Origin of the sequence: Bradyrhizobium pachyrhizi, from assembly GCF_001189245.1 — a bacterium.
GTDB lineage: Bacteria > Pseudomonadota > Alphaproteobacteria > Rhizobiales > Xanthobacteraceae > Bradyrhizobium > Bradyrhizobium pachyrhizi.
In genome coordinates this window covers 123,369-170,192 of sequence record NZ_LFIQ01000051.1, presented here as the reverse complement: position 1 = coordinate 170,192, position 46,824 = coordinate 123,369, and the positions used below count along the sequence as shown (strand labels likewise).

Sequence of the window (46,824 nt, the reverse complement as noted above, 5' to 3'; positions counted from 1 at the left end):
ACTCAGTGTCGTCCCGGCGAAGGCCGGGACGACGAATGGAGAAAGCCTGCGCCGGCTTTCGCTCTCAATCCCGATACGACGGATCTGCCCGGTCGAGCTTGCGCAGCAGCGCGGGCCAGGCGAGTTCGCCGTTGCGGGCGGCGCGGCCGGGCTTCGGCAGCATCCGCTCATAGGTGTCTTCGAGGATATTTTGCGGCGGATAGATCAGCTTGGTGTTGCAGGACAGCGCCATCACCTGGGTCTGGCAGGCGCGCTCAAGGCGGAACAGCACGTTGAAGGCGGCTGGCACGGTGCGGCCGACGACCAAGAGGCCATGGTTGCGCAGGATCATCGCCTCGTTGTCGCCGAGGTCGCGGACCAGGCGTTCGCGCTCGTCGACATTGTCGGCGATGCCCTCGAAGTCGTGATAGGCGATGTGCAGGAAGCGCATCGAGGTCTGTGCCAGCGGCAGCAGGCCGCATTCCATCGCCGAGACCGCCATGCCGGCCGGGGTGTGGGTGTGCGCGACGCAATCCATGTCGTGCTTGGCCATGTGGATGGCGCTGTGAATGACGAAGCCGGCCACATTGACGTCGTAGTCGGTCGCGTTGAGCAGCGTGTTGCCCTCGACGTCGACCTTGATCAGGCTGGAGGCGTCGATCTCCTCATACAGCATGCCGTAGGCATTGATCAGGAACTGGTCGGTGGTGCCGGGCACGCGGCAGGAGATGTGGTTCGCGATCATCTCGGTCATGCCGTACATCGCCGTCAGCCGATAACAGGCGGCAAGATCGACGCGGGCCTGCCACTCCTCGGCGCTCACCTGCTCGCGAACCGATTTGACGACCTTGATCGCGGGCGAGCTGACGGGGGGATTCATGGCGCTCTCTCCTTGAGAAATCTGCGGGGCCGCGGCCCGATCGTTGCGGCGGACCATAGCAGAATCCGCGCGGCGGCAAGCTGCGCTGCGCCTGCGTATTTGCAGGTCTGGCGGGCAAAAACCGAATGCGGATTGGCGCGCCGCGCGTTCAATGCCACAATGCGGAAAACAGCCGAGGCGCACCAAATGAGCGATCGCAAGATACGTATCGCCGTCCTGCATTTCTCCCACGAAACCGTCTCGTTCCTGCCGAACGAGACCACGCTCGACGACTTCATCTATCCGGGCTCGCCGGCCAGGGGCGAGGCGCTGCTGCAGTTCGATCCCAAGAACTATATGGGCGGCTTCGTGCAGGTGGCGCGCGAGTTCTCCGAGGTCGAGCTGGTCGGCATCGAATCCCCGCTCTGGCCGAAGACCTACACCGGATCCGGCTGGATCACCGAGGAAGCCTATCGCACCTTCACCGGCAAGATGATCGCCGGATTGAAGGAGGAGGGACCGTTCGACGGCGTCTATCTGTGCCTGCATGGCGCGATGGCCGTGCGCGGCGTGCCGCGTCCCGAAGCCGATCTGGCGCGGCAGGTCCGCGACGTGGTCGGCCGCTCCGCCTTCATTGCGGCGACGTTCGATCCTCACGGCAACGAGGATGAGGCGTTCCTCGAGCAGGCGGACATGGCGTTCGCTGTCAAATATTTCCCGCATTATGACGCGCATCTGCAGGGTGAACGCGCAGCGCGCATGCTGGTGCGAGCGATCCGCGGCGACTACAAGCCGGCGCACAGGACGATCAAGGTTCCTGTGATCTCGCCCACTGTGCTGCAATGGACCGGGGCGCGTCCGTGGATGGACCTCGTGCAGCGCGCGCTGATCTGGGAGGCGCGCGAGGTCGACGTCTACGTCAACATCTTCTTCGGCTTCCCGTTCGCCGACGTTCCCGATGTCGGCATGACCGTGCAGGTTCTGACCAACGACAATCCAAAGCTCGCCGAGCAGGTCGCGCGCGATCTCGCCGGCACGATCTGGCGGCTGCGCGAAGCCTTGCTGCAATCGACCAGGCTGTACGGCATCACCGAGGGTGTTGCGCTGGCCAAGCAGGCCGTCGCCGCTGGCAACACACCGGTGGTGCTGGCCGATCACAGCGACCGGTCGGGGTCGGCGACCTGGCTGCTGCGTGAGATCATCGCGCAGGACCTCGCCAACACCGTGATCGCGACCATTACCGACGCCAGGGCGACCGCAAGCCTGAAGGCCGCCGGCGCCAAGGCCGGCGATGCCTTCGACATGGAGATCGGCGGCCGCGCTGACGAGTCGGCGGGCGATCCGGTTTGGATTCAGGGCACGGTTTCGGCGGCGGGCGAGGGCTATGGCCAGTTCTGGGTCTGCGTGCGCTTCGGCCGCAACAATGTGCTGATCCTGTCCACCTATCTGGTGCAGGTTATGGAGCCGTTCTCGCTGAAGGCGCTGGTGCCCGACATCGGCGCCTTCGACGTGATGGCGATCAAGTCTCGGGTCCATTTCCGGCGCGGCTTCGACGACAATGGATTTGCCAAGACGATCCTCGTGGTCGAACCCGACGAGCCGTTCCTCGGCACGACGCGGCTGGACAAGCTGCCGTACAAGAACGTCGATCTCGCGCAGTTCTATCCGTACGGCAAACCGGCGTTTTTGGAGCCATCGTCATGACAGGGGAACGCTATCGCCTGATCGGCTCGACCGCCTCGCCCTATGCGATCAAGTTGCGCGCGCTGATGCGCTACCGGCGGATTCCGCACGATTGGGTGATCATGACCAAGGCGCTGCGCGAGGCGACCGCGCATCTGAAGCCGATGCTGATCCCGGTGCTGCAATATCCCGACGGCAGCTACCGCGGCGAGACCACGACGCTGGCCTATGATCTGGAAGTGCGCCACCAGGGACGCTCGGTGATCCCGGAGGACAAGGCGGTCGCATTCGTCTGCGACCTGCTTGAGGACCTCGCCGACGAATGGGCGGTGAAGCCGCTGTTTCTTTATCGCTGGTGGGATCCGGAAGATCAGGCCTATGTCTCGCGCTGGGCCGGCGAGGAGTGGTCGACATCGGAGGCCGAGGCCGGCAGCCGCGAGGAGATCGAAGAGTTCCGGCAGCGGCAGATTTCGCGCATGGTCATTCTCGGCGCGACGGATGAGAACAGGCCGCTGCTGGAGGAGAGCTACCGGCGCACGCTTGCGGCGTTCGAGCCGCATGTCGGCATGAAGAGCTATCTGTTCGGCAGCCGGCCGTCGCTGGCGGATTTCGCCTGGTTCGGCCAACTCAGCGAGATGGCGACCGACCCGACCCCGATGCGGATCATGCGCGAGCGTGCGCCGTTCAGCGATCACTGGGTGCGGCGGCTCGACGATGCGTCAGGTGTCGAGGGCGACTGGTATCGGCGTGAGCAGGCGCTTGGCGGGTTCGCCGAGGCGCTGCTGCGGATCGCCGGCGAACTTTATCTACCGTTCCTGGCCGCCAATGCGGATGCGTTTGCGAAGGGCCTCGAGCGGCTCGAGATCAATGTCTGGGGACTGCCCTATGCACTGGCGCCGTTCAAATATCAGGTCAAGTGCCTGCAGCAGTTGCGCGAGAAGTTTGCCGCGCTCGATGCCGGCGATCGCGCGGCGTTGCAGCCGGTGCTGGAACGCACCGGGTGCTGGGCCATTCTGGTTGGAGGCTGATCGATCAGCGACGATAGGCAGATTCGAAACGATCGGCGTCTACGTCTGGTGCCGGCTGCCAAGCGCGATCGCGATCGTCTCCGGCTGCTTGATCCGCTCGATCAGCATGTCGATGCGGTCGCCGCCCCAGAACAGCTCGCCGTTGAACACCATGCTGGGCACGCCGAACACGCCGAGCGCTTCGGCCTCGTCGATGATGCGATCATGTTCGGCGCGGGCAGGGCCGCGAACATAGGCCTCGAAGGTGTCGGCAGAACCACCGACCGCGGCGATCACGCCGGCAATCTCAGTCAGGTCGTCGATTTCCAGCTCGTGATTCCAGAACTTCCGGAACACCGTATCGTGATAAGGCCCGAACAGCCCGTGACGCTGCGCGAACAGCATCCCGGCGCTGGCGTAGAAGGCGTCGTATATCCGGCGCGGGCCCTTCATGGTCAGTCCCTGCGCGTTGGCGAACCGGCGCGCATCCATGTAGGCGTAGCGCACCTTGCGCCAGAAGTGCGGTGTACGCTCCTCGACCGTGCCCATGAATTCCGGAATGCGCAGCGTGTAGGGCAGCCATTCCAGCTCGACGCCGTATGTCTCCTCGAGTTCGAACAGCCCCTTGTTGGCGACATAGGCATAGGGAGACTTGTAGTCGGTGTAGATTCGGACCCGCGGCTTTTCCATCATCATTCCTCATCTCGTCGCGACAATTGTTCCCGATCCCGTGCGGGGGCGCAATGCGGCGTGATGAAGGGGAGGTCGCGGGCAAACGAACGGGCCCCGGTGCAGTCAAGCATCGCGGGGCCCTGCTACTTCGTTTTAGCGAAGGATGTCTGGTATCGACCAGTCGTGTTTCGGGACCTAAAAGCGCGTGGCCTTTGCGCTCCTGTCCTGCGGATATGTTCAGATTGTCGGTGGCGCACGCGGCTAGCAGCTGCTGTTTGCCTCAACGTGCACCGAGACCTTGCCGCTGAGCAAGGTCGCTGGCTTGCGCCGGTGGCGTCATGCTCCTCTCCAAGGGTGGGCCGACGGACATCTGTCCGCTTCAGCTGCCTGACGGCCGATCCCATAATCGTCCGTCAATTCCTGCGACGCGAGGAGCAAGCGCTCCAGCACCCCAACAGGTGCAGTCAGCGAAATGCTGCGGCAGTTATGGCCATCTGTCAAGTTAACGAGCGAGGGAATTCAGGTCAGGAGTCCTGTCGCGACTTGGTCTTTCGATATTGGGTGAAATCCGGATCGTGCGTCATCTTCCAGTAGTCGACGAACCGCCACGGCATCGCCGAGAACACCCGGCCGCTTCTGTTGCGGTAGTAGGTCGTCATGCCCGGATGCGTCCAGATCAGTTGCTCATGCTCGGCGTCGACGTCGCGGATATACGCGTCATGCGCGTCGGGATGCACGTCGATCGCGGCGATGTCGTTCTCGATCATCTCGACAAGGCAGGCGGAGATGTAGCGGCTCTGGCACTCCGACTGGAAGATGACGCTGCCGCCATGCGCAGGGCCCGAATTGGGGCCGAGCATCAGAAAGAGATTGGGGAAATCAGGCACGGTGAGGCCGAGATAGGCGGTCGGATTGTCGTCGCGCCACGCCTGCTTGAGGTTCTTGCCGTCACGCCCGGTGATATTGAGACGCGCCGCCATCTCGGAGACTTTGAAACCGGTCGAGATCACGATGACGTCGTGCTGCCGCGATGTGCCGTCGGCGGTGACGATTCCGTCTGCAGCGAAATGGTCGATCTTGTCGGTGACCAGCTCGACATTCGGCCTGGTCAGCGTCTTGAACCAGTTGTTGTCGAGCAGGATACGCTTGCCGTAGGGTGGATAGGTCGGCATGCATTTCTCGATCAGATCGGGGCGATCCTTCAGCTCGGACAGGATGAAGTCGGCGAGCTCCTGGCGATGCCGGTCGTTGCCCTTGTTGACGGCGCGGTCCGGATGCGGCCAGGCCGGATCCTTGCGCAGGAACGGCAGCAATCCGTCGCCGTAACGCCAGAACATGTTGAAGCGATACCACTGCACATAGAACGGCAGATGGGCGAGCAGCCACTGCGCGCCTTCGGTGATCGGATCGGAATAGCCCTTCACCGGCCGCGCCCACTGCGCGGTGCGCTGATAGACGGTGACCGAGGCGACACGGCCCGCGATCGACGGCACCAGCTGCATCGCGGTTGCGCCGGTGCCGATCACGGCGACATGCCTGCCGTCGAGCTTGACGTCGTCGGACCACAGAGCCGAATGAACCTTCAAACCCCTGAAGTTCTCGTCTCCCTCAAAGCGGGCCGGCAGAGGGTCATTGAGCTGGCCGATCGCGCTGACCAGCGCGGTGGATTCGAAGGTCTCTTCGCCGCGCGCGGTCTTCAGCGTCGAGATCCAGCGCCGCCTGCCTTCGTCCCAGCGCGAGGCGACGAGCTCGGTATTGAGGCGGACGTGCTGGCGGATGTCGTATTCGCGCACGACCTTGAGCAGATAGTCGAGCAGCTCCTGGCGCTGCGCGAAATAGCGGGTCCACGGATTGCGCGCGCCGAACGAAAAGGAATAGGAGTGGTTCGGCGTATCGACGCCGCAGCCGGGATAGCGGTTGACGTACCAGGTGCCGCCGATCTCGTCCTGCTTCTCGACAATGGTATAGGGGATGCCGAGCCGACCGAGCGTAACGCTGAGCGCGATCGCGCAGACCCCGGCGCCGACGATGAGCACATGCTGCTGCGCCAGCTTCTCGCCAGAAGGGCGCTCGCGCCAGCGCGCGTCGCGCGGGACGAAGCCCATTTCCTCGCGCATCAGCGGGGCATATTCCGGCGCGACGTTCTCGCCGAGCGTCACGCGCATCATCCGCAGCATCAGCTCATTGCCGGGATCGGTGATGACGGGCTTCGGGGTGCCGTTCGCGCACAGGTTCAGGACCGCCGCGCGAATCTCGTCCTGGATCTCCTTCGGCACGCCGGCGTCGGGGTCCGGGATCAGGCGGACGTCGCGCTTCGGCTTGTAGGGCGGCTCGAGCCACTTCTCGTCGCCGGTCATGTGCACCAGCACCATCAGCAGCACGCGGATGTCGCCCTCGGCGATGGCGGAGGACAGATCGAGGTGTTTGCGCGGAAGCTCGATATTCATGCGTTGTCCTTAGCTGCGTGGGGCTTCCGGCAGGCCGCCATAGGCGGCCCAGGTGGTGCCTGCGATGTAGCCGGCATCGACCGGCAGGTTGATGCCGGTGACGCCGCTGCTCTGCGGGGAGAGCAGCCAGGCGATCGCCTGCGCCACTTCGATCGGCTCGACCAGCCGGTTCATCGCGGTCGGCCGCGCCAGCAGATCCTTGTTCAGGGCGCCCGATGCGATGCCGGCCTCGAGCGCTGCCGTGCGGGTGAAGCCGGGCGACACCGCGTTGACGCGGACGCCGGAACGGCCCCATTCGGCGGCGAGCGTCTGCGTGATCTGGATGACGCCGGCCTTGGCCGCGGTATAGGCGTGGATCGGGCCCGACGTCATGCCGGCCACCGAGGCGACGTTGACGATCGCGCCATGCCGACGCTTCGCCATGGCGATGCCGACGCTGCGCGCGACCAGGAAGGTGCCGCGCAGGTCGATATTGACCTCGCGGTCCCATTGCTCCATCCGCACCCGTTCGATCGAGTGCATCTTGCCGAACACGCCGGCGGCGTTGACGAGGCCGCTGATCGGACCATGCGCGGTCTCGATATCGGCAATGCCTGCGACAACGGCGCTCTCGCTCGCGACGTCGAACGGCGCCGGCCACAGGACGGCGGCTGTTCCAACCAACGGCTCGGGCGCGATGTCGACGATGACGACGCGATGCCCCTGATCGGCGAGCAGCGTTGCGGTCGCCGCGCCGATGCCGCGGCTGCCGCCGGTGACCAGGATGGTGCCCTCAGCGCTCATGATTTTCTTCCCTTGTCGCTGGTGGTGAACAGGCCGCGGGTGACCAGCTTGTGGTAAGCCGTGATCACATAATCGGGAACTGCGGTGACGCCGCGCTCGGAATAGGAATAGCGGCGGCTGAGATAGCCGCGTGCGCCCATCAGCACCTGGACGATGGCCTCGAACTCCTCGTCGCTGAAGGCGTTGGTCGCACCCGCGGCCCGTGCGCGTTGCAGGATCCGCACATAGGCACTGGAGATGTTGTCGAAATGCTTCTGGTAGCCGATCGGCGCGAAGAATTCGGCCTCGTTGAGGATGCGCAGGAATTCCGGCACCTCGCGGATGAAATCGAAGAAGGCGCTGAAGCGCTCGACCTCCTGCCGGGCTTCGCTCGCGGTGCCGGTGCGCGCGTGGATGAAGCGGACCATGTCGAGGCCGATCTTCGGCAGCAGCTGGTCGAGCAGTTCCTGGCGGTTCTCGAAATGATTGTAGAAGGTGCCCTGCGCGACGCCGGCGGCCTCGGTGATGCGCGCGACCGAGGCTTCGGCATAGCCGTATTTGCCGACGACCTTGGTTGCGGCGTCGAAGATCTTCTGCTTGGTCCAGGCGTTGCGCTCGACCCGGTTGAGCTTTGTCACCTTGGCGGTTGTCGCTTGCGTCATGCGGTGGCCTCGAGTTCGGCGCGGAGCACGCGTTTGAGCACTTTGCCGGATGGATTGCGCGGCAGGCTGTCGCGGATGACGAGCTGCCGCGGCACCTTGAAGCCGGCGAGCCGTGTCCGGCAGTGGTCGGTGAGACTGGGCAGGTCGAGCTTGGCGTCGTCGGCCAGCACCACGATCGCGACCGGCTTCTCACCCCAGCGCGCGTCCGGCAGGCCGATCACCGCGACCTCGCGCACTTCAGGCATTTCGTAGATGACGCGCTCGACCTCGGAGGAGGCGATGTTCTCGCCGCCCGAAATGATCATGTCCTTCTTGCGATCGGTCAGATACAGGAAGCCGTCGTCGTCGAGATAGCCGACATCGCCGGTGCGGAACCAGTCGCCGAAGAACGCGGATGCGGTCTTCTCCGGATCCTTCCAGTAGCCCTGCGTGACCTTCGGGCCGCGCAGGCAGATCTCGCCGTTCTGGCCGGCCGGCAGGCGCTTGCCGGCATCGTCGCGGATCTCGATCTCGACATGGGCGATGGCGCGGCCGGTCGAGCCGATCTTCTCGATCTCGCGGCCCGCGTCCATGAAGGTATCGCCGCCGCAGCTTTCGGTGAGGCCGTAGGCATCGATGTAGCGCGCGTTCTTGAAATAGTCCGAGAAGGCGCGGATGCGGACTTCCGGCGTCTTCTCGCCGCCGCCGATCGCCCATTGCAGGCTGGAGACGTCGTAGCGCTCGCGGTTCGGGCAGGTGAGGAGGGCCGTGGTCATGACCGGCGCGAACCACGCCGCGTTGAGCTTCTCGCGCTCGATCGCGGCGAGTGCAGGTTCAGGCTCGAAGGCGCGATGAATGCACAGCATGCCGCCCTGCCAGAGCACGGCGATGCCGGGCAGGTCGAGCGCGCCGACGTGATAGAGCGGGCCGACGACGAGCAGTCGCGTGTCGGCGTTGAGCCCGAGCACCAAGGTCTGGTCGGCGGATTTCCAGTAGACGTTCTCGTAAGTGAGCATCACCCCCTTGGGACGATCCGTCGTGCCCGAGGTGTACATCAGCCGCATCAGGTCGCGCGGCCGGCGCACGTGGATCGGCGCCGGCGCGATGTCGGGCGCAAGGTTGGCGACGCTGGACTGAGCGACCTCATCGAGCAGCACGACCGGTGCGCCGCCGGTTGCGATCGCGGCAAACTCCTCGTCGGCGACCAAGAGGCGCGCGCCCGAATTGCCGACGATGTAGCCGACCTCATCGGCCGACAGGCGATAGTTGATCGGCAGGAACACCGCGCCGATATGGCTGGTCGCGAACACCAGCTCGAGAAAGGCCGTGCTGTTCTTCATCAGCACGGCGACGACGTCGCCGGGCGCGATCCCGCGCGCCGCGAGCCAGCCGCCGACCTGCCGGATCCGCAGATCAAAGTCGGCGTAGGAGACGTCCTCGCCGCGATATTTCAGCGCACAGCAGTCCGGAGTCCGCCGGGCATGAAATGCGATGAAGCTGGAAAGGTTGATCATTTGCCGCCCGCGGGGCCGATTCCGGCGCCGTTTTCTCCCTGGATGAATTATGAGTCGTAATTCATCTTTGGCTTGACGTCACCCCCCTTGCTCTGAAAACATCGTGGTCATGGAGACGGAACGATCTCCGGCAGGGATTTTGGGAACGCGAACCCGACAGGGAGGGGAATGATGAAGAGGACCCGGAAACCGGGCATCACCCGGCGCTCGACGCTTGCGCTGATGGGCGCCGGTGCGGTGAGCTTTGCCGCGCCGTGGGTGGCGCGCGCACAGGCCAAGACGATCAAGATCGGCATGCCGACCATTCTGTCGGGCCGCGTCGCGCAACTCGGAACGTCCTCGCGCAACGCAGTGCTGCTGGAGGTCGAGAAGGTCAATGCCGCCGGCGGCCTTGCCGGGCGGCAGATCGAGATGGTGATCCGCGACTCCAAGGGACAGCCGCAGGAGGCCGCGCGCATCGCGCGCGAGCTCGTCAACACCGATGGCTGCGAGATGCTGCTCGACGGCGAAGCGTCGTCGGGATCGTTCGCTGTTCACGAAGTGGCGCGCGATCTCGGCGTGCTCTGCATCCATACCTGCTCGGAAGCGTCATCGCTGACCGCCGATCCCAAGCAGCACATCCCGAACGCCTTCCGCTGCGTGCGGCAGGGCATTCACGACTCGATCGTCGGCGCCAGCTACGCGGCAGGGATCGCCAAGGCCAAGGGCCTGAAGAAATGGGCGACCTGTTCGCCCGACTATGCCTATGGCCGCGACACCACCGGCGAGTTCGTGCTGTATCTGAAGAAGTTCGCGCCCGACGTCGAGATCATCAGCGAGTCCTGGCCAAAGCTGTTCCAGCCCGACTACACCGAGGTGGTGACGAAGATCCTGCAGGCCAAGCCGCAGGCGCTCTATTCCTGCCTGTGGGGCGGCGATCTCACCTCCTACATCGACCAGGCCAACATCTACGCGATGTTCACCCAGATGGAGGTGTTTGCGGTCAACATGGCCGACTACACCGCGCTCACGGTGGTGAAGAACCTGCCCAAGGGCATCCACTCCGGCGACCGCTACATCAAGACCTTCCCGCCGACGCCGGAAAACGCGGCCTGGGGCGATGCCTACAAGGCCAAGTACAACGAGTATCCGACCAACTGGTCGTGGCAGAACGCCACGGCAGTCATGTTCCTCAACGAGGCCGTCAAGAAGGCGAACTCGACCGACGGCAAGAAGGTCGCGGAGGCGCTCACCGGCCTCACCATCAAATGCCCGTTCGGCGCCGATGGCACCGTGACCATGCGCGCCGACGATCACACGCTGGTCGGCTACGCAATCGGCTGGGGCACCACCATCCCACAGGAGCCCTATGTGCCCGATGTGAAGGCCGGAGACTGGAAGACCATCTTCGAGCTCGAAGCCGAGTGGAAGAAGAGCAAGGGCTACACCTGATCCGCATGTCGGGCGGCGGCGGCAATTTGCTGCCTCCGCCTCGCATCTGATGTTTGTCGCGCGCCGACGTTGCGGCCCGCCGTAATGGATGATTCTCCGTGGACCTCGACGCGCTTGCCAGTTGTCTCGCCAGCCCTGCCTGCCTGGTGACGCAAACCACCAGCGGCCTGATCATCGGCATGCTGCTGTTCCTAGTCGCCGTTGGGCTGACGCTGATCTTCGGCGTGCTCAAGGTGGTCAATTTCAGCCACGGCGCCTTCTATATGTTCGGCGCCTATTTCGCGATGACGGCCTATCAGCTCACCGGCAGCTTCGCGCTGGCGATGCTGAGCGGCGCCGTCGGCACCGCGATCCTCGGCCTGGTCTTCGAGCGCGTGTTCATGAGCCGGGTCTACGGCCGCGACGTCTTGATGCAGCTCCTGGTCTGCTACGCCTTCGTGCTGATCTTCGACGATGTCGTCCGCATGATCTGGGGGCCTGAGTTCAAGTCGATGGGCATGCCGGCTGCATTCCAGGTGCCGCCGCTGTTCATCGCCGGCGGCGTGGTGCCGCCATACTATCTGCTCTTGATCGGGGTGGCGCTCGCCGCGGCGGTTGTTCTTGGCCTGGGGCTGGCGCGCTCCAGGATCGGCAAGGTAATCCGTGCGGCCGCGCATAATCCCGGCATGGTCTCGGCGCTCGGTATCAATACCGGGCTGATCTATGGCGGCGTATTCGCGCTCGGCGGCATGCTGGCGGGACTGGCGGGAGCGCTTGCCGCGCCGGTGCGCTCGCTGACGCCGGGCATGGGCTTCTCGGTGCTGATCGAGTCCTTCATCGTCACCGTGATCGGCGGCATGGGCTCGATTATCGGCGCGTTGATCGGCGCGCTTTTGATCGGCCTGATCCGCTCCTTCGGATCGCTCGGCTTCCCGCTGTTCACCGAGGGGCTGATGTATCTCTTCATGGTGATCGTGCTGGTCTCGCGTCCGACCGGGCTGTTCGGCAAGGAGGTCGCATGACCGAGTTGCAGGCCGGGCAGGGCACGCAGCCCCTCGATGTTGCCCGGATCGACGCCAGGCCGCAGCGTTACCGCGATGTCCTGATCGCGCTGGTGGCCTTTGTCGTGCTCGCGCTGCTGCCGTTCATCTTCGGCAGCAAGCAGCTGCTCGACTTCGTGATCCGCTGCGCGGCCTATGGATTGTTCGCGACGTCGCTCAACCTTCTGGTCGGCTATACCGGTTTGATCTCGTTCGGCCACGGTATGTTCTTCGGCCTCGGTGCCTATGGTTTCGGGCTGATGATGCAGAAGACCGGCGTGCCGATCCCGGTGGCTTTCGTCGCCACGCTGGCGATGACCCTGGTCGTCGCCGTCGTCATCGGAGCGATCTGCGTGCGGCTGAAGGAGATCTACTTCGCCTTCGTCACGCTGGCATTCCAGATGCTGATTCACTCGACCATCCTGTCGTGGCAGTCGCTGACCGGCGGCGACCAGGGCCTGCGCGGCGGGATTCCGCGGCCGCCGTTTCTCAGCATCGATCTGTCGAATCATCTGCATCTCTACATCACGAGCTGCGCCCTGCTGGTGATCGGCCTGCTGCTCATGCGCCAGATCGCGCAATCGCCGTTCGGCTATACGCTGCGCATGATCCGCGACAACGCCACGCGGGCGAGCTTCATCGGCATCGATGTCTGGCGCGCCAAGCTGACGATCTTTGTGCTCGCTGCGCTGTTCGCGTCGACCGGCGGCATCATCATGGCGCTGTTCGTCTCCGGCGCCTATCCCGAGTTCGCCTATTGGACGATCTCGGGCGAGGGCATCTTCATCAACATGCTCGGCGGCGTGACAACCTTCCTCGGACCGATGGTCGGCACGGTGCTGCTGCTGATCCTCAACGATACCGTTACCCGCTTGACCGAGTATCACGGCATCGTGCTCGGCATCGTGATCCTGTTCTTTGCCATTGGCCTGCGAAAAGGCCTGATGGACTTTGTCGTCGAATGGTTCGCGCAGCGTCGCGGAGAAGTCGGGGAGCGGGCGCCATGACTGCACAGATGCGGATCAGCGTCGTTACCGGCGGCGCCAGCGGCATCGGCGCGGCGTGCGTGCGTGAGCTCGCAGCGGCCGGTGATCTCGTCGCCGTCGTCGACCGCGACATCGCCAAGGCGCAGACGGTTGCGGCGGAAGTCGGTGGCAAGGCGTTTGCGGCCGACGTGGCGGACGAGCGCAGCGTCGAGGCCTGTGCGGCCGCGATCGAGCGCGACTGCGGCCCGGTCGCGGTGCTGGTCAACAGCGCCGGCATCATCCAGGTGCCGGCCCGTCCGCACGAGCTGCCGATGACCTCCTGGGACGACGTCGTGCGCGTCGACCAGCGCGGCACCTATGTCGCCTGTGTTGCCTTTGCGCGGCAGATGATCGCGCGCAAGCGCGGCAGCATCGTCAACATCGCCTCGATCGCCGGCATGCGCTCGATGCCGTTGCATGCCTATGCGCCCGCCAAGGCGGCGGTGATCGCCATTACCGAGTGCCTCGCTGCCGAATGGGGGACCTCCGGCATCCGCGTCAATGCCGTGTCACCCGGTTACACGCTGACGCCGGCCTTGAAGAATGCCATCGATCGCGGAGAGCGGGATGTTTCCGCGCTAGCAGCCAATGCCGCACTTCGTCGCCTCGTCGACCCCTCGGAAATTGGCCGCGTCGTCGCATTCTTGGCCTCCGATGCGGCCTCGGCGATGACCGGCGCCAATGTGCCGGTCGATTGCGGCTGGCTTGCCGGCACGTCGTGGAGCACCTATGGCGGCCTGCGGGAGGCGAGCGGCTAGCCATGCTGGAGATTCGCGGACTCTCGAAATCCTTTGGCGGCGTCAAGGCGACCGACAACGTCTCGCTCGACTTCGCCGACGGTTCGCTCACCGCCGTGATCGGTCCCAACGGCGCCGGCAAGAGCACATTCTTCAACCTGATCACGGGCGCGCTGCAACCTGATGCCGGGCAGATTTTGCTCAACGGCGTCGACATGGCGGGCAAGGCCCCGCCGGAGATCGTGCGCCATGGCATCGGCCGCGCCTTCCAGGTCGCGAGCATCTTCCCGTCGCTGACGGTGGAGGAGACGATGCTCGCTGCAGTCTGTGCCGATCAGCGCCGCGCCGGCGTGATGCATCGCCGGTTTCCGCTGGCCGAGACCCGCGACCGCGCCGAGCATGCGATGGAACTGCTCGGCCTTGCCGGTAAGCGCAACCGGACCGCGGCGACGCTGTCGCACGGCGACCAGAAGCTGCTCGACATCGCGCTCGCGCTGGTGCTCGAGCCCAAGGTGCTGCTGCTCGACGAGCCGACCGCGGGCATGGGCACCGAGGAGCGCTGGCGCATGATCGACAAGGTGCGTGAGCTCTGGGAGAAGCAGAAGATCACCGTCGTGTTCATCGAGCACGACATGGACATCGTGTTCAAGATCGCGCCTCGGATCGTCGTGCTGTGCTACGGCCGGATCCTGGCGACCGGGACGCCGGACGCGATCCGCAGGAATGATGCCGTAATCGAGGCCTATCTCGGCAGCGACGACCATTCGGGAGCGGTGGCATGAGCGCGCAGCCGGTGGTGCAGGTCGACGACCTCGACGTCTATTATGGCACCAGCCAGATCCTGTTCGGCGTCGGCCTGTCGGTGCGGCAGGGCGAGACCATGGCGTTGCTCGGCCGCAACGGCGCCGGCAAGTCGACCACCATGAAGGCCATCATGGGGCTGGCGCCGGCGCGCCGCGGCAAGGTGACCCTGCGCGGCCAGGTGGTCTCGGGAATGAGGCCGTATCACATCGCGCGGGCCGGGCTCGGCTTCGTGCCGGAAGACCGCCAGATCTTTCCCGAGCATACGGTGGAGGACAATCTCGTCATCGGTCAGAAGAAGGGGCCGGATGGCGAGGACGAGTGGTCGATCCGCCGCGTCTATGACGTGTTCCCGCTGCTCGAGCCGCTGCGGCACCGGATCGCCGGAAGGCTGTCCGGCGGCGAGCAGCAAATGCTGGCGATCGCCCGCACGCTGATGGGCAATCCGGTGCTGCTGCTGCTGGATGAGCCGAGCGAGGGGCTGGCGCCGATCATCGTGCAGCGCATCGGCGAACTGCTGCGGCAGCTCCGCGGCACCGGTGCCACAGTATTGATCGCCGAGCAGAACATGCATTTTTGCCTTGGCCTTGCGAGCCACGCGACGGTTATCGACAAGGGACAGATCGTCTACACATCCTCCATCGAAGAGCTGAAGGCCAACGACAATGTCCGGCAGCGCTATCTGGCGCTGTAGGGCATGATCCGGGAAAAGCGCGCAGCGGTTTTCCCTCGCGACAAGCGCGCAGCGTTTGCGCGGGGATCATGCCCAAAGGACAGGGCTCTTCGGCAGCGATGGGAGGACAAATGGCGGGCAAGCTGACGCCGACGCATGAAGCGCCGTATCGCGGGCTGAAGGTACTCGATTTCGGGCAGGGGATTGCCTCGCCCTATTGCGCGATGCTGCTCGGTGTCTACGGCGCCGACGTCATCAAGGTCGAACCGCCGGAGGGCGACTGGTCGCGCTATCTCGGCACGACCTACGGCAATCATACAACGCTGTCGGCAGTCTACAACCGCGGCAAGCGCAGCCTGTGCCTCGACATGAAGCACAAGGACGGGATCGCGATCGCGCAGCGGTTGGCGCGCGAGGCCGACGTGCTCATCGAAGGATTTCGTCCCGGCGTCGCGGAGCGGCTCGGGCTCGGCTATGAGGGCCTGTCGCGCGACAATCCCGGCCTGGTCTACCTGTCGGTCAGCGGCTTCGGGCAGAGCGGGCCGTATGCCAAGCGGCCCGGCTCGGATTCGGTGGCGCAGGCGTTCTCGGGGCTGGTCTCGGTCAATCTCGGCGCCGATGGCGTGCCGCATCGGGTCGGTACCACGATTTCCGACGTCGTCACCGGCGTCTATGCGTTCCAGGCCATCGCCACGACGCTATTCGCGCGTGCGACCGTCGGCACCGGCCGCTGGATCGACGTCAATCTCTGCCAGTCGACGTCGGCGCTGCTCGGCCACAAGGTGGCGGAGTTCATCCTCGAGGGCGGCGCGCCGCGCGCGCTGAACGTTCCGGCCGGCACCTACCAGACCCGGGACGGCTGGATGATGGTCACCCTGGTGAACGAGCCGCAATACAAGCGGCTATGCGGTGCGATCGGCCGTGAGGACCTCGCCGGCGACCCGCGTTTTGCCGACTTCGCCCGGCGCGCCGATGCTGCCGATGCGCTGATCCCGCAATTGCGCGAGGTGTTCCTGACCCAGGCGACGGACGCCTGGCTGACCCGGCTGCATGCGGCCGATATCATCGCAGAGCGGATCCTCGATCCCGGCGAATGGCTGCGCAACGCCCATGTCGAGGCGACCAGCGCGTCGGTGCGCCAGGACACACCCGGCGTCGGCGCGGTCTATTCGCCGCGCACGCCGGGGATCGCGAGCCTGTCCGAGGATCACCTTTGCCCCGCGCCTGACGTCGGGCAGGATAGCCGCGCCGTGCTGACGGAGGCTGGCTTCGGTTCCGCCGAGATCGATGGCCTGCTGCTCTCGGGCGCCGTGCGACAGGCCAAGAGCTAGGGAGGCAATACATCATGAGCACCGACCTCGTTCGTTACTCGGTCACCGACCAGATTGCGGAGATCGTGCTGGATCGGGCGCCGGTGAATGCGCTCAGCATTCCCCTGATCGACGCGCTGCTGGCAGCGCTGGCGAAGGCGCGCGAGGACGACGCGGTGCGCGCCGTCATCATCAGCAGCGCCTACAAGGTGTTTTGCGCCGGCCTCGATCTCGACATCGTCAGGGGCAAGCCCGCGATCGAGACCAAGACATTCCTCGAGCGGCTGTATTTCGCGCTGAACGATACGCAGTACCGCATGGGCAAGCCGACGATTGCGGCGATCGATGGCGCGGTGCGCGCCGGCGGCATGACGATCGCGATCTCCTGCGACATGATCGTCGCGGGCGATGGCTCGACCTTCGGCTATCCCGAGATCGATGTCGGCCTGATCCCGGCGATCCATTTCGTGCAGTTGCCGCGGCTGGTCGGAAAGCACCAGGCATTCGGCCCGCTGTTCCTTGGCGAGCCCTTCGATGCCGCGACCGCCTTTCGCATGGGCCTGCTCAGCGAGGTGGTGCCGAAGGGCACTGCGCTCGCGCGCGCCCGCGAGATCGCACGCAAGCTCGCGGCGAAATCGCCGATCGTGATGAAGATCGGCCGCGACGCCTTCATGCGTGCGGTCGATGCCGATTTCCGCCGCTCGGTGGAAAACACGGCGGAAAGCTTCGTTGTGGTCGCATCGACGGAAGATTGCCAGGAAGGGCTGAATGCGTTCGTCGAGAAGCGGACGCCCAACTACAAGGGACGGTAAATGGCAGGATTGTATTTCGAGGAGTTCGAGATCGGACAGGAATTCCATCACGAGTTCAGCCGCACCGTGACCGAGATGGACAACACCATGTTCAGCCTCCTGACCATGAACCCGCAGCCATTGCATATCGACGCGCATTTCTCCGAGAAGACCGAGTTCGGCCAGCGGCTGTTCAACAGCCTCTATACGCTCGGCATCATGATCGGCATGAGCGTGTACGATACGACGTTGGGAACGACCGTCGGCAATCTCGGCATGACCGACGTCAAGTTCCCGAAGCCGGTGTTTCACGGCGACACGCTGAAGGCGCACACCAGAATCATCGGCAAGCGCGCCAGCAAGTCGCGGCCCACCCAGGGCATCGTCGAGTTCGAGCACACCATGACCAACCAGCGCGGCGAGGTGGTGGCGAGCTGCCGCCGCACCGGCCTGATGCACTGCAAGCCGAAGGCGTAAGCGATGCGATCGTTCCTGTTCGTTCCCGGCGACAGCACCCGGAAGTATGAAAGCGCGAAGAAGACCGCAGCCGATGCACTGATCCTCGACCTCGAGGATTCCATCGCGCCGGACCAGAAGGTGGTTGCGCGGGGCATCACGCGCCAGATGCTCGATGCGCGCAATCCGGAGCAGAAGCTTTATATCCGCGTCAACGCGCTCGACACCGATCTGACGCTCGGCGATCTCGCCGCCGTGATGCCCGGTAAACCCGATGGAATCGTGCTGCCGAAATGCGCCGGTGCCGCCGACGTCAACCGGCTCGCACTCTATCTCGACGCATTCGAGGCCGCCTCTGATATCGCGCAGGGCACCACGCGGATCGTGACGGTCGCGACCGAGACGGCGCGGGCGGTGCTGAAAATCCTCGATTTCGAGAACATGAGCCCGCGGCTGTGGGGCATGATGTGGGGCGCGGAGGATCTCGCGGCCTCGCTCGGGGCAACGCGCAACCGCAGTGACGGCCGCTATCACTCGCCCTTCATCCTGGCGCGCGATCTCTGCCTGATCGGCGCGGCCGCCGCCGGCGTCGTCGCGATCGACACCATCGCGACCGACATCAACGATCTCGATGCTTTGAAGGCCGAGGCGGTCGCCGCGCGCCAGGATGGCTTCCTCGCCAAGGCCGTGATCCATCCCAAGCATGTCGACGTCGTCAACGCGGCCTTCATGCCGACGGATGAGGAAATCGCATGGTCGGAGCGGGTGATCGCCGCGTTCGCCAATAATCCATCGGGGGTCGCCAAGATGGACGGCAAGATGCTGGACAAGCCGCATCTGCGCGCCGCCGAGAAGATCCTGGCGTCGCGCCGGAAATAATCGGGGAGGCCGGCTCGATACCGCGATGTTGCGCGATAGCGAGGCGCGGCTGCGGCGGTCGTTGACGATCGACTGAACCGCAGGAATCAAGAATGAGCGACGGCCGACTTGCCGTCCTGCTGCTTCGACCACGAGACGTAGTAGGCGACGGCCGTCATCGCCGCGATGCCGGCGATGCTGACCGCGACCTGCCTTGCCAGTGAGTATGGACCCGTAATCAGGATCAGGTGCGCAGCGAAGGAGAGGAAGACGCCTGCACAGAACACGGCCAGCCATTCCTCGCCACACTTGATGATCGGCTGCAAGGCGTGAGATCGCAAGTAATCCCAGTCGCGAGGCACTAGCCAGCTGAACAGGAATGTCAGGACCAGGAAATGCAGGATGCGATGAGGCGCGACATCCTCCCGGTCGTTTGGCAGCAGCACATCGCTCAGCCCGCTCGGCATCATTTGCGCGAGTGCCGGGATATCGCTGCTCGAGACAATCGTCAGGGCGAACAGCAGATACAGCAACGCCATGGCGCGCAGCGCGGGAGCAGCCTGCATCGCGCGGATCGCGGGCGCATATCGCGCGCCGATCAGCGCGAGCCAGCCGCCCATCATGAACAGCAATTGCCAGCAGAACGGATTGAGGTACCAGTCGCCATACGGATATGACGACAGGTTCCAGTCGAGCAGCCGACCGGCCGCATAGAGGGTCACGGATGCGACGACCGTCGCGTTCGGCACGTACAACAGCCCGAACACGATGATGGGCTGGAACGCCATCAGGGCAATAGTGAGTTGCAGTACGTCGAGGTTGAGCGGCTTGGCTTGCAGGAACAGGCCGTAGATCAACGTCCGGATCGGGTGATCGATGAAGCCGGTGATGTTGAACTCGCTGATGATCTCGGGCGCCGCGGTCCGGGTAGCGACATAGCTGATCAACTCGACATAGATCACGAACAGAACGATATAGGCGGCATAGAGTTGCCATACGCGCTTGAAGATGCGAGTTGCGGCGACCAGGAATCCACGTTCCAGCGTCATCCTGGCGTAGATGAGCGTCACTGCGTAGCCGCCGACGAATACAAAAAGGTCGGTTGCGCCGCTGAAGCCGAAGTTGCGCATGGTCAGCGCGCCGACGACGTTGTGCGGAATATGGTCCAGAAACAGAAACCAGTTTGCGATGCCGAGCAGCAGCGCGATCCTGAGATCGCCATCGGCTTTCGCGATCTCGGCGTTTGTTGTCGAAGTCATCTGAAGCTGAAATTTTGCCGGCCCGAGAAACGAATCGCCAATCTAGAGGGAACCCGCGCCTGGTCCGAATAGACTTTGCGTGAACCCTATCTAGTCTGTTTCGGGTTCCGGCCAAGTGGCCGGCTCAAGAAAGATCACGTTTTCGCAATCAACTCGTGAGCGGTGTCAGACCGGCTCGTGTTTGCGCAGGTCGCGGGCGTGATCCAGCGTATTGGCTTGCAGGTTCGCGCCGGTCAGGGGGAACTCAGGCAAGGCGGCCTCGGCCAGCAGGTCGTCCGTGACATCCTCGACCGAACGCTCGGCAATCTCGTGAATGAAGCTGATGTTCGTATATTCGCCCGAGGCGATTCGTGAGACGACGTCGCGTCGTGTCATTTCGGGATCGACGATCGCCTCGCGGCCACGGCGACCATAGTCGATCATCACGACGAAATACTGCATTGCCTGATCGTTCGATGTTCTGACTGTCACCCATTATTTCCGATAATCGGAAGTATGTCAAGGTGAATTGTCGAAAACCGAAATTCAGGCATGCATGGCCGGACCGATTCATCCCGAAGGCGTCCGAATCGGTCCGGCCGGTCCCTGGAGCGGCGCGGTTACTTCTCGGACGATCGCCCGCCCTGCGTCCGGGCGGATTTGCGACCCTTCGCCGCCGATTTGCCGCGCAGCCTGTCGATCTGGCCGCGGGGCAGGGTGACGCAGATTTCGCCGATCCATTCGAGCTTTACGCCGTTGATCGGCTTGGCGTTAAAGCTCTTGAGGTTGACGGTGCCGGACGAACTGCCGCGTTCGATCGTCTTCAGATACCGCTCGCCGCTCTTCAGCCGGACCGCAGCTTCCTCTCCGTAGAAGCTCGACAGCGGATAGCGCTGCTCGCGATACACCACGATGACGTCGCCGTTCTCGTATTTCGGCAGCATCGAATCGCCCGAGACCTCGAAAGCGACGGTCTCCTCCGTCATCGGGAACGGAAGCTCGATTTCGCCGAGACCCTCCGGCGGGACCTGCTCGAGCTCCGGCTGGATCGAGGCGCCGGCGCCGACCCGGCCCACGATCGGCACCGAATTCAGCTCCAAATACTCCATGATCGGGGCAATCTCGGATGCCTTGATCAACCTTATTCCGGACAGGATTTCGGAGACCGCCCCGGCCCGAACCCCCATCGCGCGGGCAAGCCCGCCTTTGCTCTTCCCAGTCTTTTCCAGTGCTCGTTCGATCAGCGCCGCGTCCAGCATGTTTCATCCTTTCCCAAACCCGGACACATTATATCCGTTACGATTATCAGAAACAAGCTTGACTTTTTCTTCGGAATATCGGAAGGTATGCGAGGCGCCGGCGGAATGACAGAAATGGGAATTTGGAATGGAAATGATGAACTGGCTGCCGGAGCATTCGGCAGCCCTGCAGGATCTCCGCGCCCGCGGCTTGTCCTATTCGGAAATCGCTGACACGATCAACGCTACCTTCAATACGGCCTATACGCGCAACGCGGCGCTCAGCCGAGCGCAGCGCATGGGGTTGGTGGGCCTCGAAAGGCTCGAGCCGTCCCTGCCGGGGCACCTCGATCCGCCCAAACCGTCCCTGCCGGAGCTCCCAAGGATCGGGCGGCTTCGTGAAGGGCGCGCCGAACTGACGCCGGATCTACTTCGCGGGCCAAAGATCTTCACTGAAACGGTGGAGATGCCGCAGCTTCGTTGCGCGGCGGTCGTGCCGCGGCATCTTTCGCTGCTCGACCTCAAGCCCGGAGACTGCCGCTATCCCTATGGTGGGGATAGCGACGGCGAGACAATGACCTTCTGCGGTCATCTGTGCCGGTCCGGTTCGAGCTACTGCACCCCGCATTTTCACCTGAGTCGCGATCCTGAGGCCACGGCGAGGCCGGTATTGAGCGCCGCCTGGCTTCAAGCCATCGGGGCCGGCTGAGGCAATTCATCCTTTGACCGACGGACGTCGGTCCGCAACCGCGACCGCGCGGAAGCCTCCGCGCGCCCATCATCAGACATTTTGGAGGTTACCAATGCCGGGAGGCAAGCGCCGGAAGCCATACGATCCCGCCGGGGCGCACGATCGACGTGCCCAGGATCTGCCCTTTAATGCCGAAGTGGCGACCGTCGAGGTCGACGATCCCCTTGCGCTCGACCGGGGTGAGAAGATCGTTGCCTTTCGCTCGATCCGCAACGATCCGCTTGGCCGGTTGCATGCGCATCGCCAGATCGACGATACGCAATATCGGAGTGGCCGGGCGTTCCAAAACGACTGGGAAAAGGCCGAGCGTGGGCCTCGCGCGGTGGATACGACGCGCGAATTCGTCGATGGCGGCCTGCGACGCGAGCCGATCACCGAGGGGCAGCGTCAGGCGACGCTGCGCCTCAATCGCGCTGAGTATGAGCTCGGCGCCGATGGTTCGGCGCTGGTGCACGATGTCCTGATCCTCGGCATGACCATGGAGCAGGTTGGACAGCGGCGCGGACTTTGTACGCAGCGCTGGCAGGACTATTTTGCGCGGCGTCTCAAGGAGTGCCTTGATCGGCTGGCGCTGATGTACGGGCTTGCGACGGCAAGCAGGGTTCCGGTGAAGGACCGTCCACGCTGATCTGACGTGATTACTGACGTGCCGGTTTGCCGCGCAGGAATCCGGCACGGCAGCAATTCATCGCATGACTGTGCCTTGCCTCACACTGAACTCCTTCCTTATGTGCGGTCGGGATTGGGCCCGGCCAAGGCTGTGAAGATGGTCGACATCGGCGCGGACTCTCATGTAACTTCCGTCGCGTCGACGACCTGCCTGCATTCGAGGCCTCTCGCGCAAGAAAGGGTCTGGTACGTCCACGCAAGGGAGTTCGCCGCGGCTACGCACCTGTCTACATCTTCTCTGCATCACGAACACCACGAGCAACGTGGATCGATGCCGACGCGGAGCCCAATCAAAATAACCCAAGGGAGAAACGACCGATGAATCACACTGGAAACTGCTTTTGTGGCGCCGTCGAACTCAAGGTCAGCGGGGAGCCTGAGGCAATGGGCTATTGCCACTGCCGTTCATGCCGTTCCTGGTCCGGTGGTCCGGTGAATGCGTTCAGCCTCTGGAGGCCCGAGGCGGTCGAGGTTACCAAGGGCGCCGACCACATCGCGACATTCGAGAAGACCGCGATGAGCCAGCGCAAATATTGCACAAAGTGCGGCGGTCACCTGATGACCAACCACCCGACGCTCGGGCTCGTCGACGTGTTCACCGCAACGATCCCGACGCTGAAATTCAGCCCAGGCGTTCACGTCAACTATTCCGAGGCAGTGCTGCAGATACGCGACGGCCTGCCGAAGTTGAAGGATTTTCCGGCTGAGTTCGGCGGCTCCGGCGAAATGATCGCCGAATAGCTCGAAGGCTCCCCATTACGAAAGCGGGTGGCGGCGGCGTGTCGCCACCCGCCTGCGTATGGGCTCCGCGCCCCACAGTTCGGTATCCGGCAGGCTTGCTTCGTATGCAAGGCGTCCGACCATGTCGGCGGCCGTCGGGTCGTCTTTGGCCATTGACAGCCATGTCGGACGAAGGTCCCGCTCTGCAAAATCCGGGTTTGGTTTTGCTGACGAGCTTCCGCTAAAAGGCGAGCAGTGCCGGTCTTGGCAGGGACCGTCGTATTTCGCCTGATAAAATAACAGAGGAAGCGTCAGATCATGACCAGACCAGAATTGCCGGGGCGCACGCCGCGCGGGGAGGGAGTTCCGACGGCGCTCGACGGCCTGCTGGTCGTCGACTTCACCCGCGTCGTGGCCGGCCCGGCCTGCACGCAAACGCTGGCCGACTTCGGGGCCGAAGTCATCAAGATCGAGAATCCGGATGGCGGTGATGACACGCGCGCCTATGAGCACGCCGAAATCGGCGGGGAGAGCGCGGCGTATCTGAGCCTCAACCGCAACAAGCGTGGCATTGCGCTCGATTTCAACAATCCGGCGGCGCTCGAGGTCGCGCGCGCGTTGATTGCCAAGGCCGACGTCGTGGTGGAGAATTTCTCCGGCGGCGTGATGAAGAAATTCGGTCTCGATTATGCGTCGGTGGCGCCGACCAACCCGCGGCTGATTTATTGCTCGATCTCCGCCTACGGCCGCAAAGGCGATTTCGCGCTGCGCCCGGGCTTCGACCCCATCACGCAGGCCGAAAGCGGCTTCATGTCGCTCAACGGCTTTCCGGATGGCGAGCCGGTGCGCACCGGGCCGCCGATCGTCGACATGGCGACGGGCATGTCGGCCTGCAACGCCATTCTGCTGGCGCTGATTGCGCGCGATCGGCTCGGTCGCGGTCAGCAGGTCGAGGTCGCATTGATCGACACCGCGGTGTCAATGACCGGCTTCTACGGCATGGCCTATCTCATCAATGGCAACAATCCCGGCCGTTTCGGCAACTCTCCGAACGGTTCGCCGACCGTCGGCGTCTACCGGGCCTCAGATGGCCCGCTCTACATGGCCTGCGCCAATGACCGGCTGTATCGCCGGCTCGTCACCGACGTGCTGGAACGCCCGGATCTCGTCACCGACCCCGAGTTTGCTCACCGCAAGGCGCGCACGGCCAACAAGGAGAAGCTGCGCGCGATCATTGCCAGCGTGTTTGCGGGCGACACGCTCGAGAATTGGATGGCGAAGATGAAGAAGGCCAACATTCCGGTTGGCTATCTGCGGACGGTCGAGGAGGGGTTCAACGCGCCCGAGGTGCGCGACCGGCATCGCCTGAGCAGGATTGCGCATCCAACCGCCGGCTCGGTGCCGAACATCGAGTCGCCGGTCAATATGAGCCTGACGCCGACCGTTGATCCTGTTGCGGCTCCGCTGCTCGGTCAGCATACCAAGGACGTGTTGAGCAAGACGCTCGGCTACGACGACCGGCGCATCGCCGCGCTGGCCGAGGCCGGCGCGTTCGGCAAGGCAGACAACACCGGCTAGGCCCTTTTCCGTTCCGATGGAATCGGAACGGGGCTCTGGCTTCTAGTTTGACGCGTTTCCTTGACGCGAACTAGGATCCGCTTCGCTCGAAAACGCTCCAGCGTGCTCAGCCTGCGCAAAAGATCAACTATTCGCAAAACAACCTGACAGCAGGCGAGAGGAAAGCCGCTCGCCTGGCGAGATGTCTTTCAGGCGTCGCAGGCCCCGGCGCGTCGCCGGCGGCCTTGGAGCTGGTCCGTTTCGGGAACTCAGTTCGGCTTGCTGCGCAAGTTGTTCCTTGGCATACTTTCAACTTCCTCGGGTTCCGCCCGATCAATCTCGAGGCGTGCCATCCGGAGGATGAGGGTTGCCGTGGTGAGGCCGAGGCGTTCGGCCTCTTGTGCTGCGGTGTCGACCTTCTGGGCCAAGCCTTCACGTTTACCTGGGTATGCCATTCGTAATCCTCACTTAAGGTGCGAGATGAAAAATCCCACATACGTTGCGGAGCTGCAGAAGAAGCTCGGAGCTCCATCGAGCGAAACACTGGAAAGCCTGCGACTGTTGAAGGCTTTCCTTCGACTTGCGCCCGACCAGCGTTCCGAGGTCATCGAGCTGGTCGAACGTTTGGCGGTTGAGCCGCCGCGCGATCCCTCACTGTCCTGAGGTGCTCGCAAATCCTTCCTGTGCGTCAGTTGTTCATCGGCTTGGCGGGTGTTTGCGTCGCGATCACGTAGATTGCGCCGCCCTCGAGCGCTTCGGATTGATGCCGGGTGCCGGCTGGCAGCAGGATGGTATCGCCGGCGCCGACCACCCGCTCGCCGCCATCCCAGATGAAGTTCAGCCGGCCGCTGATGATCATCAGGATCTCGTCGACTGGATGGGTATGAAACTGATGCACCTTGCCGGCCGCATCATGCTGCAGCTCGACCGAGCCCTGGGCCGGGAGCAAGTTCAGGATCTCCGGGTCGATAGCAAATTCAGTCTTCGTGCCTGCGATGATCTGGGTCATGCTGCCTGTTCCTTGTTCGCGATCGGTGGTGTCTTGTTCTGCGCGAGCTTGGCGAAGGGGCAGCCCGAGCTCGCGTTGTTGTCGTCGTGCAGGAAGTACTGCAGATACTCGCGGCCGTCGGTTGCGCCGTAGCGGCCAAGAAGCGGAGAGGGGCTCGCGCTGTCGTACGGGATCAGGCGCTTGCGCACCTCCGCGAACGCGGCGTTCGCAGCCTTCTCAGTCCCGAGGATCTTCTCGAACACCCAGCGCGGCTGGAACGTGAGCATGAAGGCGCTGGACCGGCGGCTCTGCCGCATCACATGCGCGGGCGTCGTGCAGACCACGAAGATCGGCTCGCCCGCAAATGAGAACTCCCACATCGGGTGGTCAATCTGTTCCGGAATCTCTGTTGGCCACGGGTTCTTGTCCAACCGCGCGAGCTGATCGAGCGTCAGCCACATCTTGCGATAATAGGCATCGAGCGTCTGCACCGGACGAGGCCGCGTGAACACGATCAACGAGGTATTGGGACCGAACGAGCGCGCCTGCGAGACATATTGCCCGAGTTGTTCGCCCAGCACCGCCACATCATACGGATCGAGGAAAAGGTAGCGGAGCTGATCCTGGCGATGTCCGGTCACACCGAACACGCAAGGGAACGGCCTTGCCTCGCTGCTCATCTGCGCTTCAAACTCGGAGAACATCACGCTCTGCCAGCTGCTGACCGGAAACTTTGACGCGACTTCGCCTTTTCTCAAGAACAAGCGCTCCATAACACCCCCTACACTCATAACGACACTAACGAGCTATCAACTTGCTTCTCATCAACAGCGGCCCGGCAATGCCCGGCAGCGACATGAGAAGCAGAATGACAATCAAGGCGCTGTAGCCGCCGTCGCCGATCGCGGCCGTGTTGTGTGCGGCGTCGGTCCCCGAGGCGTTGCTGGCGGCGAGCATCGCGAAGCCGATGATGGGCTGCGAGATGCCGGCGAAGATTCCGGCGGCAGTGGTGTTCACGGATGCACCCACACCGATCAGATCGGCGGTGTAGAGCTTCTTGACGCATTTCAACACCAGCGGGACGGTGCCGCCGGCGACGAGCCCCAAGGCAGTGAACACGACGGTGACATAGGCGAGACCAAACGTCTGGGCAATCGGCGGCAGCAGCATCGCGATCAGCAGCATGCGCAGCACGCAAATGCCGATCAGCGCGCGGTCAAGCGCCGCCGCGGCGCGATCGGCGGCGTGACCCAGGAAGATCGAGCCGAGCGCATTGCCGATCATGAAGGCGAGCAGGGGCGTGCCGGCCGCTGTCGGGGAGATGTGGAAGAAGTGCGCGACCATCGGAATGCCCCAGACGCCCGACAGCGTCGTCACCACCGCGAAATGCGACGCAAATGTCATTGCGCAACCCCAGTTCGCGACATGGGCCAGCGATCGCCGCGCGGCGATCACCACGCCCTTCAGCGTCTTGTTGCTGTGCGAGGCCGGATCGGGCTTGAGCGCGAGCTTGGCGAAAGCGAGGTTGGCGAGGCCAATGCAGGCGATGAACAGGAAGCAGGCCCGCCAGCCGAAGCCTGAGACCGCAGCTGCAAGGGGCGTGGTCGCGATCACGCCCCCGACATAGCCGGAGACCTGCGAGATGCCCGACATCATGCCGAACCGCTCATCCGCGAAGCTCTGTGCCACGAGCTTCAGGAGTGCGGTGAAGACCAGCGCATCGCCGCAGGCGACGATCAGGCGTGCAACAAAAACGTCGAGCAGGTTCGGTGCCAGCGCGAACGCGGCGCTGCCGAGCGAGGAGGCAATCATGCTGACGAGGACGACGCGCTTGACGCCGTAACGGTCGACCAGAAGGCCTGCCGGAATCTGCATCAAGGTGTAGCCCCAGAAGTAGCTTGAGGCGAGCATCGCAACGCCGGCAGCGTCGGTGTTGAAGTCGTGCATGAAACTGAGGCTGACCGACTGCGGCGATACGCGCTGCAGGAAGGCGATGGCGTAGGCGATGGCCACCGCCGTCCACGCGAGATAGGCGCGATCGGTGAAGCGCGACGTCGGGGCATAAACAGCTTGTTGTCCGAGCATCGACATCACACCCTCGCGTAACCCACCGAGAAAAGGGCATCCGCAGAATTCGGAATCTTCCGCGACATCGCGGCATCGACCAGCGACGCGGTGCCATGATAGGCCTGCCGATGGTGCTTAATGTGGCCGTAAGCGCCACGCATGATCATGTCGGGCAGTTCGAGCGGCTTGCCCGGATAGAGCGAGGTGCACATCTCGATACAGGCCGCCTGCAGGGCGAGATCCTGCGTATCGTCGAGCAAAGACGGAGTCACTTTTTCGCAAATCTTAGCGTTCGCTGCCCAGACGATCGGGTTGCGGGTTCGCCAGCCGTAGAGCACGTTGCCCTCGGCTCTCGCGGCGGCGCCGGAGCATTTCAGGACTTCCGATGTGAAGAAGCCGTAGAAGCCGCGGCCCTGGTGCGCCGGGAGTACTTCCGTGCCGCTGCGATAGATTCCAAGTCCGGCCGACATCTCCAGGATGCGGTAGACCGAGAAGGCAATGAGGCCGGACCGATCGTAGACAAGGATCAGGCTATACTTCTTGTCGAAGGGCGAGGAGGTCGTTGTCCAGTGCGGCTCGGTGGCCTGCCAGTTGACGGCAATGATGCCGTTCATGGCGTCCATCAGCGGCTGACGGTCGCAGGCTTCGACCCGGGAGGCATCGGGTAGACTGTAGATCGCGTAATCCGTCCAAGGCGATTTGATCGCCTCGTATCCGCTGCCCAGATTTCGCGACATGGCAGAACTCCAGAATTCCAATGCGAGCTATACAGGGCAGCCTCGAATGGCTTAAAGGACAATATGCCCTCGAAAACTGCCAAAGCGCCCCGGCCTGAGCCGCGCGACAAGAAAGCAACGCGGCGGATCGCGATCGTTGCCTTTCCCGGTGTGACCTTGCTCGACATCTCGGGACCGGCGCAGGTGTTTGCAGAACTGGAAGCGATCGAACTGCCGGGACCGGACTACTCGCTGTCCTACCTGTCGACCTCCGGCGGGTTGGTGCCGACCGATGTCGGCATGATGATCGACACGGCGCCGATCGACAGTATTGCGCCCGCCGAGGTCGACACGCTGGTGATCCCTGGCGGACCCGGCATCTGGAAGATCCGCAACGACGCGAAGTTGATGAACTGGATCGCGGAGGCGCTGCCGAAGGCGCGCCGTATCGCGTCGGTTTGCCTTGGCGCATTTGCGTTGGCCTGGACCGGGATTCTGGACGGCAAGCGGGCAGCAACGCACTGGCGTTATTGTCCCCGTCTGCAGGATAGCTTTCCCAATATCCGGGTTGAGCCCAACGCGATCTTCGTCAAGGACGGACGGGTCTGGTCATCGGCCGGGGTCAGCGCCGGCATCGATCTGGCGCTCGCCATGATCGAGGAGGATTTCGGCCACACCATCGCGCTCGATGTTGCGCGGAGACTTGTGGTGTTTCTGAAGCGACCGGGCGGTCAGAGCCAGTTCTCGACCGTCCTTGCCGCCCAGGCATCGGACGTCGAGGGACGCTTCAGCGCGCTGCACGCCTGGATCATCGAGAACATCACGAGCGACCTCAAGGTCGAGACCCTCGCGGAAAAGGCGGGGATGACGCCACGCACCTTTGCGCGGACCTATGTCAGCCGCACCGGCATGACACCCGCAAGCGGCGTCGAGGCGCTGCGCGTGGAGACGGCGCGCTTGCTGCTCGAAAGCCGCCAGATCGGCGGTGTGATCGAGGTCGCCAAGCGCGCGGGATTTGGCGATGACGAGCGAATGCGGCGGGCGTTCCTGCGCCACCTCGGCGTATCGCCGACCGAGTACCGAAACCGGTTTTCGGGCAGCTAGCTCGCCTCGGGCGAGGCGGACCGCTTCGCGTCGAAAGCCGATCTATCTCACGAGCGAATAGCTGGCCTTCGCTGGCAGGATTCGTGGCTCAAGGTGGTAGCTTTTCCGGTTTGTCTGCGGCTAATGTGCCGGCCAAATCGGGAGAAGAAACACCATGAATGACGGGACCCCCATTCGACAGGCGCGCAATGTCGAACTCGGCGCCAGCGGCGAGGAATTCCAGAACCTGCACGAATTCGCGCGAAAGGCCCGCGCCAAGCTGAATCAGAACGCCTGGGACTACATCGTCGGCGCCTCGGAGACCGAGACCACGATGCGCCGCAACAGAATGGCGCTCGACGAGATCGCGTTCCGGCCGCGCGTCCTGCGCAACGTCATCAACGTCGATCCTTCCACCGAGGTATTCGGACGCAAGCTCCGGCTTCCCGTGATGATCGCCCCGGTCGGCGCGCTCGAGATCTTCGATCCGGATGCGGGCGCGGCCGTCGCGCGCGGAGCGGGGACGTTCGGCGCGGCGCACATGCTGAGTTCGGTGTCCGAGCCTGGTCTGGAGAATACCGCCAAGGCGGCACCGGATGCGCTTCGCATCTTCCAGCTCTATGTGCGTGGCGACGATGCCTTTGTAGAGGATGTGGTCAGCCGCAGCATCGACAACGGTTACGCCGCGTTCTGCCTCACCGTCGACACCGCCCATTACAGCCGGCGCGAACGCGACATAGCCAAGCGCTATGTTCGCGAGAGCCGCATCCGCGCCACCGGCGGCGATTTCCAGAAGGGTCTGGAATGGCGGACGGTGAAGTTGATCAAGGACAAGTTCAAGATTCCACTTATCCTCAAGGGGATCGCCACCGCCGAAGACGCCAAGATCGCCCTCGACCACGGGGTAGACTGGATTTACGTCTCAAATCATGGCGGCCGACAGCTCGACCATGGCCGTGGGTCCATGCATGTCCTGCCCGAAATCGTTCAGGCGGTCGCCGGCCGTGCCAAGATCATGGTCGACGGCTCGTTCTGCCGCGGCACCGATATTGTGAAGGCTATCATTTCGGGCGCTGATCTTGTCGGCATCGGCCGGCTGCAGTGCTGGGCGCTCGCCGCGGCCGGCGAGGCCGGCATTGTCCGGATGCTTGAACTGCTGGAGGACGAGGTGATCCGCTGCCTCGGTTTGCTCGGTGTCACCGGCTTTTCCGAACTGGACAAATCCTACCTGCATCCCGCGATGCCGACCAATCTTCCGAGCGTGTTCAGCGCATTCCCGCTTCTCGATATCGATCCCTACCGCTACTGAGACGCTGCGAGCGATGCATGGAGCGTCGGCGCGGTCGAGGCATTGTGCGCCTCGATCGCGCCAGCGGCCATCTATCTGTGGTGTCCATGAAGGCGCCGCGGCAACGACAAAGTCTGATCCAAATGCCGCACTAGTCGAGGCGGATGGCAGATAATCCATTCGCGGAATTTTCACTCGAGCGCGCGATCGGCTTGCGCTGGACCTTGCGGGATATCCAGGCCGGCAGGCTCAAATTGTCACCGGTCAGCGACGAGGATCTGCACATCCTCGCTGAACTCGGTCTGGTCGAACTGCATGACGACGAGCCCGGGCTGACGGAGGCGGGAGTCGCTGTGCTGAGCGATTGAACAGGCGCGCAGCCTAGCGCGCGTTCAGGAAGCTTTCACCGGAATTGCAAGGCGTGCACTGATAGGTCAGCACGTCGTAGACTTGATCGCGCGGCTCGATCAAGGCAAGCCGCATTTGCGTGCCGCACTTCATGCACGGCATCTCTATGCTGGTCTTGAACCGGGTGCAGGTCGGTGTCGGACGAACGGCGCGCAGCATCGGATCCCTTATTCCCCAGAGACGCGAACGCGACCGACGAAGAAGCCGAATCACTATGCCACAGTGCTGACATGATTGGAATCGGTTGTCGGTCGCGGCTAGGTAATTTTTCCTCAATCGGCCGGAGCGGGTGGGGTCTTCATAGCTCGCGATCCGGCGCTGACGCCGTCACAATCTATGCTAACGTCGTCGGACGCTTATTTCAGGGGGCGCGATCATGATTGAGCCGAAGCTTGAAGTTCCCGCCGAGTTGCGCGATCTCGCGGAAAAGACCATCGACCAGGCCGAACAGGCCTTCAGCCTGTTCTTTGATGCCGCGAGCAAGTCGATGACGTCGATGCCGGGCGCCGGTACCGAGATCTCCAAACAAGCGCTGTCGTTCACCGAGCAGAACATGAAGGCGGCGTTCGAGCATGCGCGCAAGCTCGTGCACGCAACGGATCTGCAGGAGGCGATGCGGATCCAGTCGGAATTCCTGCGCAGCCAGTTCACCAACGCCGGCGAACACATGCGGCAGATCAGCGGTAGCGTGATGTCGGCGACCAAGGACGCGACGAAGGGCAAGTTCTAGGACGGCGTTCGCGACCCCATCGACGCTTTAGCGCCGGCGCGCGACGGCAACGCCGAGCAGAAACGCGACGAACAGGCTTGCGAGCGGCGCTTCGCGCGTGACCGCACTCACGGTGGCCAGGGCTCCGCCCGGTCGGCGCGAGGTCGCGATTGCATCGCTGAGGCGATCGGCGGCGGCTCGAAGTCCATCCGACACCTCCGTGATCGTACGCGAGACGTCCGTCGCGGTGTCGATCGCTCGTTCACCGAGTGTGGGTTGAAGCGGGAACTCAGGTGTTTCGGAGCTCATGTGCCGTGCCGCGATTTTACTTGAAAGCCAGGTGACAGACGCCTTTGCTATCCGCACGTCCTGAACGGCGGTGGCGGCCACATATCCGGGAAATTCCGCAGCGGCGGATTGGTTCCACCGACATGCCTCGCTTTCACATCGGGGAACCGGAAACTTACGCGCGCGTCGCGGCTTGTTTCCGTGGAGGAGGCGATGATGACAATGCAGGCGCATGGCATTGCGGACGGCGGTTCGGTCAAGCATCGAAATCGGCATGGTGGCACGCCGCTGTTGGTCGCGGCCGTGGTTGCGATCCTCGGCGTGCTCGGCATGCTGATCGTGGATCACGGTCCGTGGAACAAGCCGAACGTGCAGTCGGCCGCTTCGGCGAACTACTCAACGACCGGCGAGGCGGCGCGCGCGGCCGGCGCAAAGGTCATACCGACCGAGCCCAAGGCACCGATCGAGCCTGATCCACCCGGCCCAAAGCCCGCTCATCCGGCAAATCCGGGCACGCCGCGATAGATGCGGGCGTTCGTGGGATCACATCCCGACGCAGGGCGGAGGAATTTGACTCGTCGGGCAAATCAGCGGCACAAAATCATCGTCGGAAACATCGCGGGATGATCAGCGAACGCTGACCAGCACGCCCCACGCTGCTGCAAATCCCGCACCGACGAGAACCAGCACTGGACTATCGCAGAAGATGCCGCCATACTGGCACATGGTGGCACCGAGAGAGCCGATCTGATGGTGGCCCGCGGCGTAGAACAGGCCGGACAGGACCGCGAGCACGGCAGCAACGAAATACATCGACGCTTCCTCCTTGCAATCAAATGCGGCGCGGGTCAGTTCGACCGACGCAAGCCAAAAACTGTATTGATGTCGATCCAAATATTGTGATCCAAATATTGTGAGCTGTCCGCTTGACGCGTCGGGCAACTCAACGGCACACTGACATCATCGCAGCAAGCATAGGCGCTTGGCGCCGGCTCGCGTTGCGATTCCGGATCAATGCCCAAGCTTTTCGCTCAAGGCGGTTTCTCACCGTCGAAGCCGACGCATCGCATTTTACCGATCGCATTCAGCCCGAAAAAAGGGTTTGACACGTCGGGCAACTCAGGGGCATAATCCGAAAATCAGAAATTGTTGAGCCCGCGCGGAGCAATCCGCGGCGGGCTTTTTGTTTGCCGTTTCACCAATCGGACGGCGGCCGCACCGTCACGACGCCACATCCTCCCAGCCCGTCGCCTGAGCGTCGCAAGCGCGCCGCCGTCCGAACCCGTAGAAGCGACCACGAATTGACCGGCGCGCGCGAACGCGCCGGTCCTGCGGCGCGGCGCAAGCCGGCGCCGCCCGCGGCCCCGCTCGTCAGGGATAAGGTTCGCGCCCCAAAGATCGCCGCCCGTGCGCGATCTGCCGCACATTCATTCCACGGCCGCATCGCGCGCTGCCGGCCGATCAACGAGGTTTGCATGACCGCCTATCTGATATCGCTCGCGCTCGCGGGTCTGGTTGCCGTCGCGTTGTGGGAGCTTGCATGAGCGCCGAGATCATCCAGTTCATTCCGCGCCCGCATCCCAAACGCGAGCAGACGGACTTTCCCACGATCGCATTTCGCGCGGTGTTGCCTGATCCTGATCCGGATTGCGACACGGCTCCGAGCGAGTATCTCCCGTCCGATTGGCAGGAGAAGTGAGTGGCAAGAACGATTACGCAGATCCGTTCGCTTGCACGAAGTCACACGAGAAGCGCGATCAACGCACTGGTCGGGGTGATGCGATCGACCAGCGCAACCCCGGCTGCCCGCGTCTCCGCAGCCAATGCCATCCTTGATCGCGGCTGGGGCAAACCGCCGCAAGCGATCGAGAACGGAGACGGAGCGCTCGAACTTGTGCATCGCATCGAGCGCATCATCGTTGAGCCAGAGGGGGCTGAGGGCGACGACGCCTGAGGGCCAGCTGCGGCCCGCCCGGTTCAGCAGTTCAGATTCAGCAGTTCACTTGGGCCGGTCGTCGACGATCGCTCCAACAGGTTCAATCACGTCATTGAGAGCCTGGACCGCTATCACTACCGCTCGCAGCATTGAGCGCCCCGATCCACGGGACCGGTCTACCAACGCGTTGGCCGCCATGATATCTATCATGGTGTGTCAGAGCGGAATGGTCGTATTGTGCGATGATGCAGCCTGCTCGGTCGGTAGTGTCTGATCTCATATCGGTGGATGTCGACGGCCATGGCCAATAGGCCTTTTCGTGCACTAGGGGGCGGTGAGCATGACAGTGCCCCTCTCGACCTTTCAATCGATCTGGTGGCTATTGGGTTACGCCATAGCTCGGCTGGTCTTTCCGGTCGTCTCATTCGGTAAGGTCCGGGTCGGCCCAATCCTCGATTCTCACAAATTCAACTGGCTGGGCTATCGGGATCGCGAAGAAGGCTGCATGGAAATCGAAGCGACTTTCGCCACCTTGATCGGACTCCTGGCTTTTTGTGCGGGGCTCATGGTGATCCTGTTCTTCATTCACTGAGCTGCATCACCGGTCGGCATTTTCCTCACGCTTTTATTCGCTAGCACAGGTGCGCTCGCGTACGAGCCCAGGTGAGCTAGGCCCGCGATCACCTGAGATGTGCGCAACGATTGCGCGCCGCATACTCCAATCCGGACGATTGGCTTGCCGGCTTGCTCAGAGCACGCTCTCGTCAATGACCGTTCAAGCGAGATGATCACCGCTCGGCATCAGACGGGCGTGCACGCCGATTTCCCTTACCGAGAGCAGCCTTGTCGATCCTGAAAATTCCAACCGCAAAAGTGTTCGAGCCGCTGCTTCGGCCGGCACGTTACAAGGGAGCATTCGGCGGCCGGGGGTCGGGAAAGTCTCACTTCTTCGGCGAGCTTCTGGTCGAGATGTGCCAGGCCGAGCGCGGCACCTTGGCGGTTTGCATCCGCGAGGCGCAGCGGACACTGGCGCAATCATCAAAGCGGCTGATCGAAAGCAAGATCGCGTCGCTTGGCGTCGGCCAGGGGTTCAAGGTATATTCGGACAGGATCACAACGCCCGGGGACGGCGTGATGATCTTCCGGGGCATGCGCGATCACACCGCGGATTCGATCAAGAGCCTCGAGGGCTTCAAGGTCGCGTGGATCGACGAGGCGCAGTCGCTGAGCGCGCATAGTCTCGCGTTGCTGCGGCCGACGATCCGTGCGCCCGGCTCGGAATTGTGGGCGAGCTGGAATCCGAGGCGGAAGTCGGACGCGGTCGATGACTTCCTCCGGATACGCCAGCCGCCCGGAGCCATCGTCGTCAAAGCAAACTGGCGCGACAATCCGTGGTTTCCCGCGGTGCTTGACGAAGAGCGGCGCACTGATCTTGCGCTTTATCCCGATCGCTACAATCACATCTGGGAGGGAGGTTACGTGCAGGCGTTCGAAGGCGCTTACTTCGCGGAGCTCTTGACTCAGGCGTCCAAGGACGGCCGGATCGGCAAGGTGGCCGCTGATCCGTTGCTGCCGCTACGCGCCTTCATCGATATCGGTGGCGCCGGTGCGACGGCCGATGCCTTCACGATGTGGATCGTGCAGTGGGCCGGCAGCGAAATCAGGATCCTGGACTACTATGAGAGCGCCGGCCAGGTGTTGGCGTATCATGTCAATTGGCTGCGCTCGCGGAACTATCAGAACGCGATCCTGTATCTTCCGCATGACGGCATGGCGACCAACAACGTCACCGGTAAGCGCTACGAGGACCATCTGCGCGACGCCGGTTTCGCCGTCGAGCCACCGGTGAAGAACCAGGGCCGCGGCGCAGCGATGATGCGCATCGAGGCACTGCGCCGGCTCGGACCGCAACTCTGGTGGAACGAGGCGACGACGGAGGCCGGCCGTGACGCGATCGGCTTCTATCATGAAAGGAAGGACGAGGTGCGCAACGTCGGGCTTGGTCCTGAGCACGATTGGTCCAGCCATGCTGCCGATGCGCTCGGCCTGATGGCGATCTGCTACGAGGCGCCGGGGAGAGCGGGCAGCTTCAATCGGGTGATCCAGTACCGGCAGCAGGGGTGGGTGTGATGCAATGCGTCATTCGCCCTCACGATTCCTGCTTCGCCGGACATCAGAGAGTTCACCAGGCTGCATGAGAGATACTCGATCGATTCCAAGTTGATCAATGGAATGAATGACCCCGGAGGCCAAACATGTCATGGCAATCGCAAAAAATGTCCACCTCAGACCTCAAGGCGATGCTCGCCTCCGAAAAGGCCGATGCGCTCGCGGCGCTGTCCGCAGCGCGGCTCGCCGAGGAGCGGGCGGACGCAATGGATTATTATCTCGGCGACATGCGCAAGGACATGCCGGCGCAGGACGGCCGTTCGCGGGCGGTCTCGACCGATGTCGCCGACACCATCGAGGGGCTGATGCCCTCGCTGATGGACATCTTCGCCGGCTCCGACGAGGTCGTGCGCTTCGAGCCTGTCGGCCCCGAGGACGAGGCCGCCGCGCAGCAGGAGACCGATTACGTCAATCACGTCTTCATGCAGCAGAATCCGGGCTTCATGACGCTCTATTCCTTCATCAAGGACGCGCTGCTGTCGAAGGTCGGCGTCGTGAAGGTGTGGTGGGAGGAGCGCGAGGAAGAGAACCGGGAAACCTATTACGACCTGACCGACGACCAGTTTGCGCTGCTGGCGCAGGCGGTGATGGAGTCGAATGGTGCGATGAAGATCGTCGAGCACACCGTGCGCGATCTGGCCAGCGATGTGGGGACCGAGGTTACGAGCTGACCGCTCGTCGTCGTTCGGGCTCGCGACCTAGAAGGAAGTCCCAAGCAGCGCCAGACTCAGAATTCTGCGGGCCGACGTCGACCGTTCGGCTCGGATTGCTGGCTGCTCAAGTCCTGAGATATGAAAAAAGGACTCCGATCAAGATGAAGCCACCGGCGCCCATGCGATCATGATGCGATCATTTAGTCGCGCCCGATTCGGATAGGTTTTGCCTGCTTCAGTAAGGAGTGAGGGTCGATCGCTGACCCTCACCGGCATGTATGGCGCGTGGGCGCGACGTATGGCGGGTCAGTCCACCCTTGGTCAGCCTGAACGACGGACTCGTCTTTCGCAGGTGTGGAATGACTTCGGCCGACTCGTTGGGGTACGGAACGACCACCAACGTCTCAACGATGCTTCCATCGGTCACGGTCAACACCAGTATTCCCGATCAGAGCGGTGTTCCTCAGTCGGCAAGAAACAAAATGTCGTCGATCGGGGCGGAAGGCTCGGTCGCGCCTGTCGAGCCATGGAGCCCGGCGACGGCGACACCCCGCAGCAGGCGGGCGGCTTGTACGGTTTGATGCTGGACTATCTGCGCGACAACTATTCGGCGGACCGCTGAAGGCTTCCAAGCGGGATGGCGAAGCACACGGAGTTTGGTGCATAGTCGCGATTGTCGTCGAAATGTTCAGGGAATTGCCATGTCTGTCGCCTTCTTTGCCGTCGCCGCAATTGTCGCAATATGGTCGGCCGTCAAGTCCGAGGTCATTCGTCGCCAGCTTGTCGATTCGCTTCCTCCACAGTTCCAGGACTACGACATGTCGCGATACGCGCTTCACACCTATGCGCTCGCGCCTTCGACGTCGTTGCCGCAGCAAGCCGAGTACATGAAGACCTTGTACGGCTGGTGCGCCGCTGCCTTGGGCGGCTCGCTTGGATTCTTCGCGGCGGGAAATATCGTGTTTGGTTGTTTCGTGCTGATTGGAGTCTTCTGGGTTGCTTATCAGACGTTCAAATCCTGGAAAACCTATCGAACCAACTGCGAGTTGGCAGTCGATCAAACGCGGTAAGGAGCACAGATGACAGCAGGGACTTACGGTGGAGGAACGTTTGGCTGGCCATGGGGCGGCGGGGTCGGCGCGTACATCGACAATCACGGCAGACTCTATCCCCAAGTGTATGCGGGCACACCTCGCTGGGGCCTGTCCGCGGGATACACACCAGACCTTGAAGGACTGCTGACTGGGCCGTCGGCATCAGGCAGCATCGGATTCGGACCAGTTCGCGCGAATGTCGGGACCAGCGGAGGCGCGCACGGTGTTGGCTTTGGGACGCCTGGCGCCGGTGTGACGTACGGGTTTGGGCCCTACGAAATGTCCGACGATTATTCGCAGCCCTGGAGCAGACCCCTTATCCGAGATAGCGGTGCGGCCGCCGGGATCCCAAGCAGAAGCAATGTTTGGGAGTACGACTATCCCGACGCCGGATCGCGTCCAGTTGCGTCGGCGGGCGATTTCGGCGCCGCCGGCAGACTCCGTTCGCCGCGCGAGTATGGATATCCCGAAGTGCCCGTAGGCGGTGCGGCCGCGCGGTCGGGAGCGAGTGGGGGGCTTCTGGGCCGGATCGTCGCCCTGACCGACAATGGCGCGGACAGCGTGGATTGGCGGACGCCGGCGATCGCGTCCCCATCATCAGGCAAGGCTTTCAATGAGGGGGTGCCTCCTGTGCGATTTCTCGAAAGGATCTTCGGTCCTTCCGGACGTCAGGCTGACACTTCCGATCTGCGTTACCCCGAGTTGTCCCTGAACGAGTTGGCCGATTTTCTGCAAAGCTACGCACCTACCAATTATCCGGGCAAATAGATCGCCGACGCGATGTACGAGCGCTTGTCAGGCGCACAAGCCGTCGCATACCCCCATTAGATGAGCTCAACGAAAATGGCTGTTCCCATGCTTCCGGGGCCGGCGGCGATGCCGCTTGGCTCATCCATTACACATGACGTCACCATCGTCACCACGCGAAAGCTCGCACAGGCGAGGGTGCTGGGTGTTCCGCCGGAAGAATTCGGCATCGAGCGTGGTGCACGTAGCATCCATGACTGCAACTACTGCTTCCACGAGGTGGTGACCAAGACGGAAGTCCAGCTGATTGCCGAAGGCTTCGATGCCGCGCAGATCAGTTCGCTGAACGACTATACCGGCAATACCAACATCGAGACATTGGCGCGCGATACCGCCGACGAGCATTTCGGTGCCGGCGCCGGCAGCATCAACGCGGCGGCGCGGCTGGTGCGGATCACCGAGCACTATGTGCGGATGGACTATGAGGGTAACGGTCGGCCGTGCCTGTATCAGGTGATCACTGGAGGCGACCAGTGCGAGATCCTGCGTAAGGATGGGCGTGACTGCATCACGCCGTTCGACGCGGTTCCGTTCGCGGCGACGACGCCGGTGCCGATGACGCATCGCTTCTTCGGCCGCTCGATCGCCGAGTTGGTGATGCCGCTGCAGCGGGAGAAGACGGCGCTGAAGCGCGGCGCGCTGGACAATCTCTATCTGCACAACAATCCGCGCGTCGAGGTGGCCGAGAGCAATGCCGGTCCCAATACACTCGATGACTTGCTGGTCTCACGGCCGGGCGGCGTGGTGCGCACCAAGACGCCGGGAGGGCTGAACTGGCAGGTGGTGCCCGACATCACCTCCTCTATCTATCCGATGATGCAATATCTCGATGCCGAGCTCGAGAGCCGCACCGGCCTCAGCCGCCAATCGCAAGGCATCGACGCCAACGCGCTGCAGAACCAGTCGGCGACCGCGGTGGCCCAGGTGTTCTCGGCTTCTCAGATGCGGGTCAAGCTGATCGCGAGGATCATGGCCGAAGGCGTGCGCGACATCTTTGCGCTGCTGCATGGCACGATCCGCAAGCACGGCCAGCAGCGGCAGACAGTGCGGCTGCGCAACAGCTGGGTCACCGTCGATCCGCGCAACTGGAAGACCCGCGACGACATGACGATCAATGTCGGCCTCGGCACCGGTGGCAAGGCGCAGCAGTTCGCGCAGGTGATGGCGCTTGCCAATGTGCAGAAGGAGCTGATCGGCGGCGGCAAGATCAACATGGTCGGCGACCGCGAGCTCTATAACACCGCCGTCGAGCTGACCCGGATCATGGGGCACAAGAATCCGAGCCGGTTCTTCAACGATCCGACCGCGGTCAATCCGCAGACCGGACAGTTGCTACATCCGCCGCCGGCGCCGCCATCGCCGCCGCCGGATCCACGCGTGCTGGCGCTGCAGGCCAGGGCGCTGGCCGATCAGCTTGCCGTCGTCCATCGTGCGCAGGTCGAGCAGCAGAAAGCGCAGGCCGATGCGATCCATCAAAAGCTCAAGGCCGAGGCCGAGATCGAGCTGGCCAAGATCAAGGCCGAGCTCGATGCCCAGATCAAGGTGTTCGACGCGCATCTGAAGGCTGCGACGGAAGCGCGGAAATCAGAACGCATCGCTGTGCCGGGGGCGCGAAAAGGCCAGGGACGGCCACCATTACGTTGAGGATCCGAAGCGGCCCGGCAAATTCCTGATGGTCGTTCCTCATGTCTGATTTCTCTCTGGTGCCCGTCGACCATCAACCGGATTTCGCAGGCGTTACTCTTGTTCCCGTCGACCACGATCCGTTCGCAGCGGAAGTTCTGATTCGAGCCACTGGAACGCAAGCCGAAGGTCAGCCTCAACCGCGTGCAACAAGCGCCGTCCCGCCGGATGTCGGTGTGTCGCTACGCGGCATGCCGCCAGTGGTACCCGGCGAGTCCTACGAGCCGGATTCCGCGGCCACTGGAGTTGCGGGCCAAGTCGCCGCACAGGGGCTTCAATCGGCCGACCGACGAATTGAAGGCGGCGACCTATACGCTCGGCCCTTGGCTTTGTCGATGCAAAGCGCCGCGACGACTTTCCCAGAGCCGTCATAGCTGCAATTGGAATGATACTGGGCGCCATGGGCGGCGCCACGTCCAGACGTGCCGAAGAAACAGCAGTGATCGGCGATGGCGTACCGATCGCCGGCCGAACTCTATATCATTACATTGATGAGGCAGGTCTGAATGGTATCCTAAAAGAGGAAAGGCTAATCCGTCTCTGAAAGCCACAAGCCCGAATGATGTTCGATATGGAAATGGCCAATATCTTTCCGATATCGCCGGGTACCTTGAAACCAGCAAAGCTTTCCGCGAGCCTTCTTAAAAATTCCCTTCCAGGGAGGAGATTTACCCACTACCTCGAAATCAAACACTGCGATCTGGATGTCATTCGAGGCCGGCCCGGTGTTTATGTTATCCCAAACGGGGTGCCGTTGGATTTAAACGGTAGGGTTGTCAGTAGCGGAAAGGTGCCAAGCGAATGATCTATCTCAAGGTGAAATGGAAGCATTCGTTCTCTGATGAACCCGTGCTTCTTTATAGTGAGTTGGATCGCGAACGTTGGGAGGTCCGCAAGGTCGAAATCTTTCGTAGCGGAAGAATGGGGTATGCGGGTCCCGGAAGCGCTGACGGTGGAACGGATTTAGGCGTCGAGCCACTCCCATCCTTTGAGGAGATTGCCGGCGACCCCGAGTTCGAGCCGGAAATCATTTCAAAAGCGGAGTTCGACAAGGTTTGGGCAAAGGCGACGGGATGATTCGACTTCTGGCTGCGATGCAGCACGATCTGCAAGCGGCGTTGGACCAATGTCATGTGCATGCCATTGATGCCTGCAATTGCAGCCGAGGCGGTGATCGATAATCTGTATGGAGCCCAAATCAACGTTGGGGATTAACGATGGCGGTCACGATCGGCTTTGAGCTCTCTTATGGGCAACTCTCTGTGTTCGCGAGCGCGCTGAAGAATCCGTACAATGACTGGACTGATCAACATGTCTCGCAGGGCTTCACCTGGCGGCCTGGCAGCGTGTCGTTCAGCTCGATGGTCGAGTCCGGTCGGCACTCGGTGGAAATCCACGTGGTAAACCACGCCGCTCCCGTTCACGCCGACGCGGTTCGCGCAGTTGAGGTCCCCTTCGAGGTTCCGGCTGACGGGGCTATAGAGGTCGGAAGCATTGCAGAAACCGTTCCGCTGGAGCTGCCGCCGGGATCCTTTCTGCTGCGCTGTGAGTTCTTTCAACCTTCCGGTACCGACGAAGACGAGCGGGTGCGGCTAACCTTTGCGAAAAAGGACGCCCCTCGCTTCGCGGTCGTTCGTGCAGATCCGGAACTGTCGGTCCGTGATGATTTGCTGACGACTGCGCGGCCAGCCATTTAGTTGAGCGGTCGCCAGCACCAATCCCGAAGATGCTTCGACGAAGATTATTGAAGCAGTGTGGCAAACTGAGCATAGCGCCGGCGACAATGCCGACCGCGGCGGCGGCGCCGGTGTGACCATAGGTCAATGTCGCGATCGCCATGCGCCAGCCGAGACGAACTGGCGGCGACGACAAATCACGTGCCGCTTTCAATCTATCGAACACGATCCCTTCGCTGGAGAATCCTCGCGATGACGATTGCCGATGAATCGAGACTCGATCAGGCGGTAGGCCGGGGTGTCAGGGCCGAACGCCTGCTCGCCGACGAATTGCTGGTCGAGGCGTTCGCGACGCTCGAGGATGCCTATACGACCGCGTGGCGGTCGACGACGATCGACGACGCGTCCGGCCGCGAAAAGCTGTTCCTGGCCATCAACGTGGTTGGGAAGGTGCGCGATCACCTCACCGCCGCGGTCACCAACGGCAAGCTGGCGAAAGCCGAGCTGAAAGAGCTGGCGCAGACGGCGGAGCGGAGGAAGCGGTTCGGAATCTTGTAGCGACAATCGTTGACAATGTTCTTGTTTTGTTCTATGTCGCATGAGGGCGCACCAGCAGGTTGTGTCCGAGGGCGGGCATCGCGTTTCCAGCCCGTGTGCACGACATGCCGTGAACAAGCGCCTTCGAATCATGGTCTGCTCCGAAAGTAGATCCGGATGGATGGGATGCTGACCCGACGGCATTTCCAATATGAGGATCTTGTTCGGTCTGTACATGCCATCTTCCGGGAGTTTCGTTGTGGTGTTGCGATCAATGCTCCGCTGGTCCGCTGAACTTTTGCACGTTGTCCTTCTCGCGTCCCTGTGTGCGGTTTTGGTGTTGCCGGATCGCGCGAACGCGCAAGAGAGCAGGCCTTCGGCGCAGCCCAAGAGTATCCCGACATTGGAGTCTCTGCCTCATACGGCACTCCCCGCGGGGAGATTCAACAGCTGGTGTGGAGAGAGCGATCGATATCTCCTCGATACGAATGGCCAGCTCAGCGCCTATGACGCCGATGGCAAAGTTACGCCGATCGCTGTTTCCCCTGGTCGCGGGTTGCAATGCCGTAACGACGGCCGGCAACTTGGCTACGTCTACAACAAGAGTGTGTTGTGGGTTGATATCGCATCCGGCGATAGCGAATGGGTGGCTTCCTATGAACCACCGAAGAGGAAGAATGCGGTCATTTCATTTTCGCCCGATTTCAAAAGCGTCGCGACGAGTGTCCCGCTGAATTTCAGGTCGCTGGCGGAATACATGGAGCAGAGGAGCGAGCGAGGAGGCGACGTGCCTCAACCTCCAGGGCCTGGAATGGCAGCTGTGCCGTACATGCCAGATGATGATGCAGCCTCATTCGCAGATCGCTTCGGCGATCGATCCCAGGTTCGACGATTGCCGTCGCGGTGGGACCGGCCCTGATACGCGATCACGCGTGCAGCCGTCGTGCGGAGAGAATTTTCTGTCAGTCAGAAAAATTATCATCATGCATGTTGACACGTCGGGCAACTCACTAGCATAATCTCATCATCGAAAGTTTTGAGCCCGCGCCGGGAAGCCGCCGCGGGCCTTTTCATGACGCCGACCCTGCCCACGCAGGCGCCACGGCGGAGACGAGGGCCGGCCGAACCGGAAGCGAACTTCCGCGCCATCGTGCAGCCCGAGCGCTCAACCACCCAAGACCATCACGTCCGCCCATCTCGATGCCGAACGTTCCGCCGATTGGGCGGCCGTCCGCTCGCGTTGTCGGACAGCACAAGGACCAACACATGGCTTTGCCTACCAACACGGTGACGACCTACCAGGCGATCGGCAACCGTGAAGACCTCAGCGATATGATCTATCGCATCGATCCGACCGACACTCCGTTCATGAGCGGCGTCGATAAGGAAAAGGCCTCTGCCGTCAACCACGAATGGCAGACCCAGGCGCTGGCGCCGGCCTCCAACGCCAACGCCCAGCTCGAGGGAGATGACCCCACCGCCAACGCGCTGGTGCCGACCGTCCGGCTCGGCAATCTCTGCCAGATCTCCTACAAAATGGCGCAGGTGTCGGGCACGCAGCAGGCGGTCGACCACGCCGGCCGCGACAACGAACTCGCCTACCAGGAGATGCTGCGCGGCCTCGAGCTGAAGCGCGACATCGAGACGATCCTGGTTGGTAGCAACCAGGCCAAGGTTGCCGGCTCGACCAGTGTACCGCGCAAGACGGCGTCGGTGTTGTCGTGGGTCGTGAGCAATACGTCGAAAGGGACGGCCGGCGGTGCAGCCGATCCGGCCGCGGCCGACGGCATCGGCACGCGAACCGACGGCACCCAGCTGGCGTTCACGGAGGTGCGGCTGAAGACCGTGCTGTCGTCGGTCTGGAGCAATGGCGGCAAGCCCGGCACCATCATGACGGGCGCTTTCAACAAGCAGGTATTCTCGACCTTCACCGGCCGGTCCACCGCGATCGAAGAAGCCAAGTCGAAGAAGATCGTCGCCTCGGTCGACGCGTACGAATCCGACTTTGGCAAACTGAAGGTGGTCGCCAATCGCTTCCAGCGTCCGCGCGACGTTCTGGTGCTCGAGATGGACAAATGGGCCGTCGCCTATCTCAACGGCCGCAACATGATCTCGATCCCGTTGGCGAAGACGGGCGATTCCGATCGGCGCCAAGTGCTGGCCGAATACGCGCTGGTCGCGCGTAACGAGAAGGCCTCCGGCGGCGTGTTCGACAACACCACGTCCTAACTCCGTCATTGCGATCTGGCGGGCAACTTCGGTTGCCCGCTTTCCCTTGCCTCAGGAGGCCTTCATGCCACTTCCCGGTAATCACACTCTCAATACCGAGCACCTGACGGTCTATACGCCGTCGTGCGGTGCGTCTCCCGTTGCTGCCTATATTCGGGTTCCATTTCGTTGCCGCGTGCTGAAGGCGACGGGAATTCTGGGCGGCGCGATCACCACGGCCGACGGCACCATCACGGTCGCCGCCAACGGCAACACACTGACGACCTTCACGGTACCGCAGGCTGGATCGGCTGCGGGGCAGCTGTTCTCGGCGGTACCGGCTTCGCCGACATATCTCAACGAAGACGATGTCATCGTGCTGACGCCGTCAGGCGCGTCCGGCGCCGCCGTTCCCATGCACTTCTCTCTCTCGGTGAGGACGGCCTGATGTCATTCTTTCCCAAACATCCGGCGTCGCGCCTCGGCGTGACGCAGACGATCGCCTACGACGCAAGCGTCGGGGCGACCAATGCGTTCGGTGCCGAGACCTACCAGCTGCGCCTGGTCGCCAACTCCGCCTGTTGCTATCGGATTGGCGACGGCACCCAGACCGCGACGACCGCTGATATCTATCTGCCTGCGAACCTGGTCGAATACGTCATCGTCAGTCCCGGGCAGCGGATCGCCGCAATCAAGGCGACAACCAATGGCTTGGTCACGGCAACCGCCGGCACGCTCTGGGTTACGGAGATGTCGTGATGGACGGCATCCTGATCCGGCCGCATTTCGACAGCAACGGTCGCGACCTTGCGATCGAGCACGTGCAGGATGTCGAGCCGATCCTGCAATGGAATCATGCGGCGCGTCGCGACGAACAGCACAGCGAGTGGGGCCGACACGTCGCGCGCATCCCCAACGTGATCTACGTCAAATGGCTAAACGAAGAATACGCCAGGGGCAACACGTCGATTGGGATGTTCTGCCCCGAGTTTGACGCCATCGTGCAGCGCAAGCTCGACGATCCCGAATGGGCCTACCTGCGCACCGATCGACCGAAGCTGCAGGCCGGATGGACAGCGGAGGCCTCGTGACACAAATCGTGGACTATGCCTCCCTGCAATCGGCGGTGACGGAATATCTGGCGCGCGATCAGGATGCCGTCCTGATCGCGCGGATCCCGACCTTCATCCAGCTCTCCGAGGCGAAGCTCAATCGGGAGCTCCTTGTTCGCCAGATGGAGCAGCGCGCCATCGCGGTCATCGACCTCACCTCCGACGAGCCCGAGTTTATCGCGCTGCCGACCGACTTCCAGTCGATGCGAAGGATGCGGCTGTCGAGTGTGGCGGGCAAGCCTTGGCTCGAGTTCAGGTCGGGCACACAGCTCGACGAATACCGGTTCGGCATATCGGACGTCGCGGGACAGCCCCGATACTTCACGATCTTCGGCAACGAGATCGAGATCGCTCCGAAACCCGACAAGCCCTACACGATCGAAATGGTGTACCGGCGGGTGGTCCCACCGCTCGCCAGCAATGATCCGAACTGGCTGCTGTTGGCCGCGCCGGATCTGTATCTCTATGGCGCGCTCCTGGAGGCCGCGCCTTACCTGAAGGACGATGGACGGATCCAGACCTGGGCGCTCGGCTTCTCGGCCGCGCTCAACAGTCTCAATAATC

The 46,824-nt window shown here is 62.8% G+C and carries 57 protein-coding genes (1 of these 57 cut by a window edge); 40 read left to right on the top strand and 17 right to left on the bottom strand.

What is annotated here, in order from left to right; all coding sequences use genetic code 11:
* Positions 1-64: 64 nt before the first annotated feature.
* Positions 65-859, bottom strand: a complete 795-nt coding sequence (locus AKL29_RS09160) for a class II aldolase/adducin family protein (RefSeq protein WP_021080321.1) — start codon at positions 857-859, stop codon at positions 65-67.
* Positions 860-1,045: 186 nt separating this feature from the next.
* On the opposite strand from AKL29_RS09160, the gene AKL29_RS09155 reads away from it, so the two are divergent.
* On the top strand, positions 1,046-2,542 hold the full coding sequence (locus tag AKL29_RS09155) for a M81 family metallopeptidase (RefSeq protein WP_050383969.1): 1,497 nt from the start codon (positions 1,046-1,048) through the stop codon (positions 2,540-2,542).
* On the top strand, positions 2,539-3,549 hold the full coding sequence (locus AKL29_RS09150; RefSeq protein WP_050383910.1) for a glutathione S-transferase N-terminal domain-containing protein: 1,011 nt from the start codon (positions 2,539-2,541) through the stop codon (positions 3,547-3,549). The genes AKL29_RS09155 and AKL29_RS09150 overlap by 4 nt, the downstream gene beginning before the upstream one ends.
* A 39-nt stretch (positions 3,550-3,588) precedes the next feature.
* Here the strand turns inward: AKL29_RS09150 and AKL29_RS09145 are convergent, their stop codons facing one another.
* From AKL29_RS09145 to AKL29_RS09125, 5 genes are all read right to left on the bottom strand, one after another.
* Positions 3,589-4,218 carry a 2-hydroxychromene-2-carboxylate isomerase gene (locus tag AKL29_RS09145; protein WP_050383968.1) on the bottom strand — a complete coding sequence of 210 codons (630 nt, stop codon included), beginning with the start codon at positions 4,216-4,218 and terminating at the stop codon, positions 3,589-3,591.
* Positions 4,219-4,724: 506 nt separating this feature from the next.
* The gene (locus tag AKL29_RS09140; RefSeq protein ID WP_050383909.1) at positions 4,725-6,647 is read right to left on the bottom strand and encodes a flavin-containing monooxygenase; all 1,923 of its coding nucleotides are present in this window, start codon (positions 6,645-6,647) and stop codon (positions 4,725-4,727) included.
* A gap of 9 nt (positions 6,648-6,656) precedes the next feature.
* Positions 6,657-7,430, bottom strand: coding sequence for an SDR family NAD(P)-dependent oxidoreductase (locus tag AKL29_RS09135; RefSeq protein ID WP_050383908.1), 774 nt, complete (start codon positions 7,428-7,430; stop codon positions 6,657-6,659).
* Complete coding sequence (locus AKL29_RS09130; RefSeq protein ID WP_050383907.1) at positions 7,427-8,071, bottom strand: TetR/AcrR family transcriptional regulator; 645 nt, start codon at positions 8,069-8,071, stop codon at positions 7,427-7,429. The genes AKL29_RS09135 and AKL29_RS09130 overlap by 4 nt, the downstream gene beginning before the upstream one ends.
* On the bottom strand, positions 8,068-9,564 hold the full coding sequence (locus AKL29_RS09125; RefSeq protein WP_050383906.1) for an AMP-binding protein: 1,497 nt from the start codon (positions 9,562-9,564) through the stop codon (positions 8,068-8,070). Before AKL29_RS09125 ends, AKL29_RS09130 begins: the two co-directional genes overlap by 4 nt.
* A 171-nt stretch (positions 9,565-9,735) precedes the next feature.
* On the opposite strand from AKL29_RS09125, the gene AKL29_RS09120 reads away from it, so the two are divergent.
* The 10 genes from AKL29_RS09120 (at position 9,736) to AKL29_RS09075 (ending at position 18,686) form a co-directional block, all read left to right on the top strand.
* Positions 9,736-10,995, top strand: coding sequence for an ABC transporter substrate-binding protein (locus AKL29_RS09120; protein WP_038383532.1), 1,260 nt, complete (start codon positions 9,736-9,738; stop codon positions 10,993-10,995).
* 98 nt (positions 10,996-11,093) lie between these two features.
* On the top strand, positions 11,094-11,996 hold the full coding sequence (locus tag AKL29_RS09115) for a branched-chain amino acid ABC transporter permease (protein ID WP_050383905.1): 903 nt from the start codon (positions 11,094-11,096) through the stop codon (positions 11,994-11,996).
* Positions 11,993-13,021 (top strand): branched-chain amino acid ABC transporter permease, encoded by a 1,029-nt coding sequence (locus AKL29_RS09110; protein ID WP_050383904.1) that lies wholly within the window; start codon positions 11,993-11,995, stop codon positions 13,019-13,021. The genes AKL29_RS09115 and AKL29_RS09110 overlap by 4 nt, the downstream gene beginning before the upstream one ends.
* The gene (locus AKL29_RS09105; RefSeq protein WP_028336901.1) at positions 13,018-13,797 is read left to right on the top strand and encodes an SDR family NAD(P)-dependent oxidoreductase; all 780 of its coding nucleotides are present in this window, start codon (positions 13,018-13,020) and stop codon (positions 13,795-13,797) included. Before AKL29_RS09110 ends, AKL29_RS09105 begins: the two co-directional genes overlap by 4 nt.
* 2 nt (positions 13,798-13,799) lie before the next feature.
* Positions 13,800-14,558 (top strand): ABC transporter ATP-binding protein, encoded by a 759-nt coding sequence (locus AKL29_RS09100; protein WP_050383903.1) that lies wholly within the window; start codon positions 13,800-13,802, stop codon positions 14,556-14,558.
* Complete coding sequence (locus AKL29_RS09095) at positions 14,555-15,271, top strand: ABC transporter ATP-binding protein (protein ID WP_028336899.1); 717 nt, start codon at positions 14,555-14,557, stop codon at positions 15,269-15,271. The genes AKL29_RS09100 and AKL29_RS09095 overlap by 4 nt, the downstream gene beginning before the upstream one ends.
* Before the next feature lie 110 nt (positions 15,272-15,381).
* Positions 15,382-16,581 carry a CaiB/BaiF CoA transferase family protein gene (locus tag AKL29_RS09090; protein WP_050383902.1) on the top strand — a complete coding sequence of 400 codons (1,200 nt, stop codon included), beginning with the start codon at positions 15,382-15,384 and terminating at the stop codon, positions 16,579-16,581.
* A gap of 14 nt (positions 16,582-16,595) precedes the next feature.
* Positions 16,596-17,372 (top strand): enoyl-CoA hydratase/isomerase family protein, encoded by a 777-nt coding sequence (locus AKL29_RS09085; protein ID WP_050383901.1) that lies wholly within the window; start codon positions 16,596-16,598, stop codon positions 17,370-17,372.
* A complete protein-coding gene (locus AKL29_RS09080; protein WP_016847346.1) occupies positions 17,373-17,828 on the top strand; it encodes a MaoC family dehydratase in 456 nt (151 codons plus the stop codon). It abuts the gene before it with no gap.
* A 3-nt stretch (positions 17,829-17,831) separates the two neighbouring features.
* Positions 17,832-18,686 (top strand): HpcH/HpaI aldolase/citrate lyase family protein, encoded by an 855-nt coding sequence (locus tag AKL29_RS09075; protein ID WP_050383900.1) that lies wholly within the window; start codon positions 17,832-17,834, stop codon positions 18,684-18,686.
* A gap of 86 nt (positions 18,687-18,772) precedes the next feature.
* Here AKL29_RS09075 and AKL29_RS09070 read toward each other — a convergent pair whose 3' ends face one another.
* The 3 genes from AKL29_RS09070 to AKL29_RS09060 all read right to left on the bottom strand — a co-directional run bounded on the left by AKL29_RS09070 (position 18,773) and on the right by AKL29_RS09060 (position 21,162).
* Positions 18,773-19,924, bottom strand: coding sequence for an OpgC domain-containing protein (locus AKL29_RS09070; RefSeq protein ID WP_028336894.1), 1,152 nt, complete (start codon positions 19,922-19,924; stop codon positions 18,773-18,775).
* Positions 19,925-20,089: 165 nt separating this feature from the next.
* Positions 20,090-20,365 (bottom strand): hypothetical protein, encoded by a 276-nt coding sequence (locus tag AKL29_RS09065; protein WP_050383899.1) that lies wholly within the window; start codon positions 20,363-20,365, stop codon positions 20,090-20,092.
* Positions 20,366-20,523: 158 nt separating this feature from the next.
* Positions 20,524-21,162 (bottom strand): LexA family transcriptional regulator, encoded by a 639-nt coding sequence (locus AKL29_RS09060; RefSeq protein ID WP_028336892.1) that lies wholly within the window; start codon positions 21,160-21,162, stop codon positions 20,524-20,526.
* 127 nt (positions 21,163-21,289) lie between these two features.
* Between AKL29_RS09060 and AKL29_RS09055 the strand changes: the two genes are divergently transcribed.
* From AKL29_RS09055 to AKL29_RS09040, 4 genes are all read left to right on the top strand, one after another.
* The gene (locus tag AKL29_RS09055) at positions 21,290-21,850 is read left to right on the top strand and encodes a GcrA family cell cycle regulator (protein WP_050383898.1); all 561 of its coding nucleotides are present in this window, start codon (positions 21,290-21,292) and stop codon (positions 21,848-21,850) included.
* A 94-nt stretch (positions 21,851-21,944) separates the two neighbouring features.
* A complete protein-coding gene (locus AKL29_RS09050; protein ID WP_050383897.1) occupies positions 21,945-22,520 on the top strand; it encodes a DUF6456 domain-containing protein in 576 nt (191 codons plus the stop codon).
* Between the two features lie 359 nt (positions 22,521-22,879).
* On the top strand, positions 22,880-23,302 hold the full coding sequence (locus AKL29_RS09045; RefSeq protein ID WP_050383896.1) for a GFA family protein: 423 nt from the start codon (positions 22,880-22,882) through the stop codon (positions 23,300-23,302).
* A gap of 294 nt (positions 23,303-23,596) precedes the next feature.
* Positions 23,597-24,859 carry a CaiB/BaiF CoA transferase family protein gene (locus tag AKL29_RS09040; protein ID WP_050383895.1) on the top strand — a complete coding sequence of 421 codons (1,263 nt, stop codon included), beginning with the start codon at positions 23,597-23,599 and terminating at the stop codon, positions 24,857-24,859.
* Positions 24,860-25,107: 248 nt separating this feature from the next.
* On the opposite strand, the gene AKL29_RS09035 is transcribed toward AKL29_RS09040, so the two are convergent.
* Positions 25,108-25,293 carry a hypothetical protein gene (locus AKL29_RS09035; protein ID WP_016847356.1) on the bottom strand — a complete coding sequence of 62 codons (186 nt, stop codon included), beginning with the start codon at positions 25,291-25,293 and terminating at the stop codon, positions 25,108-25,110.
* A 25-nt stretch (positions 25,294-25,318) separates the two neighbouring features.
* On the opposite strand from AKL29_RS09035, the gene AKL29_RS44555 reads away from it, so the two are divergent.
* Positions 25,319-25,501, top strand: a complete 183-nt coding sequence (locus AKL29_RS44555; protein WP_016847357.1) for a hypothetical protein — start codon at positions 25,319-25,321, stop codon at positions 25,499-25,501.
* A gap of 25 nt (positions 25,502-25,526) precedes the next feature.
* On the opposite strand, the gene AKL29_RS09025 is transcribed toward AKL29_RS44555, so the two are convergent.
* The 4 genes from AKL29_RS09025 to AKL29_RS09010 are packed head-to-tail and all read right to left on the bottom strand — an operon-like array spanning position 25,527 to position 28,630.
* On the bottom strand, positions 25,527-25,847 hold the full coding sequence (locus AKL29_RS09025) for a cupin domain-containing protein (RefSeq protein ID WP_050383894.1): 321 nt from the start codon (positions 25,845-25,847) through the stop codon (positions 25,527-25,529).
* Entirely contained in the window at positions 25,844-26,584 is a 741-nt protein-coding gene (locus tag AKL29_RS09020) for a YqcI/YcgG family protein (RefSeq protein ID WP_244481862.1), read from the bottom strand. Before AKL29_RS09020 ends, AKL29_RS09025 begins: the two co-directional genes overlap by 4 nt.
* A 40-nt stretch (positions 26,585-26,624) precedes the next feature.
* A complete protein-coding gene (locus AKL29_RS09015; protein ID WP_050383892.1) occupies positions 26,625-27,917 on the bottom strand; it encodes an MFS transporter in 1,293 nt (430 codons plus the stop codon).
* Positions 27,917-28,630: a hypothetical protein gene (locus AKL29_RS09010; RefSeq protein ID WP_050383891.1), complete on the bottom strand. Its 714-nt coding sequence runs from the start codon at positions 28,628-28,630 to the stop codon at positions 27,917-27,919. Before AKL29_RS09010 ends, AKL29_RS09015 begins: the two co-directional genes overlap by 1 nt.
* A gap of 63 nt (positions 28,631-28,693) precedes the next feature.
* Here AKL29_RS09010 and AKL29_RS09005 point away from each other — a divergent pair, with 63 nt between their 5' ends.
* The 3 genes from AKL29_RS09005 to AKL29_RS08995 all read left to right on the top strand — a co-directional run bounded on the left by AKL29_RS09005 (position 28,694) and on the right by AKL29_RS08995 (position 31,348).
* The gene (locus tag AKL29_RS09005) at positions 28,694-29,713 is read left to right on the top strand and encodes a GlxA family transcriptional regulator (protein WP_050383890.1); all 1,020 of its coding nucleotides are present in this window, start codon (positions 28,694-28,696) and stop codon (positions 29,711-29,713) included.
* 154 nt (positions 29,714-29,867) lie between these two features.
* On the top strand, positions 29,868-31,001 hold the full coding sequence (locus tag AKL29_RS09000) for an alpha-hydroxy acid oxidase (protein ID WP_050383889.1): 1,134 nt from the start codon (positions 29,868-29,870) through the stop codon (positions 30,999-31,001).
* 143 nt (positions 31,002-31,144) lie between these two features.
* Positions 31,145-31,348 (top strand): hypothetical protein, encoded by a 204-nt coding sequence (locus tag AKL29_RS08995; protein WP_050383888.1) that lies wholly within the window; start codon positions 31,145-31,147, stop codon positions 31,346-31,348.
* Between the two features lie 13 nt (positions 31,349-31,361).
* On the opposite strand, the gene AKL29_RS08990 is transcribed toward AKL29_RS08995, so the two are convergent.
* Entirely contained in the window at positions 31,362-31,547 is a 186-nt protein-coding gene (locus AKL29_RS08990; RefSeq protein WP_018272817.1) for a hypothetical protein, read from the bottom strand.
* A gap of 217 nt (positions 31,548-31,764) precedes the next feature.
* Here AKL29_RS08990 and AKL29_RS08985 point away from each other — a divergent pair, with 217 nt between their 5' ends.
* Positions 31,765-32,118 (top strand): phasin, encoded by a 354-nt coding sequence (locus AKL29_RS08985; RefSeq protein WP_016847366.1) that lies wholly within the window; start codon positions 31,765-31,767, stop codon positions 32,116-32,118.
* 27 nt (positions 32,119-32,145) lie between these two features.
* On the opposite strand, the gene AKL29_RS08980 is transcribed toward AKL29_RS08985, so the two are convergent.
* Positions 32,146-32,406, bottom strand: a complete 261-nt coding sequence (locus tag AKL29_RS08980; protein WP_050383887.1) for a hypothetical protein — start codon at positions 32,404-32,406, stop codon at positions 32,146-32,148.
* Positions 32,407-32,607: 201 nt separating this feature from the next.
* Here AKL29_RS08980 and AKL29_RS08975 point away from each other — a divergent pair, with 201 nt between their 5' ends.
* Complete coding sequence (locus AKL29_RS08975) at positions 32,608-32,910, top strand: hypothetical protein (RefSeq protein ID WP_050383967.1); 303 nt, start codon at positions 32,608-32,610, stop codon at positions 32,908-32,910.
* A 102-nt stretch (positions 32,911-33,012) separates the two neighbouring features.
* Here the strand turns inward: AKL29_RS08975 and AKL29_RS08970 are convergent, their stop codons facing one another.
* Positions 33,013-33,198 carry a hypothetical protein gene (locus AKL29_RS08970; protein WP_050383966.1) on the bottom strand — a complete coding sequence of 62 codons (186 nt, stop codon included), beginning with the start codon at positions 33,196-33,198 and terminating at the stop codon, positions 33,013-33,015.
* Between the two features lie 727 nt (positions 33,199-33,925).
* On the opposite strand from AKL29_RS08970, the gene AKL29_RS42730 reads away from it, so the two are divergent.
* The 18 genes from AKL29_RS42730 to AKL29_RS08890 all read left to right on the top strand — a co-directional run.
* Positions 33,926-34,084, top strand: a complete 159-nt coding sequence (locus tag AKL29_RS42730; protein ID WP_157345204.1) for a hypothetical protein — start codon at positions 33,926-33,928, stop codon at positions 34,082-34,084.
* Positions 34,085-34,339: a hypothetical protein gene (locus tag AKL29_RS08960; protein ID WP_050383885.1), complete on the top strand. Its 255-nt coding sequence runs from the start codon at positions 34,085-34,087 to the stop codon at positions 34,337-34,339. It abuts the gene before it with no gap.
* 322 nt (positions 34,340-34,661) lie between these two features.
* Positions 34,662-34,913, top strand: coding sequence for a hypothetical protein (locus tag AKL29_RS08955; protein ID WP_050383884.1), 252 nt, complete (start codon positions 34,662-34,664; stop codon positions 34,911-34,913).
* Between the two features lie 251 nt (positions 34,914-35,164).
* Positions 35,165-36,451 (top strand): PBSX family phage terminase large subunit, encoded by a 1,287-nt coding sequence (locus tag AKL29_RS08950; RefSeq protein ID WP_050383883.1) that lies wholly within the window; start codon positions 35,165-35,167, stop codon positions 36,449-36,451.
* A gap of 146 nt (positions 36,452-36,597) precedes the next feature.
* Positions 36,598-37,161 carry a portal protein gene (locus AKL29_RS08945; protein ID WP_244481861.1) on the top strand — a complete coding sequence of 188 codons (564 nt, stop codon included), beginning with the start codon at positions 36,598-36,600 and terminating at the stop codon, positions 37,159-37,161.
* Positions 37,162-37,441: 280 nt separating this feature from the next.
* Positions 37,442-37,765 (top strand): hypothetical protein, encoded by a 324-nt coding sequence (locus tag AKL29_RS41680; RefSeq protein WP_152977483.1) that lies wholly within the window; start codon positions 37,442-37,444, stop codon positions 37,763-37,765.
* 79 nt (positions 37,766-37,844) lie between these two features.
* Entirely contained in the window at positions 37,845-38,213 is a 369-nt protein-coding gene (locus AKL29_RS08940; RefSeq protein WP_050383881.1) for a hypothetical protein, read from the top strand.
* Positions 38,214-38,516: 303 nt separating this feature from the next.
* Positions 38,517-39,005, top strand: coding sequence for a hypothetical protein (locus AKL29_RS43625; protein ID WP_193395196.1), 489 nt, complete (start codon positions 38,517-38,519; stop codon positions 39,003-39,005).
* A gap of 75 nt (positions 39,006-39,080) precedes the next feature.
* Positions 39,081-40,688 carry a portal protein gene (locus AKL29_RS08935; protein WP_050383880.1) on the top strand — a complete coding sequence of 536 codons (1,608 nt, stop codon included), beginning with the start codon at positions 39,081-39,083 and terminating at the stop codon, positions 40,686-40,688.
* Positions 40,689-41,286: 598 nt separating this feature from the next.
* A complete protein-coding gene (locus tag AKL29_RS46600; protein WP_082190519.1) occupies positions 41,287-41,532 on the top strand; it encodes an HYD1 signature containing ADP-ribosyltransferase family protein in 246 nt (81 codons plus the stop codon).
* Positions 41,529-41,804 carry a DUF6881 domain-containing protein gene (locus AKL29_RS08930; RefSeq protein WP_050383879.1) on the top strand — a complete coding sequence of 92 codons (276 nt, stop codon included), beginning with the start codon at positions 41,529-41,531 and terminating at the stop codon, positions 41,802-41,804. Before AKL29_RS46600 ends, AKL29_RS08930 begins: the two co-directional genes overlap by 4 nt.
* A 140-nt stretch (positions 41,805-41,944) precedes the next feature.
* Entirely contained in the window at positions 41,945-42,424 is a 480-nt protein-coding gene (gene comJ / locus AKL29_RS08925) for a competence protein ComJ (RefSeq protein ID WP_050383878.1), read from the top strand.
* Between the two features lie 231 nt (positions 42,425-42,655).
* On the top strand, positions 42,656-42,961 hold the full coding sequence (locus AKL29_RS08920) for a hypothetical protein (protein ID WP_244481858.1): 306 nt from the start codon (positions 42,656-42,658) through the stop codon (positions 42,959-42,961).
* Positions 42,962-44,206: 1,245 nt separating this feature from the next.
* Complete coding sequence (locus tag AKL29_RS08910; RefSeq protein WP_050383876.1) at positions 44,207-45,169, top strand: DUF5309 domain-containing protein; 963 nt, start codon at positions 44,207-44,209, stop codon at positions 45,167-45,169.
* Positions 45,170-45,233: 64 nt separating this feature from the next.
* Positions 45,234-45,596, top strand: a complete 363-nt coding sequence (locus AKL29_RS08905) for a hypothetical protein (RefSeq protein WP_050383964.1) — start codon at positions 45,234-45,236, stop codon at positions 45,594-45,596.
* Positions 45,596-45,907 (top strand): hypothetical protein, encoded by a 312-nt coding sequence (locus tag AKL29_RS08900; protein WP_050383875.1) that lies wholly within the window; start codon positions 45,596-45,598, stop codon positions 45,905-45,907. The genes AKL29_RS08905 and AKL29_RS08900 overlap by 1 nt, the downstream gene beginning before the upstream one ends.
* Positions 45,907-46,239, top strand: a complete 333-nt coding sequence (locus tag AKL29_RS08895) for a hypothetical protein (protein ID WP_050383874.1) — start codon at positions 45,907-45,909, stop codon at positions 46,237-46,239. Before AKL29_RS08900 ends, AKL29_RS08895 begins: the two co-directional genes overlap by 1 nt.
* On the top strand, positions 46,236-46,824 hold the 5' portion of the coding sequence (locus tag AKL29_RS08890) for a phage adaptor protein (protein ID WP_050383963.1). The gene runs 65 nt beyond the window's last position; only the first 589 of its 654 coding nucleotides appear in the window; its start codon is at positions 46,236-46,238; its stop codon lies off the right edge, out of view. Before AKL29_RS08895 ends, AKL29_RS08890 begins: the two co-directional genes overlap by 4 nt.

What these genes read in the sequence shown, in the direction of transcription:
- AKL29_RS09160 (WP_021080321.1), bottom strand. Translation starts at nt 859, where the DNA reads ATGAATCCCCCCGTCAGCTCGCCCGCGATCAAGGTCGTCAAATCGGTT.
- AKL29_RS09155 (WP_050383969.1), top strand. Translation starts at nt 1,046, where the DNA reads ATGAGCGATCGCAAGATACGTATCGCCGTCCTGCATTTCTCCCACGAA.
- AKL29_RS09150 (WP_050383910.1), top strand. Translation starts at nt 2,539, where the DNA reads ATGACAGGGGAACGCTATCGCCTGATCGGCTCGACCGCCTCGCCCTAT.
- AKL29_RS09145 (WP_050383968.1), bottom strand. Translation starts at nt 4,218, where the DNA reads ATGGAAAAGCCGCGGGTCCGAATCTACACCGACTACAAGTCTCCCTAT.
- AKL29_RS09140 (WP_050383909.1), bottom strand. Translation starts at nt 6,647, where the DNA reads ATGAATATCGAGCTTCCGCGCAAACACCTCGATCTGTCCTCCGCCATC.
- AKL29_RS09135 (WP_050383908.1), bottom strand. Translation starts at nt 7,430, where the DNA reads ATGAGCGCTGAGGGCACCATCCTGGTCACCGGCGGCAGCCGCGGCATC.
- AKL29_RS09130 (WP_050383907.1), bottom strand. Translation starts at nt 8,071, where the DNA reads ATGACGCAAGCGACAACCGCCAAGGTGACAAAGCTCAACCGGGTCGAG.
- AKL29_RS09125 (WP_050383906.1), bottom strand. Translation starts at nt 9,564, where the DNA reads ATGATCAACCTTTCCAGCTTCATCGCATTTCATGCCCGGCGGACTCCG.
- AKL29_RS09120 (WP_038383532.1), top strand. Translation starts at nt 9,736, where the DNA reads ATGAAGAGGACCCGGAAACCGGGCATCACCCGGCGCTCGACGCTTGCG.
- AKL29_RS09110 (WP_050383904.1), top strand. Translation starts at nt 11,993, where the DNA reads ATGACCGAGTTGCAGGCCGGGCAGGGCACGCAGCCCCTCGATGTTGCC.
- AKL29_RS09105 (WP_028336901.1), top strand. Translation starts at nt 13,018, where the DNA reads ATGACTGCACAGATGCGGATCAGCGTCGTTACCGGCGGCGCCAGCGGC.
- AKL29_RS09100 (WP_050383903.1), top strand. Translation starts at nt 13,800, where the DNA reads ATGCTGGAGATTCGCGGACTCTCGAAATCCTTTGGCGGCGTCAAGGCG.
- AKL29_RS09095 (WP_028336899.1), top strand. Translation starts at nt 14,555, where the DNA reads ATGAGCGCGCAGCCGGTGGTGCAGGTCGACGACCTCGACGTCTATTAT.
- AKL29_RS09090 (WP_050383902.1), top strand. Translation starts at nt 15,382, where the DNA reads ATGGCGGGCAAGCTGACGCCGACGCATGAAGCGCCGTATCGCGGGCTG.
- AKL29_RS09085 (WP_050383901.1), top strand. Translation starts at nt 16,596, where the DNA reads ATGAGCACCGACCTCGTTCGTTACTCGGTCACCGACCAGATTGCGGAG.
- AKL29_RS09080 (WP_016847346.1), top strand. Translation starts at nt 17,373, where the DNA reads ATGGCAGGATTGTATTTCGAGGAGTTCGAGATCGGACAGGAATTCCAT.
- AKL29_RS09075 (WP_050383900.1), top strand. Translation starts at nt 17,832, where the DNA reads ATGCGATCGTTCCTGTTCGTTCCCGGCGACAGCACCCGGAAGTATGAA.
- AKL29_RS09070 (WP_028336894.1), bottom strand. Translation starts at nt 19,924, where the DNA reads ATGACTTCGACAACAAACGCCGAGATCGCGAAAGCCGATGGCGATCTC.
- AKL29_RS09065 (WP_050383899.1), bottom strand. Translation starts at nt 20,365, where the DNA reads ATGCAGTATTTCGTCGTGATGATCGACTATGGTCGCCGTGGCCGCGAG.
- AKL29_RS09060 (WP_028336892.1), bottom strand. Translation starts at nt 21,162, where the DNA reads ATGCTGGACGCGGCGCTGATCGAACGAGCACTGGAAAAGACTGGGAAG.
- AKL29_RS09055 (WP_050383898.1), top strand. Translation starts at nt 21,290, where the DNA reads ATGGAAATGATGAACTGGCTGCCGGAGCATTCGGCAGCCCTGCAGGAT.
- AKL29_RS09050 (WP_050383897.1), top strand. Translation starts at nt 21,945, where the DNA reads ATGCCGGGAGGCAAGCGCCGGAAGCCATACGATCCCGCCGGGGCGCAC.
- AKL29_RS09045 (WP_050383896.1), top strand. Translation starts at nt 22,880, where the DNA reads ATGAATCACACTGGAAACTGCTTTTGTGGCGCCGTCGAACTCAAGGTC.
- AKL29_RS09035 (WP_016847356.1), bottom strand. Translation starts at nt 25,293, where the DNA reads ATGGCATACCCAGGTAAACGTGAAGGCTTGGCCCAGAAGGTCGACACC.
- AKL29_RS44555 (WP_016847357.1), top strand. Translation starts at nt 25,319, where the DNA reads ATGAAAAATCCCACATACGTTGCGGAGCTGCAGAAGAAGCTCGGAGCT.
- AKL29_RS09025 (WP_050383894.1), bottom strand. Translation starts at nt 25,847, where the DNA reads ATGACCCAGATCATCGCAGGCACGAAGACTGAATTTGCTATCGACCCG.
- AKL29_RS09015 (WP_050383892.1), bottom strand. Translation starts at nt 27,917, where the DNA reads ATGTCGATGCTCGGACAACAAGCTGTTTATGCCCCGACGTCGCGCTTC.
- AKL29_RS09010 (WP_050383891.1), bottom strand. Translation starts at nt 28,630, where the DNA reads ATGTCGCGAAATCTGGGCAGCGGATACGAGGCGATCAAATCGCCTTGG.
- AKL29_RS09005 (WP_050383890.1), top strand. Translation starts at nt 28,694, where the DNA reads ATGCCCTCGAAAACTGCCAAAGCGCCCCGGCCTGAGCCGCGCGACAAG.
- AKL29_RS09000 (WP_050383889.1), top strand. Translation starts at nt 29,868, where the DNA reads ATGAATGACGGGACCCCCATTCGACAGGCGCGCAATGTCGAACTCGGC.
- AKL29_RS08995 (WP_050383888.1), top strand. Translation starts at nt 31,145, where the DNA reads ATGGCAGATAATCCATTCGCGGAATTTTCACTCGAGCGCGCGATCGGC.
- AKL29_RS08990 (WP_018272817.1), bottom strand. Translation starts at nt 31,547, where the DNA reads ATGCTGCGCGCCGTTCGTCCGACACCGACCTGCACCCGGTTCAAGACC.
- AKL29_RS08985 (WP_016847366.1), top strand. Translation starts at nt 31,765, where the DNA reads ATGATTGAGCCGAAGCTTGAAGTTCCCGCCGAGTTGCGCGATCTCGCG.
- AKL29_RS08980 (WP_050383887.1), bottom strand. Translation starts at nt 32,406, where the DNA reads ATGAGCTCCGAAACACCTGAGTTCCCGCTTCAACCCACACTCGGTGAA.
- AKL29_RS08975 (WP_050383967.1), top strand. Translation starts at nt 32,608, where the DNA reads ATGCAGGCGCATGGCATTGCGGACGGCGGTTCGGTCAAGCATCGAAAT.
- AKL29_RS08970 (WP_050383966.1), bottom strand. Translation starts at nt 33,198, where the DNA reads ATGTATTTCGTTGCTGCCGTGCTCGCGGTCCTGTCCGGCCTGTTCTAC.
- AKL29_RS42730 (WP_157345204.1), top strand. Translation starts at nt 33,926, where the DNA reads ATGAGCGCCGAGATCATCCAGTTCATTCCGCGCCCGCATCCCAAACGC.
- AKL29_RS08955 (WP_050383884.1), top strand. Translation starts at nt 34,662, where the DNA reads ATGACAGTGCCCCTCTCGACCTTTCAATCGATCTGGTGGCTATTGGGT.
- AKL29_RS08945 (WP_244481861.1), top strand. Translation starts at nt 36,598, where the DNA reads ATGTCCACCTCAGACCTCAAGGCGATGCTCGCCTCCGAAAAGGCCGAT.
- AKL29_RS41680 (WP_152977483.1), top strand. Translation starts at nt 37,442, where the DNA reads ATGGCGGGTCAGTCCACCCTTGGTCAGCCTGAACGACGGACTCGTCTT.
- AKL29_RS08940 (WP_050383881.1), top strand. Translation starts at nt 37,845, where the DNA reads ATGTCTGTCGCCTTCTTTGCCGTCGCCGCAATTGTCGCAATATGGTCG.
- AKL29_RS43625 (WP_193395196.1), top strand. Translation starts at nt 38,517, where the DNA reads ATGTCCGACGATTATTCGCAGCCCTGGAGCAGACCCCTTATCCGAGAT.
- AKL29_RS08935 (WP_050383880.1), top strand. Translation starts at nt 39,081, where the DNA reads ATGGCTGTTCCCATGCTTCCGGGGCCGGCGGCGATGCCGCTTGGCTCA.
- AKL29_RS46600 (WP_082190519.1), top strand. Translation starts at nt 41,287, where the DNA reads ATGATGTTCGATATGGAAATGGCCAATATCTTTCCGATATCGCCGGGT.
- AKL29_RS08930 (WP_050383879.1), top strand. Translation starts at nt 41,529, where the DNA reads ATGATCTATCTCAAGGTGAAATGGAAGCATTCGTTCTCTGATGAACCC.
- comJ (WP_050383878.1), top strand. Translation starts at nt 41,945, where the DNA reads ATGGCGGTCACGATCGGCTTTGAGCTCTCTTATGGGCAACTCTCTGTG.
- AKL29_RS08920 (WP_244481858.1), top strand. Translation starts at nt 42,656, where the DNA reads ATGACGATTGCCGATGAATCGAGACTCGATCAGGCGGTAGGCCGGGGT.
- AKL29_RS08910 (WP_050383876.1), top strand. Translation starts at nt 44,207, where the DNA reads ATGGCTTTGCCTACCAACACGGTGACGACCTACCAGGCGATCGGCAAC.
- AKL29_RS08905 (WP_050383964.1), top strand. Translation starts at nt 45,234, where the DNA reads ATGCCACTTCCCGGTAATCACACTCTCAATACCGAGCACCTGACGGTC.
- AKL29_RS08900 (WP_050383875.1), top strand. Translation starts at nt 45,596, where the DNA reads ATGTCATTCTTTCCCAAACATCCGGCGTCGCGCCTCGGCGTGACGCAG.
- AKL29_RS08895 (WP_050383874.1), top strand. Translation starts at nt 45,907, where the DNA reads ATGGACGGCATCCTGATCCGGCCGCATTTCGACAGCAACGGTCGCGAC.